Source organism: Pseudomonas sp. TJI-51, assembly GCF_000190455.2.
GTDB classification, from domain to species: domain Bacteria; phylum Pseudomonadota; class Gammaproteobacteria; order Pseudomonadales; family Pseudomonadaceae; genus Aquipseudomonas; species Aquipseudomonas juntendi.
On the sequence record NZ_AEWE02000099.1, the window covers coordinates 1 to 57,134 of the forward strand.

The window sequence follows — 57,134 nt, forward strand, 5'->3', positions numbered from 1 at the left end:
CTGGCTGGCGTGGCTTCTTGCCCTTGCCGCCACCGCCCTTGCCCGCTTCCTTGCGCTCCTTGGCCGCCTGCTGATTACGCGCAAACGCTTCGGCCTTGGCCTTTTCGCGCTTGTCCCACGGCTTGCTGCCATCGCTGCCACGCGGTGGCAGGCCCGTGTGCTGGGTCAGGATTTTCTGGTCCTTGCCCACTTTGTGGCTGCCCGACGGGGTCGAGTTCTTGCGGCGCGCGCTCTGGTAGCTGTCGGTCTGCGGCTGGTGCGCCGGAATCAACTGGTGCTTGCCAGGCCCGATCAGGTCGGCGCGGCCCATGCGCTGCAGCGCTTCGCGCAGCATTGGCCAGCCTTTCGGGTCGTGGTAGCGCAAGAATGCCTTGTGCAGACGGCGCTGCTCGTCACTCTTGACGATTTCCACACCTTCGCTCTTGTAGGTCACCTTGCGCAGCGGGTTCTTGCCCGAGTGGTACATGGCGGTGGCCGAGGCCATCGGCGACGGGTAGAACGCCTGTACCTGGTCGGCACGGAAGCCGTTGCCCTTGAGCCATAGCGCCAGGTTCATCATGTCTTCGTCGGTGGTACCCGGGTGCGCGGCAATGAAGTACGGGATCAGGTACTGCTCTTTACCCGCTTCTTTCGAGAACTTCTCGAACATGCGCTTGAAGCGGTCGTAGGTACCAATGCCGGGCTTCATCATCTTGTCCAGCGGGCCACGCTCGGTGTGCTCCGGGGCAATTTTCAGGTAGCCACCTACGTGGTGGGTGACCAGCTCCTTGACGTATTCCGGCGACTCCACGGCCAGGTCGTAGCGCAGGCCCGAGGCAATCAGGATCTTCTTCACCCCTGGCAGGGCGCGAGCCTTGCGGTACAGCTCGATCAGCGAACTGTGGTCGGTGTTGAGGTTCTCGCAGATGCCAGGGAACACGCACGAGGGCTTGCGGCAGTGCTTTTCGATGTCGTGGCTCTTGCACGCGATGCGATACATGTTCGCAGTCGGCCCGCCAAGGTCGGACACCACGCCGGTGAAGCCTGGCACCTTGTCACGCATCTCTTCGATTTCGTGCAGGATCGACTCGTGCGAGCGGTTCTGGATGATGCGGCCTTCGTGCTCGGTGATCGAGCAGAAGGTGCAGCCGCCGAAGCAGCCACGCATGATGTTGACCGAGAAACGGATCATCTCGTAGGCCGGGATACGCGCCTTGCCGTACGCCGGGTGCGGTACACGGGCGTAAGGCATGCCGAACACGTAGTCCATTTCCTCGGTGCTCATCGGAATGGGTGGCGGGTTGAACCACACGTCCACGTCACCGTGTTTCTGCACCAGTGCACGGGCGTTGCCCGGGTTGGTCTCCAGGTGCAGCACGCGGTTGGCGTGGGCATAGAGCACCGGGTCGTTACGCACCTTCTCGAACGATGGCAGGCGGATGACCGACTTTTCCCGCGTGACCGCCGGGCTGTCGAGAATCTGTACCACCTTGGCTTCGTTCGGGTCTTCCTGGTCGCCCTTGGCCTGCTCGATGGCACAGGCCTGGGTGTCCTGGGTGTTCACGTAGGGGTTGATGATCTTGTCGACACGGCCTGGGCGGTCGATGCGGGTCGAGTCGATTTCGTACCAGCCCTGCGGCGTATCACGGCGCACGAAAGCGGTGCCGCGCACGTCGGTGATGCTTTCGATGCTTTCGCCACTGGACAGGCGCTGGGCCACCTCGACCACCGCCCGCTCGGCGTTGCCGAACAGCAGGATGTCGGCGCTGGCGTCGATCAGGATCGAATGGCGAACCTTGTCCTGCCAGTAGTCGTAGTGGGCAATGCGACGCAACGATGCCTCGATACCGCCGAGTACGATCGGTACATGCTTGTAGGCTTCCTTGCAGCGCTGGCTGTACACCAGGCTGGCGCGGTCTGGTCGGCTACCGGCGAGGCCGCCAGGGGTGTAGGCGTCGTCGGAACGGATTTTCTTGTCCGCGGTGTAGCGGTTGATCATCGAGTCCATGTTGCCGGCGGCCACGCCGAAGAACAGGTTGGGCTCGCCGAGCTTCATGAAGTCGTCTTTGGACTGCCAGTTCGGCTGGGCAATGATGCCCACGCGGAAACCCTGGGCTTCCAGTAGCCGGCCGATGATGGCCATGCCGAACGAGGGGTGATCGACGTAGGCATCCCCGGTCACGATGATGATGTCGCAGGAATCCCAGCCGAGCAGATCCATCTCCTCCCTGCTCATTGGCAGGAAAGGTGCTGGCCCGAAGCATTCGGCCCAGTACTTGGGATAGTCGTAGAGTGGTTTGGCTGCTTGCATGTCAGTGACCGGTTCTGGTGTGCAGGAAAATCGCGGGCGCGAAATATAGCACAAATTTTGACCAAATCCGACTGGATTCGTGGGGGATTGGTGGGTGGGGTGACGGTTGGCTGACTTGGGGGTTGTAAGGGTGCCAGGTGTTCACCGCAACATTTTCAGCGCCTTGGCCAGCGGGCGCACCGCACACCTTGTAGGAGCGGCCTTGCGTCGCGATGGGCTGCGCAGCAGCCCCAGGATTCAGTGCAAATGCAAACAGTGTGGGGGCTGCTGCGCAGCCCATCGCGACGCAAGGCCGCTCCTACAGTGAGTTATTCATCATCATCGAAGTTGTACATGCCCGGCGCGAGGTTTTCGAAGCGGGTGTACTTGCCGATAAACGCCAAACGGACAAAGCCGATCGGGCCGTTACGCTGTTTACCGATGATGATTTCCGCCACGCCCTTGTGCTCGGTCTCGGGGTGGTACACCTCGTCGCGGTACACGAACATGATCACGTCGGCGTCCTGCTCGATTGCACCGGACTCACGCAAGTCGGAGTTCACCGGGCGCTTGTTCGGGCGTTGTTCCAGCGAGCGGTTCAGCTGCGACAGGGCGATGACGGGGCAGTTGAATTCCTTTGCCAAGGCTTTGAGCGAGCGGGAAATCTCGGAAATTTCGTTGGTGCGGTTATCACCGGCCGAACCCGGAATCTGCATCAGCTGCAGGTAATCGACCATGATCATGGCGATTTCGCCGTGTTCACGGGCCAGGCGGCGGGTGCGCGCGCGCATTTCCGAGGGGCTGATGCCCGCGGTGTCGTCGATGAACAACTTGCGATCGTTGAGCAGGTTCACCGCCGAAGTCAACCGCGGCCAGTCATCGTCGTCCAGCTGGCCGGAACGGACCTTGGTCTGGTCGATGCGGCCCAGCGACGACAGCATACGCATGATCAGCGACTCACCTGGCATTTCCAGCGAGAACACCAGCACGGCCTTGTCGGTACGCAGTACGGCGTTTTCCACCAGGTTCATGGCAAAGGTGGTCTTGCCCATCGACGGGCGGCCAGCAACGATGATCAAGTCGGCCGCCTGCAGGCCGCTGGTCTTCTCGTCCAGGTCGGTAAAGCCCGTGGATACACCGGTAATGTCGCTGTCGGAGTTGAACAAGGTGTCGATACGGTCGATGGCCATGGTCAACAGCTCGTTGACCCCCACCGGGCCACCGGTTTTCGGCCGGGCCTCGGCAATCTGGAAAATCTGCCGCTCGGCATCGTCGAGGATTTCTTCGGCGTTGCGCCCTTGCGGGTTGAAGGCGTTGTCGGCGATGTCAGTACTGATGCTGATCAGCTGGCGCAACGTGGCGCGCTCGCGAATGATCGCGGCATAGGCCTTGATGTTCGCCACCGACGGCGTGTTCTTGGCCAGTTCTGCCAGGTACGCCAGGCCGCCAACTTGCGAAGACAGGCCTTCCTTGTCCAGTTGCTCGTGCAGGGTAACCACGTCGAATGGCTGGTTGGCGTCGGCCAACTTGTGCACGGCACGGAAGATCAGGCGGTGGTCATGCCGATAGAAATCGCCGTCCGATACCTGATCCAGCACCCGCTCCCAGGCGTTGTTGTCCAGCATCAGGCCACCGAGCACGGCCTGTTCGGCCTCGATGGAATGCGGCGGCACCTTGAGGGCTGCGGTTTGCAGGTCTAGCTGTTCGGAAGTGGTGATCTCGTTCATGGCCACGAAAGAATTCTGGAGGACGAAAAAGACAAAGGGCACGGCCTGTAGGAAACAGGACCGTGCCCGATGTTAACTGCCTGGCTCGCAGGGAGCCAGCCAGTCAGCGCAGCTTAGGCAGCTACGACAACCACACGTACAGTGGCTTCAACGTCGCTGTGCAGGTGCACAGCTACGTCGTATTCGCCAACCTGACGGATAGTGCCGTTCGGCAGACGAACTTCAGCTTTGGCCACTTCAACGCCAGAGGCGGTCAGGGCGTCAGCGATGTCGTGGGTGCCGATCGAACCGAACAGCTTGCCTTCGTCGCCAGCGGTGGCAGTGATGGTCACTTCCAGCTCGGCCAGTTGGGCAGCGCGGCTTTCAGCCGAAGCTTTCTTGTCAGCGGCTGCTTTTTCCAGCTCGGCACGAACGCTCTTCGAACGCAGCCAGGTTGGCGGCGTTGGCAACGGTGGCCTTGCCGAATGGCAGCAGGAAGTTACGGCCGTAACCAGCCTTAACTTTTACTTTGTCGCCCAGGTTGCCCAGGTTAGCGACTTTTTCCAGCAGGATCAGTTCCATTTGGTAAAACCTCTTAACTTTTAACCTTCACCGTTCGCGGAGTCATTCCCCTTGGGGGACTTGCGACCGCGAAAATCAATCAGGCTGTCGACAATGGCCAAGACCACCAGCAACGGATAAATCAGCTGCATGATCAGCGGCAACGTCACGTACATGCCCACCAGCCAGAAACCGGCCAGTCGCCCCTGTGCCACCAGCCCGTGCATCAACGCGATGCCGGCCAGCACCAGTACCAGGCTGGAAGCCGATGCCAGAATGATGAACTGCGGACCGATAAACGGCGCCACCACCATCACTGCCACCAAGACCGCCATGGTCTGTTTCGGCAACTTCAGCTCGCGAAACTCGCGACCGAAGCCTCCAGGGTTGTACAACGCTGCTTGCCAATAGCGCGCCAGCATCAACGCCAGCACACTGAACAATTGCACCGTCACTGCTGTGGAGGCGACCAGCACAGGGCGGATCAGCTCACCGGAGAGCACGGGCTCCCCTTCGATTTTCGGCATGGCTTCGGCAAACGCCTTGGCCAGCATATCGAAGGTCTGCGCCAGCGCCAGATCAAGCACGAGGCTGAAAGCCACGGCGAACACGGCACTGGCGAGCAACACCCGGCTCCAGGGATGCTCGGCACGCAACATGGCGGCCAAGGCCAGGGCACCCGCAATCACCAGAAAGGTGATGGGATCGCCCATGACCCACACAGCCAGCCCGGCGAGCAAGCCGCCGACGATGACCGATGTAGCATCCCTGAACCCACGCCGCAGCAGCACAAGGCTGCCGGCAGCGGCACTCAACCAGAACAGCAGCGGCAGTACCGCGCTGATGACCACCACCAGGGTGGCCTGCATACGACCGCGCATGATGAAACTTGCTAACGCTCGCATGCTAATCCCTTACTGCTTGTCGACGACCCGGTCTCAGCGGCCGTGGCTGTCGGTGTAGGGCAGCAGGGCCAGGAAGCGGGCGCGCTTGATAGCGGTAGCCAGCTGACGCTGATAACGAGCTTTGGTACCGGTGATACGGCTTGGAACGATCTTGCCGGTTTCGGATACGTAAGCTTTCAGGGTGTTGAGATCTTTGAAGTCGATCTCTTTCACGTCTTCAGCAGTGAAGCGGCAGAATTTACGACGACGGAAGAAACGTGCCATTTAATAGGCTCCTCTAAAGGTCCGTGGATTACTCGTCAGCGTTATCGCTGGAGTCGCTGTCATTGCTGTCGTCGCCTTCGGCGGAGTCAGCATGCTCAGGACGCTCGCGACGCTCACGGCGCTCGCTGCGGTTCTCTTCAGCCTTCAGCATCTCGGACTGGCCGGTAACGGCTTCGTCACGACGGATGACCAGGTTACGGATCACGGCATCGTTGTAGCGGAAGTTGTCTTCCAGCTCGGCCAGGGCCTTGCCGGTGCACTCAACGTTCAGCATCACGTAGTGAGCCTTGTGAACATTGTTGATTGCGTAGGCCAGTTGACGACGGCCCCAGTCTTCCAGGCGGTGGATTTTGCCACCATCTTCTTCGATCAGCTTGGTGTAACGCTCAACCATGCCGCCGACTTGTTCGCTCTGGTCCGGGTGAACCAGGAAGATGATTTCGTAATGACGCATGAATGCTCCTTACGGGTTAGTAGTCTGCCAGTGAATCTGGTCAGACAAGGAGTGAATGACACTGTATGTCTTGCACGGAGGGGAGGCACATGAGCGCCTGCCAGCTCGGCAAGGGGCGCAATTGTAGAGAAGGCGTTGCGCACAAGCAAGGCAATTGGCGAATATTTGAACAGCCTGAAACATATTCACATGGCGTCAAGCCCCCTTCGCGTGCACGCCCGCTCCCACAGGAAAGCTGCGTTGCCAGAGGCAGCAGCGAACCTGTGGGAGCGGGCATGCCCGCGAAGGGGCCGTTACAGGCTGAAGATCAGCGCTTGGCCTGGCGCTGACGCACGGCCTCAAACAGGCACACGCCCGTGGCGACCGATACGTTAAGGCTGCTGACGCTGCCACTCATCGGCAATTTCACCAGGAAGTCGCAATGTTCGCGGGTGAGGCGGCGCATGCCCTTGCCTTCAGCGCCCATGATCATCACCAGCGGCCCGGTCAGGTCTTGCTGGTAGATCTCCTGCTCGGCCTCACCCGCGGTGCCGACCACCCACAGGCCACGTTGCTGCAATTTCTCCAGCGTACGCGCCAGGTTGGTGACAGCCACCAGCGGAATGACCTCGGCAGCGCCGCAGGCCACCTTGCGCACCACCGGGGTCAGGGTGGCCGACTTGTCCTTGGGCACGATCACTGCCGTGGCGCCGGCCGCATCGGCAGTACGCAGGCAGGCGCCGAGGTTGTGCGGGTCGGTCACACCGTCCAGCACCAGGATCAGCGGCGGGGTTTCCGTGCGCTCGAGCATCTCTTCGAGCATCAGTTCGCCCCACACCTGGCTGGGGCTGACCTCGGCGACAACGCCCTGGTGCACCCCCTCGACCCAGGCATCCATTTCGCGGCGCTCGGCCTGGCCAACCGCCACGCGGTTTTCCGCGGCCAGTGCCAACAGCGCCTGCAGGCGTGGCTCGCTGCGCCCTTCCGACAGCCAGATCTGCTTGACCCGCTTCGGATGGTGCTGCAGCAATGCCTGCACGGCGTGCACGCCGTAGATCTTTTCCAGCTGACTCATGACTTGCTCTTGCTCTTGCGTGGCGCACCGGACTTCGGTGGGCCTTTACGGTGCTTGGTCGGTTTGCCAGTGGCCTTGCCACCTTTGTCCGACTTGCTGCTGGCGTGGCCGCCCGTGCGCGCCTCGCTCATCAGCGCCTTTTTCATCTCGCGGCTCTTGCGCACTTCGGCATTACGCTGCACGGCGTCTTTCGGGAAGTAGGCTTCGGCGGCTTCGCTTTTACGGCTGCGCGGCTTGGGCGTGGCCTTCGCCTCGCTCAGCGGCGGCTGCTCGGCCTGGTCAGCTGCTGGCGCGGCGCCGCGCTGCTTGCGACCGATAGGTGCCGCCAGGGTCGACTGGGCCACTTCGAAGTCAATCTTGCGCTCGTCCAGGTCTACCCGCATGACCTTCACTTCGATGGTGTCGCCCAGGCGGAAACTGCGCCCGGTGCGCTCGCCGGACAGGCGATGGTGCACCGGGTCGAAGTGGTAGTAGTCGCCCGGCAGCGCACTGACGTGCACCAGGCCTTCCACGTAGATGTCGGTCAACTCGACGAACAGGCCGAAGCCGGTCACGGCGGTGATCACACCCGGGAAGGTCTCGCCCACGCGGTCTTTCATGAACTCGCACTTGAGCCAGTTGACCACGTCGCGGGTGGCTTCGTCGGCCCGGCGCTCGGTCATCGAGCACTGCTCACCCAGTTGCTCGAGGGTGTTCTCGTCGTACGGGTAGATGCGCGCCTTGGGAATGCTCATGGCACCAGCCCGCTTGACGTGCGGGGTGTCGACCTTGGAGCGGATGATGCTGCGAATGGCGCGGTGCACCAGCAGGTCCGGGTAACGGCGGATCGGCGAGGTGAAGTGGGTGTAAGCCTCGTAGTTGAGGCCGAAGTGGCCATTGTTCTCGGTGCTGTACACGGCCTGGCTCAGCGAGCGCAGCATCACCGTCTGGATCAGGTGGAAGTCCGGGCGCCCGGCGATGCTCGCCAGCAGGGCCTGGTAATCCTTCGGCGACGGGTCCTTGCCTTTGTGCAGGCTGAGGCCCAGTTCGCCAAGGAAGGCGCGCAGTTTTTCCAGGCGCTCCGGCGGCGGGCCGTCGTGCACACGGTACAGGGCTGGCACGCTGTGCTTCTGCAGGAACTCGGCAGTGGCCACGTTGGCAGCCAGCATGCACTCTTCGATCAGCTTGTGGGCATCGTTGCGCACGGTCGGGCGGATTTCCGCGATCTTGCGCTCGTCACCGAAGATGATGCGGGTTTCCTGGGTCTCGAAGTCGATGGCGCCACGGGTGTGACGCGCCTCCACCAGCACCTTGTACAGGTTGTACAGGTTCTTCAGGTCTGGCACGACCGCCTTGTACTCTTCGCGCAGCGCCTTGCCTTCACGGGTGCGCGAGTGCTCGAGCATGCTGCTGACCTTGTTGTAGGTCAGGCGGGCGTGGGAGTGGATAACGCCTTCGTAGAACTGATAGTCGACCATCTGGCCGGCCTTGTTCATGGTCATTTCGCAGACCATGGCCAGGCGATCAACATGCGGGTTCAGCGAGCACAGGCCGTTGGACAGCTCCTCGGGGAGCATCGGCACCACGCGCTCGGGGAAGTACACCGAGTTGCCGCGCTGCTGCGCTTCGACGTCCAGGGCCGAACCCAGGCGTACATAGCTGGACACGTCGGCAATGGCCACATACAGGCGCCAGCCACCAGAGAACAGGCGCAGCTTGCCCAGCGGCTCGCAATACACGGCGTCGTCGAAGTCGCGGGCGTCTTCACCGTCGATGGTGACGAACGGCAGGTGACGCAGATCGATGCGCTTCTCTTTGTCCTTGTCTTCGACTTCAGAGCGGAACTTGCGCGCTTCCTTGATCACGTCCTTGGGCCACACATGGGGGATATCGTAGCTGCGCAGGGCAACGTCGATTTCCATGCCGGGGGCCATGTAGTTGCCAATGACCTCCACCACGTCGCCTTGCGGCTGGAAGCGCGGGGTAGGCCAATGGGTGATCTTGATCTCGACGAACTGGCCGATCTTGGCACCACCGTTGCGCCCCGCAGTCACCAGCACTTCTTGCTGGATCTTGGGGTTGTCGGGGGTCACGTAGCCGATGCCGCCTTCTTCGAAGTAGCGGCCGACCACGCTTTCGTGGGCGCGGGAGATGACCTCGACCAGCACGCCTTCGCGACGGCCGCGGCGGTCCACGCCGGACACGCGCGCCAGGCCGCGGTCACCGTCGAACACCAGGCGCATCTGCGACGGGCTGAGGAACAGGTCTTCGCTGCCGTCATCTGGAATAAGGAAACCGAAGCCGTCGCGGTGGCCAGAGACGCGGCCGCAGATCAGGTCCAGCTTGTCTACCGGGGCATAAGTGCCGCGCCGGGTATAGATAAGCTGGCCATCGCGCTCCATGGCACGCAGACGGCGGCGCAAGGCTTCGATCTGGTCTTCTTCATACAGACCAAACTCTTTCGCCAGCTCCTCGCGTGCGGCGGGCTCGCCACGGTCGGCAAGGCGTTGCAGGATCAGCTCACGGCTGGGAATGGGGTTATCGTATTTTTCCGCTTCGCGAGCGGCCTCGGGATCGAGGGATTGCCAATCGGCCATCAGAAGGGGTTCACCTTGGGGTATATAGATAGGAATTCTGGCATAGGCGTATTGAAACCGGAAATGTCGGCCTTGGACAGCCCCCGCTGCAGTGCGTAAACAGCAGGAATAGGCCAGTGGAATCAACAAGTTGAAATTTTTGAATTTTTTTTTGCCAAGGGGGTTTACAGCCCCCCAAGCCGTCCGTATAGTGCGCACCACAACGACGGACTAGCCCGAAGTTGTAATAGAGATTAGCGGCGCTGTAAAGCACCAAATAATCTCGAATGTGTGCCCAGGTGGCGGAATTGGTAGACGCGCTGGTTTCAGGTATCAGTGACCGCAAGGTCGTGGAAGTTCGAGTCTTCTCCTGGGCACCAAGTATTTCAAGTAACAGATGACCAAGGATCTGTTACTACTGTGTGAAAGCGAACGATTTTCGCCTTCTCCAGATGATGTAAAGCTTTGCCCAGGTGGCGGAATTGGTAGACGCGCTGGTTTCAGGTATCAGTGACTTAACGGTCGTGGAAGTTCGAGTCTTCTCCTGGGCACCATACAAAAACCCACTAGCTTGCTAGTGGGTTTTTTCTTGCCTGCGATTTTTGTACCCTCCCCCACCCCTTGCACCATGGTCTGACGATGAATTTATCGTCACCCGGCCACATGAGAAACGATTTCGTTTACCATTGTTTCCAAATATGTTGCCGTAAGCGAGGAAGTACCCGCATGACGATCCGCCCGCAACCGCTGATGCGTACCTTGGCCGCCGCCGTGCTGAGCCTGGTCATCGGCGCTCCGGCCGCCATGGCTGACGCACCGGTCACCCTGACCATGTACAACGGTCAGCACAAGGAAATCGGCGAAGCCATCGCCAAGGCCTACGAGGCCAAGACCGGTATCCACATCAATATCCGCAAAGGCAGCAGCAACCAGCTGGCCAGCCAGATCATCGAGGAAGGCGATCGCTCGCCGGCCGACATCATCTACACCGAAGAATCGCCACCGCTGAACAACCTGGGCGAGCTGGGCCTGCTGGCGAAGATCGACGACGCCACGCTGAACATGCTGCCCAAGGAATATGTGGCTGCCAACGGCACCTGGATGGGCGTTACCGCGCGCACCCGCGTGGTGGTCTACAACCCGAAGAAGATCGACGAGAAAGACCTGCCGACCACCGTCATGGACTTCGCCAACCCTGACTGGGAAGGGCGCGTAGGCTATGTACCGACCAGCGGTGCGTTCCAGGAGCAGGCCGTTGCCATCCTGAAGATGCACGGGCGTGAAGCCACCGAAGAATGGCTGACCGGCCTGAAGGCCTTCGGCAAGACCTACACCAACAACATGGTCGCGCTGAAGGCCGTGGAAAAAGGCGAAGTGGCTGCCGTACTGGTGAACAACTATTACTGGTACGCCCTGGAGCGTGAGCGCGGCAAGCTCGATTCGAAACTGTACTACCTGGCCGACGGCGACGCCGGCAATCTGGTGACCATCTCGGGCGCCGCGGCCGTGAAGGCCAGCAAGCACCCGAAAGAGGCCCAGGCCCTGCTCAACTGGATGGCCAGCGAAGAAGGCCAGCGCGTGATCACCCAGACCACCGCGGAGTACCCATTGCACAAAGGCATGGTTTCGGACCGCGGCCTGAAACCGTTCGATGAACTGCGCCCGCCGAAGATTTCGCCAGCTGACCTGGGTAATGCCGAAGAAGCCATCGAGCTGGAACGCGAGGTCGGCCTGCTCTGATGACCGCCGCCCTGTCCACCCCGCTGCCGGTACGGTTCGTACCGCGCCGCAAGCGCCCTTCGATCTGGGTCGTGCTGCCTGTGCTGTTCCTGGTGGCGATGAGCTTGCTGCCCCTGGCCTATGTGGCGATCAAAGCCTGGGAAGCCGGCTGGCACGAAGCCCTGTACCTGCTGTGGCGGCCCTTTGTCTGGGGGCTGATGCGCAATACCCTGCTGCTGATGGTCGGTGTAACGCTGACCTGCATGGTGGTCGGTCTGGCGCTGGCCTGGCTGCTGGAGCGCAGCAACCTGGCCGGTCGCCGGCTGTGGGGGGTGGTGCTGTGCCTGCCGTTTGCCGTACCGTCGTTCGTCAGCAGCTTCACCTGGGTATCGCTTAGCTCGGACTTCGAAGGGTTGGGCGGGGCGATCATGGTCATGGCCCTGTCCAAGTACCCGCTGGTGTTCCTGCCGGTGGCCGCGACCCTGCGCAATCTCGACACCTCCCTGGAGGAGTCGGCGCGCACCCTGGGTTGTAGCCGCTGGGGCGTATTCACCAAGGTGACCCTGCCCCTGCTGTGGCCGTCGATGCTTGGCGGTGCCCTGCTGATTGCCCTGCACATGCTGGTGGAGTTCGGTGCGCTGTCGATTCTCGGCCTGCAAACCTTCACCACGGCGATTTACCAGCAGTTCGAACTGGAGTTCAGCAACGCCAACGCGGCCATGTTGTCTGCCGTCCTGTTGGCGATGTGCCTGGTGATGCTGTGGCTGGAGCTGCGCGTGCGCGGCAAGACCCGCCATGTACGCATCGGCCAGGGCGTGGCACGCCGTGCACAACCGGTGCGGCTGCGTGGTTGGGCGGTGCCGGCGCAGCTGTTCTGCCTGGGCCTGGCAGTGCTGGGCAGCGGCATTCCCCTGGCGATGCTCGGCTACTGGCTTGGCGTAGGTTCGTCAGCGGCATTCCCGGTGTCGGCCATTTCCAAGGCGCTGTTCACCTCACTGTCGGTGTCACTTGGCGGTGCCGGCTTCTGCGTGCTGTTGGCGCTGCCGATCAGCTTCCTGGTGGTGCGCTACAAAGGCCGCCTGGCGATCTGGGCCGAGCGCCTGCCGTACCTGCTGCACGCCCTGCCCGGCCTGGTGATCGCCCTGACCCTGGTGTTCTTCGCCTTGCACTATGTGCCGGCGCTGTACCAGACCACGGCGCTGTTGCTGCTGGCCTATGCACTGCTGTTCCTGCCGTTGGCGCAATCGCCGGTGCGCACCGCGCTGAACAAGGCTTCGCCAACGCTGGAAGAAGCTGCGCGTACGCTGGGTGCGAGCAGTTTTGCCGCGTTCTGCCGGGTGACCCTGCCGATTATCTTCCCGGCCATGGCGGCAGCGTTTGCCCTGGTGTTCCTGGATGCCATGAAAGAGCTTACGGCAACGCTGCTGCTCAGCCCGACCGGCATGACCACCCTGGCGACCGAGGTGTGGGCGCATACGGCAAACGTCGAGTTCGCGGCGGCGGCGCCTTATGCGGCATTGCTGATTGTGGTGTCGGGGTTGCCGGTGTATTTGCTGACTACGCGGATGTATCTGAACAAGGCTTGAAAGCTTGCCCAGGCTGCCATGTGGCCTGGGCACAAGCCTGAGTACTTGAGACTTCATCACAAGTTCACTTTAAAACTCCCACCAGCCAGTTGAAAGCAAAGAACAAGGTCGTCGACACTACAAGCCCCATCCAAGACGGCAACAAAACTCTTTTAATAGGCCTTGGAAAATTCTCGAGATCTGAAACATCTGCCACACCTTTTCGAACAAACAACCCTGGAATCATCAGCATATTTGCCGCCAGGCAAGTACGCATTAATTTTCCAACAAGACCAGCCGCTGAAAAGTTTTCCCTGTTACTCTGAATATACTTGCATTTCGCTAAAGCTTTTTCGATAGCCTCTATAGATCGACAAGCTAAGTAAACCATCACACACACGCTGATTGCCATACAAGCGAGCAGGATAGACGCGATTATCGTCAAAGCTACGGCACTCATTCTCGCGCTCTTCCTTCAGGCCCGGCTGACACTATACCCCGGTGCCTGGCACTGCACTAGTAGGTAACTAACCAAGACTATTGTGCGAAATTCCTTACAAATTTAACGATGAAGACAGCTCGCTTCTGCTCACCGCAGGCTCCAGCCGAAAACTACTAATAGCCTACCAATTTCAACCACACCCAAAGACCAATGAGCGATAAAAAAACAGCCACATGAACAAACCACAAGCCAACTAGCATACGCCGCAAACCACCAGGAAACCTCTTTACATCCTGACGATCCAGAAGGCCTTTACGAATACAAATCGCCCTCATCGACAACATGACGGACGCCGAACCGGTACGCATCACTTTACCTAGCAAGCCGGCGGAGCTAAAAATCCTTTTGTTACCCGAAACCATTGAACTATTAGAAAGCAACGATTCTATGTAATTTACATAACGAACTGAAATATAAATCCACACAAATATGACTATAAACATAGCTACCATCAAAGGAAGACCTAACCACCTCGTGTCGAAGCTAGTCATTGCGGCACCTCATATAACAACTCACCAACCATCTCACCGATATCACCTACGGCCGTACCGCCTATAGCACCACCAACAGCAAGGTATCTGCTCCAGCCGTCGCTCACAGCGCCAGCTCCCATGGAAGCATGGGCGAGCAGGCTTTTCAAAAACTCGTAGTTATCCAGAAGAAAGTCATCTACCCCTGCGCCGTTAATCTCAAGCTGATGATGTATTCCCGCCGCCTTCGCCATCAAGAGTGCTTCATGACCTGTGCACATGGGCGTGCTGGGATCACCAACAATCACAAGCTCCCCGCCGACAACCACACCATTGGCGATATGTGCATTCAGCACATCAAACTTGGCCCGCTGATTGGCCGACATGGGCGTGCCAGCCTTCAGCGACTCATACGATTGCGCCTGAGGATTGATAAAGCTGCGTGCCTCGGACATGGTCGCACCTCACGCGTACTTCTTGTTGTTGATGCGGTCCCAACCCCCAGTGACATTACCGCCGGCGCTGCCATCGAGACGTTTCTGCCGGGTGTAGGTTGTCTTGATGCGGCCGTAGTTCAATTGAATCACTTCTATCGGCACCCCGGCGCTGGCGCTCTGGGCGTAATCGGCGATGATCACTTCTTCGAGAACGACTTCGTAGTACTTGAGCTTTTCGGTACCGGCACGGCACACCACTAGCTTCACTTCCTTCAGGTGCTGGCCGGCACAGCTGGCCTCGAGCAGCTTGCAGCTGGCTCTGTCCAGATACTTGGTGAAGGTGAAATTGCTGAGTACGCAGATTTACTCGAACAAAGCTTGAAATCAAGTCCAGGCTGTTGGTCAGCCTGGACCACCATCAGACTTCACGCTATCTGATTCCCATAGCAACTAATTTGGATTTACTGCAAACTCAGGTACGTCCATGCTCGGAATGCGACCATCATCGAAAAACAGATAATGAGGATTAACACCCCACCTACAATGATCCGCTTCATCCCCACGGGGAAACGCTCGACCTCGCTCAAATCGACTAGCCCCCTGCGGGCATAGGGGCCCGGGAACATCAGTACGCCTCCAATGACGCACGTCCGTAAAACCTTCCCAATCAAGCCCGCCCCGGAAAAAGTAATTTTCATATTTCCAATGTACTTGGAGTTAATCAATAACGCTTCAATCCCATCAGTATGCTTGTGAGCCACGTATATCAGTACCAACATAGCCAGGCAACCCGGCCCTAAGATGGACATCCATACCAGCGCTGGCTCAATACTCATTCCGCCACCCTCCGATACAAATACTCACCAATAACTTCACCTCCTTCTGCTCCAATATTCCCACCAACGACACTACCCATCGCCCCTCCCAAGACTGCGCAGGCAAGCGCACCAGGCCCCGTGGTAACTCCCAACACAAAAGTACAGCCAGCAGTAGCAAGGAAACTCCCCACAGAGCCTCCTATGCTCCCTCCACCCAACCCCAATGCCAAAGGGCTATGGGCTATTGCCAATACAGCAGCCAAGTAAAAAATAGTACGATCAGTGTAATTAGTAGAATCTGAGCAACCCATAAACGCACTAACAATTTCTTCAGATCGACTGGAGTCTTGCGGACGTCTTCGCCATCTAACATTCCTTTACGAACGCTAAAGGATCTCATTGTTAACATTGCTGAAATTGAGCCGAGGCGCATGACCCTTCCAAACAGGCCAGAGCTGCCGTACATCTCCCTATTAACGACCACCATGCGACTATTCGACAAGTATGATTCGATACGACCCAAGCATCGATGCGCAACAAAGGCCAGTACAGCGAACATCAAGAAGGGTGAAATAATCAAAAAAACACCGAGCACAGCCACCTGCTGGCTATTCATCGTACGGCCTCATAAAAAATCTCACCCAAAGTCTCGCCTCCCATTTTTCCTAGCGCCCCACCAGCCATACCACCAGCGGCCCCCCCCAGCACTGCGCACGCGATAGTTGCCGTTCCTCCCGTGGGAATACCGACCGCAACACAGACCATTGGGCCCAATGCTGCCCCAACATATCCAATCGCACCTCCAATCCCCCAGCTAGCGGCCAATGAACTTCGCTCGATATACTTAACTCTTCGACAATCATCCTCTCGACCGAGCATGCAAGCTTGACGAATCGATAACTCCGTTGACGCCAAATCCAGCGCCATGCCCACATACGTCCCCTTTTTAATCCAACTAGCGGCCCTCGCCACACCCGCTATCTTTTCTGAGTAACCGCTAATTTCGCCAGTATGCAAAAAACTTTTTGTAGATATACCAAGCGCCCTCTTGATCTTGCCCCTGCTTCGCAACCCTGACCCATATGCGGCCATGCCATCCAATTGCGCCTCCAACTTCAGAAACAAAGCTGTGCGCTTCGCATAAAAATCATTACGCTCTTTCAACGTACCGTGATTCAAATACTCTCTATGAAGCTGCTCAATCTCTTCAAGCGTTTTCTTGATAGCTTCGACGTGCTTACTCCAGGCGTCACTGGCTACGCCTGCGCCTATGGAAGCACGGACCAGCAAACTCTGCAGCAACTCATAGTTCTCCAGTAGGAATCCATCAATTCCCCCTCCGCCCAACTCAATGTCCAGGTGTATTCCAGCCGCCTTCCCCATGAGGAAAGCTTCATGACTGGTGCAGGTCGGAGTGCTTGGGTCACCCAAGATTACAAGCTCGCCAGGGAACACCACACCATTGGCGATATGTGCATTCAGCACATCAAACTTGGCCCGCTGATTGGCCGACATGGGCGTGTCAGCCTTCAGCGACTCATACGATTGCGCCTGAGGATTGATAAAGCTGCGTGCCTCGGACATGGTCGCACCTCACGCATACTTCTTGTTGGCGATGCGGTCCCAGCCGCCGGTCACGTTGCCGCCCGCGCTGCCGTCGCGGCGTTTCTGCCGCGTATAGGTGGTCTTGATGCGGCCGTAGTGCAATTGAATCACTTCTATCGGCACCCCGGCGCTGGCGCTCTGGGCGTAATCGGCGATGATCACTTCTTCGAGAACGACTTCGTAGTACTTGAGCTTTTCGGTACCGGCACGGCACACCACTAGCTTCACTTCCTTCAGGTGCTGCCCGGCACAGCTAGCCTCCAGCAGCTTGCAGCTAGCACTGTCCAGGTATTTGGTGAAGGTAAAGTTGGTGAGTGTGGTGCGGCCTGATGATGCGCCACCCGCTGAGCTTGCGGTGGCAGAGGTGCTCTGATTGGCACCGAACTTGTAGCCGATGATTTCGATCCAGTTGGCGTACTGCTCGTCCAGTGCTTCGCCAGTGATTTCCGCGATTTGAATATAGGCATCGAAAGCCATGCTTACCTCTCCTTGGTAAAAATTGGGCTGATAACGACGATGTTCCGACATCGCCGTACTGAGGTTGTTCCTGAAGAAAGCGGCGAAGTTTGCCGAGCGCCTTCAGGCAAGATCGACACTAGCTCCCTGCGTCTAGCGCTGCAACAGCAAACATTCTAACGAGACCTATTTGGGAAATACCCTACAATTTTGAGGAAGATGCAGACTTGATCACGTAAATGAATGTTTCACCTTCATATTCAGCGCTGTCTACAAATTCGCCAACATCCGACGCACGATCAGGCCATGTACCTGGCCAACCGGCAGCATGTACAGCCGGCCAAAGGCATTGAAACACCGCACCGACGTGGTCACTTTCAAGCGCTGCCCATTCACATCCATGCAGACCATCACCGCCAAGTGCGTATCGCGCGACGTCAGCACCAGTTGCTGGTCGCTGATGGCCTCGACAGTGAAGAAGTCCAGATGCTCGCCGTCGGCTGGCACATGCCCAGGATTCTGGGGAGTGAAGCCATGGATATCGGCGACATTGAATCGACGCGAGATGAAGTCACGAATGCGGAAGGCCTTGGCCAGCCAGGCGGGAACATCCGAGGTCATGGCGCAGTAGGCTTGCAGGGCGGTCATCGGGGCAGTGAGCTGTATGCTGGCACTGTGGAGAAAATCGAGGTCTGCCTGGGCGGCGACCAATTGGGCGGACATGAGCAACTCCCTTTGTCATGTGTCGCTGACAGCATAGCAACATGACTTGCTGTAGGAGCGGCCTTGTGTCGCGAAAGGGCCGCGAAGCGGCCCCAGCAATAGATGTGTTTACGCGAATATCCTGGGACCGCTTTGCGGCCCTTTCGCGACGCAAGGCCGCTCCCACAAGAAGAGACTGCGCAGGATTCAGGCCCGGAACTGGCCCAGGCTGGCGCGTAGCTGAGCCGCCAAGTCATCCAGCACCTTGCTGCTGGCCGTGGTCTGCATCACCACCTCAGCCGAGCGTTCGGCCTGGGCATGGATGTTCTCCACCCGCCCCCGCACCGCCTGTGCGCCATGGGCCTGTTGTTCGGCTGCGCGAGTCGCCAAACCAATGGCCGCGTGAACTTGCTCCACCGCAGCCTGCACCGACTGCTGGCGACGTTCGTTGTCGCGCAGCACCAACAGGCCTTCACTGGCCTTGAGCCCGGCCTGGCTGATAGTAGCCACGGCCTCCTTGGCGCCCTTCTGTAACGCGGCGATGTGCGACTGTATATCGCCAGTGGAGCTTTGTGTCTTGCTCGCCAGCGCCCGCACCTCATCGGCCACCACGGCAAACCCGCGCCCGGTCTCGCCTGCCCGGGCCGCCTCGATGGCGGCGTTCAAGGCCAGCAGGTTGGTCTGCTCGGCGATGCCGTGAATAACCGTCAGCACCACTTCGATCTGCTCACTCTGCTTGGCCAGGCGCTCGATCACCTGGGAGCCCGTCTCCACTTGGCCGGCCAGGTTCTCGATCAAGCTCGCCAGCTGGGTCGAGCTGCGGCTGTTCTCGTCGGTGGCCTGGCGAATATCCACCACCTGCTGCAGAGCCGCCTGCATCGCATGGCTTTCGGCCTGGGCTTCGTCAGCCATGCTCGACAGGTCGCGCAGGCTGGCTGCCACTTCATCACGCTGCAGCGCGGCAGCAGCATCGGCGCCGGCATTGCGCTGGGCCATCGCGCCTATCTCCACGCCGGTACGCTGCGCCACTTCGCCCGCCTCCCGCACGATTGGCTGCAGCTTGTCGACAAAACGGTTCACCGCCGAGGCCATGTCGCCAATTTCATCGCGGCTGTCGAGCGACACGCGCTTGGTCAGGTCGCCCTCGCCGGCCGCAAGGTCATTCAGGGCAGTTATCAACAGGCGCAACTTGCTCAGCACCCGGCGCCCCAGCACCACGGCCACGACCAGCAATACACCTAGCCCCACCACCGCCAAGCCCAGACCGATGCGCCAACGCAGCTCGGCAGCGGCATCGCGTACGGTCTGCGCGGTATTGGCCTGCATTGCCGCTGCACTGCCCTGTGCTTTCTCCAGACGTTCGCGCAGGGTGTTGCCGCTGTCGGCGGCAGCACCGTTCAGGCTGTCGCCAACCAACTGCTCACCACTGGCAATCAGCGCCGAAAAGCGCTGGTCAAGGGCCTTGAGTTCCTGGTCGATGCCTGCGGTGGAAACCCCCATGACCACTTTGCCGATTTCCGCACCATTGGGGTTGATCGGCGCTTCCACGAAGTACACCGCCGGGTCGCGCCGGGCGGCGTCGATCACCTTGTCCAGCGCGCGCTCGCCTTGGCCTTTCTCCATCAACGCCTGGTTGATCGGGTTTTGCCGGTTCAGGTAGCGGGTCAGGTGCTGCCCCTGGGCGTCGTCGTAGATCACGAACAGCACATTGGGATTGCGCTGGGCGCGGCGGGCGAAGTCGGAGAGTACCGGCACGTCGTTATCCCAGATCGCCCGCGGGGCGACCGAGGCCAGTAACTCGGCCATGTCGCTGGCCGAATCCTTGAGGTTCTTCTCCAGGGTGCTGCGCAGTTGCTGCTGCTCGCTTTGCAGGCGCGTCGCCAACCCCGCGCTGAGGCGCTGGCGAGTGCTACTGGACAGGCCGTCGAGGCCCGAACGTACATCCTGCCCGGCTTGCTCCAGCTCGCTGGCGAGTTGGCGGCTGTCATTACCCAGGCGCTCGCCAAGGTCGGCCTCAAGGGCAGTCACCGTGCTGCGGGTGAGGGCAACGGCAACCAGTACCTGCACCAAAAGCGCGATACCAAGGGCAACAAACACAGGCCGCAGAAGGCGGCTTCGTAACAGTGAGAGGATGGCAGACACGTTGTAACCCTCGTGTTTTCTGGCGCCACTATTTTGATGGCATCGTCAGATGTTTCTTACAGCAAGGGTTGTGCCGGGGGGAGCAGGGATATGCGCCAAGGTTGAGCAACGGGGTTGCCTAGGCTGGTCCTATCGCCTGCAAGCCAGCTTCCACAGAAAGCCCACAGCGCTCAAGGCAGGCATACGCCACAAACAAAAACGCCGCAGCCCCTTTCAGGGCCACGGCGTCAGATCAGCCTGGAGGGCAGATCAGGCGAACGGATGACGCAGGACGATGGTCTCGTTGCGGTCCGGGCCGGTCGAAATGATGTCGATCGGGGCGCCGACCAACTCTTCGATGCGCTTGATGTAGTTGCGCGCGGCCTGCGGCAGCTCTTCCAGGGTTTTCACGCCCAGAGTCGACTCGCTCCAGCCTGGCATCGCTTCGTACACCGGCTCCAGGCCGATGTAGCTGTCGGCATCGGAAGGTGCGTCGATGACGGCACCGTTCTCGTTCTTGTAGCCAACGCAGATGTTGATGGTTTCCAGGCCGTCGAGCACGTCCAGCTTGGTCAGGCAGATGCCCGAGATGCTGTTGACGTCGATGGCGCGACGCAGGATCACGGCGTCGAACCAGCCGCAACGGCGAGCACGGCCGGTGGTGGAGCCGAATTCGTGGCCACGCTTGGCCAGGGTTGCGCCGGTTTCGTCGAACAGCTCGGTCGGGAACGGACCGGAACCCACGCGCGTGGTGTAGGCCTTGGTGATGCCCAGGATGTAGTCCAGGTACATCGGGCCCACGCCGGAACCGGTGGAGATACCACCAGCCGTGGTATTGGAGCTGGTGACGTACGGGTAGGTACCGTGGTCGATGTCCAGCAGCGAACCCTGGGCGCCCTCGAACATGATGTCCTTGCCGGCGCGGCGCAGGTTGTGCAGCTCGGCGGTGACGTCGAGCATCATCGGCTTGAGCTGTTCAGCGTAGGCCATGCACTCGTCCAGGGTCTGCTGGAAGTCGATGGCCGGCTCTTTGTAGTAGTTCACCAGCTGGAAGTTGTGGTAATCCAGCAGCTCACCGAGCTTGGCAGCGAAACGCTCGCGGTGGAACAGGTCACCCACGCGCAGGCCGCGGCGGGCGACCTTGTCTTCGTAGGCTGGGCCGATGCCGCGGCCAGTGGTGCCGATCTTGGCTTCGCCACGGGCTTTTTCACGGGCCTGGTCCAGGGCCACGTGGTACGACAGGATCAGCGGCGCTGCCGGGGAGATGCGCAGGCGCTCGCGCACCGGTACGCCCTTCTCTTCCAGCTTGGTGATTTCACGCATCAGCGCATCCGGGGCAACGACCACGCCGTTGCCGATCAGGCACTGTACGCCTTCACGCAGGATGCCGGACGGAATCAGGTGCAGAACGGTTTTTTCACCGTTGATCACCAGGGTGTGGCCCGCATTGTGGCCACCCTGGTAGCGCACTACGGCGGCAGCATGTTCGGTCAGCAGATCGACGATCTTGCCTTTGCCCTCATCACCCCACTGGGTGCCCAGGACGACGACATTCTTACCCATTACATTGGTCCTCATTCACGCAAACTTGGTTGCCGGCCTGTTGCCGACGCAGAAACTCACTGGGCCAGCGGCAGAACCTGCCAGCGCCCGTCTTGCTGAATCAATTGCCGATCACAATCCGCCTCGAGAGCAGCACTCAACGGCTGGCCAGGCAGAGCCTGAACCACACGCTGGCCCTCGCTGCGCAACTGGCAGACTTGCTGCCAGAGGGCCGCGTCGCCACTGTCGGGCATCCAGATGCCGCCAGTTGGCAATACGACCTCCGCTCGCCCCAGTGTGACCAGGGTCTTCAAATCCGTGGAGAAACCTGTGGCTGGGCGTGCCCGGCCAAAATCGGCGCCGATGTCGTCATAGCGCCCGCCCTGGGCAATCGACTGCCCCTCGCCCGGCACGAACACGGCGAACACCACACCGGTGTGGTAGTGGTAACCGCGCAGCTCACCGAGGTCGAAGTACAGCGGCAGTTCCGGGTAGCGCGACGCCAGCCGGTCCGCGATCGCCAGCAGGTCGTCCAGCGCGGCCAGCACGCTGGCCGGGGCGCGCCCCAGGCGCACGCGCGCTTCGTTCAGCACTTCACGGCCGCCGCACAGCTCGACCAGCGCACGCAACATGTTGCCCAGGTCCTTGGGCAGGTCGGCAGTCAAGGCTTGCACCTCATCGACCGACTTGCGTTGCAGCGCGTCGAACAACTGCTGCTCCACTGCCCCGGACAGGCCGGCCGCCCGGGCCAGGCCGCGGTAGATGCCGACGTGGCCAAGGTCCATGTGTACGTCCGGCACGTCAGCCAGTTGCAGCGTGGCAAGCATCAGGCTGATGACTTCGACGTCGCTGGTAGGGCTGGCATCGCCGTACAGCTCGGCACCCAGCTGGATCGGGCTGCGCGAGGTGGACAGTGCGCGCGGCTGGGCGTGCAGCACGCTACCGGCATAGCACAACCGGCTTGGGCCTTCACGGCGCAAGGTGTGCGCGTCGATACGGGCCACCTGCGGGGTGAAGTCGGCGCGGAAGCCCATCAGGCGGCCGGACTGCGGGTCCACCACCTTGAAGGTGCGCTGGTCCAGGTCCTGGCCGGCGCCGGTCAGCAGCGACTCCAGGTACTCGATATGCGGGGTGACGACCAGTTCGTAGCCCCAACCCTGGAACAGGTCCAACACCTGGCGGCGCGCGATCTCGATGCGCGCGGCCTCAGGTGGCAGTACTTCCTCGATGCCATCTGGCAGCAGCCAGCGGTCTACCGTTGCCATTACGCCATTTCCCCTCTGGTCCGGGCGGCTTGCCAGCAGGCGAGCCGTCAGTAAAGCCGGTATCGCGCACAGCAGCGGGCAGCACTGATCCCAGCGCAGCCACCGTACCCGATACCCTCGAATTGCCTTGCGAGCTGAGCAAACCGTCAACCGGCGCTGTGCCAATCAACCTTGCAGACGCAAAAAAGCCGGGAAATTTCCCGGCTGCCTCATGATACACCCCTTTTCATTCAGGATGCACCCCGCCTGGTGTTTTAGCTGCCAGGCGGAGCGCTGCCGCATGAAAATCAGGGCCTGAGCATTACGGCTTGCTCTTGTCCAGGAAGCGGAAGAACTCGTTCTTCGGATCCAGGACCAGCACGTCGCTCTTGCTCGAGAAGCTTTCGCGGTACGCCTGCAGGCTACGGTAGAACGCATAGAAGTCCGCGTCCTGGGTGTAGGCCTTGGCATAGATGGCGGCCGCCTGGGCGTCACCGTCACCGCGGGTTTCTTCCGCTTCGCGGTACGCTTCGGCCAGCAGCACACGGCGCTGGCGGTCGGCGTCGGCACGAATACCTTCGGCCAGCTCGTTACCCTTGGCGCGGTGCTCGCGGGCTTCACGCTCACGCTCGGTACTCATGCGGTCGAACACGCTGCGGTTGACTTCCTTCGGCAGGTCGATGGCCTTGACACGCACATCGATCACCTCGATGCCCAGCTCCTTGTTGGCCATGCGGTTCAGCGATGCGGTGATGTCAGCCATCAGCGCGTCGCGTTCACCGGAAACCACCTCGTGCAGGGTACGTTTACCGAACTGGTCACGCAGGCCACTTTCCAGGCGACGCGAAAGCCGCTCGTCGGCGATCTGCTTCATGCCCGACGTGGCGGTATAGAAGCGCTCGGCGTCCTTGACGCGCCACTTGGCGTAGGCGTCGACCATCACCGCTTTCTTCTCCAGGGTCAGGAACCGCTGGGTCGGGGCGTCGAGGGTCATGAGGCGGGCGTCGAACTTGCGTACCTGGTTCACGTACGGGATCTTCACGTGCAGGCCTGGCTGAACATCAGCCTGGACCACCTTACCGAAGCGCAGCAGCACTGCACGCTCGGTCTGGGACACGATGTAGAAGCTGTTCCAGGCCACGATGGCCAGGACCACGGCGGCGATCAGGGCGATCAGCGATCTGTTGCTCATCAGCGGCTCTCCCTAGTGCGCAGCGGCTGCTGTTGCTGTTGCATGTCCTGCGCCGCACGCGCGGCCGCATCGTTGGCCGATGGCGATACGCTGGTGGTTGGCGCGGACGCGTTGCGGCTGCCTTCGACCATTTTGTCCAGCGGCAGGTAGAGCAGGTTGTTCTGCCCATCCTTGGTTGCCACCATGACCTTGCTCGAATTGCTGTAGACCTCTTGCATGGTCTCCAGGTACAGACGCTGGCGGGTCACGTCAGGTGCCTTGCGGTACTCACCGAGCAACTTGCTGAAGCGATCGGCCTCACCCTTGGCGCGGGCGATGACTTCGTCGCGGTAGCCGTTGGCGTCTTCGATGATGCGCTGCGCCTGACCACGGGCTTCCGGCACCACGCCATTGGCATAGGACTCGGCCTGGTTGCGGGCGCGCTGCTCGTCTTCGCGGGCACGGATCACGTCATCGAAGGCTTCCTGCACTTCACGCGGGGCTGCCGCGCTCTGTACGTTGACCTGGGTAACGGTGATACCCGTGCGGTAGTTGTCGAGGAAGCGCTGCAGGCGCTCGCGGATATCCACGGCCATCTGCTCACGGCCTTCGGTCAGTACCTGGTCCATCGAGGTGGAACCCACCACGTGGCGCAAGGCACTGTCGGTGGCGTGCTGCAAGCTCACCTCAGGCTGGTCGACGTTGAGCACGAAGTCCTGCAGGTTGCTGATCTTGTACTGCACGGTCAGCGGCACCTCGACGATGTTCTCGTCTTCGGTCAGCATCTGGCCCTGCTTGGTGTAGGCACGCTCACGCGTGACGTTCTCCATGTACTTGCGATCGATTGGCGGGAAGTAGATGTTCAGGCCGGGACCGACCGTTTCATAGTACTTGCCGAAGCGCAGCACCACGGCCTGCTCCTGCTCGTCGACCACATACACGGCGTTGTACAGCCAGATGGCAGCCAGCACCGCCAGGCCGATGCCCAGCAGACCGAAGCCACCGCCCTTGCCGATGTTGCGGTCACCGCCGCCACGTTTCTTCTTGCCGCCGAACATGCCATTGAGGCTGTCCTGCAGTTTGCGGAAGGCCTCGTCCAGATCCGGCGGACCTTTCTTGTCACCACCGCCGCCACCGCCACCACGGCGGCCGCCCCAGGGATCCTGATTGTTCGAGTTGCCACCCGGCTCGTTCCAAGCCATAGCGCTCTCCATCTGATAAAGCAAAGACGCGCCCACGGCGCGCCGTCCAATGCTACAGAATGCCTGTCACTGCTGCCCGGCGACCTCGACGGGCATTTATTGCAAAGTGTGTTGCTCGACAAACACTTGCGGCTCCATGCCTTCGCGGCTGACCAGGCGATTCAGTTCGACCATGGGCAGTCGCACGCTCAGCAGGCTGCGCCCTTCTTCATCATGCTCTTCACTCTGCACCGCACCCAAGGCAAAGAATTGCGCGCGCAAGCGGGCAAAACGCTGCTCCAGGCAAAGGGTACCGACAAACAGATCTTCCCCCAGCAACTCGGCAATCGCCTGGCCGACCAGCTCCAGGCCACGCCCATCGCGTGCCGATACCCAGACCCGTTCCGGCTTGCCATCGGCATTGCGCTGGATCTGCGGCTCGACATCTTCGAGCAGGTCGAGTTTGTTATACACCTCGAGGATCGGCAAGCCTTCGGCGCCAATCTCGCCCAAAACCGCCAGCACTTGCTCGATCTGTTCCATGCGCTCGGGCTCATGGGCATCGATCACATGCAGCAACAGGTCGGAGTTGCTCGACTCTTCGAGCGTAGCGCGAAATGCCTCGACCAGCTTGTGCGGCAAATGGCGAATGAAGCCCACGGTGTCGGCCAGCACGATCGGGCCAAGGTCGTTGAGCTCGAGCCGGCGCAAGGTCGGGTCGAGGGTAGCGAACAGCTGGTCCGCGGCGTACACCTCGGATTCGGTCAGGGCGTTGAACAGCGTGGACTTGCCAGCGTTGGTGTAACCCACCAGCGACACCGAAGGGATGTCTGCACGCTTGCGCCCGCGCCGTGCCTGCTCGCGCTGGCTACGGACCTTTTCCAAGCGCGACTTGATCTGGCGGATGCGCACGCGCAACAGGCGCCGGTCGGTTTCCAGCTGGGTTTCACCCGGGCCGCGCAGGCCGATACCCCCTTTTTGCCGCTCCAGGTGAGTCCAGCCACGCACCAACCGCGTGCTCATGTGCTCCAGCTGGGCCAGTTCGACCTGCAGCTTGCCTTCATGGGTACGCGCCCGTTGGGCGAAGATATCGAGGATCAGCCCGGTGCGGTCGAGCACACGACACTCGAACACACGTTCAAGGTTGCGCTCCTGGCTGGGCGTGAGGGTGTGATTGAAAATCACCAGGTCTACCTGTTCGGCATGGACCAGGTCGTGCAGCTCTTCGACCTTGCCACTGCCAATCAGGTATTTGGCGGAAGGCTGATGCCTTGTCACCGTGACCAGCGAAATGATGTCGGCACCGGCCGACAATGCCAGTTCCTGAAACTCCTGCGGGTCTTCGCGCGCCTCAGGGTTCTGACCTTCCAAGTGAACGAGCAACGCCCGCTCACCACCACCGTGGCGCTCAAAGAACAATGCAGGCTCCTATCAGGCGTTGCCTGGCTCGCTGTCACCGTGCTCGGAATCGGACGGGCTTGGCAGGCGAACCGGACGGGCTGGCACCACGGTCGAAATGGCGTGCTTGTAGACCATCTGGCTCACGGTGTTCTTCAGCAGTACCACGAACTGGTCGAACGACTCGATCGAACCCTGCAGTTTGATGCCGTTGACCAGGTAAATGGAAACCGGGACCTTCTCTTTTCTCAAAGTGTTCAGGTAAGGGTCTTGTAGCGAATGCCCTTTTGACATATGCCGCACTCCTGTAAGGATAAATAATAGAAAATCAATGAAATCGATAAATTAGGCCGCCCCTTCGCAAGAATAGACGGCAATCAGCAGGGACTCAGCTCAATATGGAGATGGGCCCCAGGTATTTCAAGGTGCGGGACAGATTGTCGCAGGCCAGGCTGTCTAGCCAGTGTACGTCAGGCCAGCCACGCAACCAGGTGAACTGCCGTTTGGCCAGCTGCCGGGTCGCGATGATACCGCGTTCACGCATTTCACTCTCTGACAGCTTGCCGTCCAGGTAATCCCAGACTTGCCGATACCCCACTGCCCGTATAGACGGTAACCCGGCGTGCAAGTCACTTCTGGCTCGCAGTGATCGGACCTCGTCGATAAAGCCCTGTTCCAGCATCTGCGAAAATCGTAACGCAATTCGCTGATGCAAAATGTGACGATCTGTAGGAGCAATCGCCAAGCTGGCGACAGTATAGGGCAAATGCCCGCCAGCGCCTGCGTCTGCGCCGCGACTTTCAGCGAATTGACGTTGCCGGTGAGCCGTCATGCTCTCACCGCTCACCCGGTAGACCTCCAGGGCGCGGATCAACCGCTGCGGGTCGTTGGGGTGAATGCGCGCCGCCGACACCGGGTCGACCTCGGCCAGTTGGCGGTGCAACTCGCCCAGCCCCAAGGCCGCCGCCTGGGCTTCAAGCTCGGCACGCACGCCCGCATCGGCCGCTGGCATGTCGGCAAGGCCGTCGACCAACGCTTTGTAATACAGCATGGTACCGCCGACCAGCAGCGGGATTTTGCCGCGCCCGCTGATCTCGGCCATGGCCTGCAGTGCGTCGGTGCGAAACTGCGCGGCCGAGTAGCTTTCGGCCGGGTCGCGGATGTCGATCAAGCGATGCGGGTGGGCGGCAAGGACTGCTTTCGACGGTTTGGCCGAGCCGATGTCCATGCCGCGGTAGATCAGCGCCGAATCAACGCTGATCAGCTCGCACGGCAGCACTTTGGTCAGTTCGATGGCCAGGTCGGTCTTGCCGGCGGCCGTCGGACCCATGAGGAATATCGCTGGGGGCTTGCCGCTCATTTCATCGACCGCGCAGGAAAAGTTTGTCCAGGTCGTCCAGGCCCATCTGGGTCCAGGTGGGACGGCCGTGGTTGCACTGGCCGCTGCGCTCGGTGTTTTCCATATCGCGCAGCAGGGCGTTCATCTCGGGAATGGCCAGGCGCCGGTTGGCGCGTACCGCGCCGTGGCAGGCCATGGTGCCGAGCAGCTCGTTGAGGTGGGCCTGAATACGGTCGCTGGTGCCGTATTCCATCAGGTCGGCCAGCACATCCTGCACCAGGCGGTTGGCCTCGGCCTGCTTGAGCAAGGCCGGGATCTGGCGGATGGCCAGGGTTTCCGGGCCCAGCCGCTGCAGTTCGAAGCCCAGGCGCTGGAACCACTGCGCGTGCTCTTCGGCGCAGTCGGCTTCGCGCTGGCTCAGGGCCAGGGTTTCCGGCACCAGCAGCGGCTGGCCGCTGAGGCCCTCGCTGGCCATGGCTACCTTCAGGCGCTCGTACATGATGCGCTCGTGGGCGGCGTGCATATCGACCAGCACCAGGCCGACAGCGTTCTCGGCCAGGATGTAGATACCCTTCAGCTGCGCCAGCGCGTAACCCAGCGGCGGAATGTCGCCCTGGCTTTCCGGCAGGGTGGCTGCCGGGGCGGCGCCATTGTCCAGCGGCTTGTAAAACTCGCGGTACACCGCCTGCGCCTCGGCCGCCGGCAGCGGTGGCGAGGGCCGCGGGGTGTACTGGTACTGGTAACCGGCACCACTACCGCCGTTGCTGGCGGTGTGTTGCGGCGCACGTGGCTGCTCGAGCACAGGCGAAGCCAGGCGCATTTCCCCCTGCGGGCCGAACTCACCGGCCTGCTGGCCAGTGGCGCGAACGGCTTCAGGCACCGCAGCCGGGGCGGCCAGCTGGTCTTCCGGGCGCACATCGGCCAGGGCCCGGTGCAGGGTGCCGTACAGGAAATCGTGCACCGAACGCCCTTCGCGGAAGCGCACTTCATGCTTGGTCGGGTGCACGTTCACATCGACGCCATTGGGTTCCAGTTCAAGGAACAGCACAAAGGTCGGGTGCCGGCCGTTGAACAGCACGTCACGGTAGGCCTGGCGCACGGCGTGGGCCACCAGCTTGTCGCGCACCGCACGGCCGTTGACGAAGAAGTACTGCAGGTCGGCCTGGCTGCGCGAGAAGGTCGGCAGCCCAACCCAGCCCCACAGGCGCAGGCCGTTGCGCTCGACGTCGATCGGCAGCGCCTGCTCCATGAAGCCCGGGCCGCAGATGGCACCCACCCGCCGCGCACGCGCCACTTCATCATGGGCCTCGTGCAGGCTGAGGATGCTCTTGCCGTTGTGGCGCAAGTGGAAGCCGACGTCGAAACGCGCCAACGCCAGGCGCCGGATGACCTCCTGCAGGTGATCGAACTCGGTTTTCTCGGCCTTGAGGAACTTGCGCCGCGCCGGGGTATTGAAGAACAGGTCACGCACTTCGACCGAAGTACCCACCGGGTGGGCCGCCGGCTGCACCCGCGGGAGCATGTCGCGGCCTTCGGTTTCAACCTGCCAGGCTTCTGTGGCACTGGCAGTACGCGAGGTCAGGGTCAGGCGCGCCACCGAGCTGATCGAGGCCAGGGCTTCGCCACGGAACCCCAGGCTCAATACGCCTTCAAGGTCTTCCAGCTCACGGATTTTGCTGGTGGCATGACGGGCCAGCGCCAGCGGCAGGTCGTCGGCAGAAATACCGCTGCCATCATCCCGCACCTTCAGCAGCTTGACGCCGCCCTGCTCCACTTCCACATCGATGCGCCGGGCTCCGGAGTCCAGGCTGTTTTCCAGCAGTTCCTTGGCTACCGAGGCCGGCCGCTCGACCACCTCGCCAGCGGCGATCTGGTTGGCCAGCCGCGGGCTGAGCAGTTGGATGCGCGAACCACCACTCATTGCGAAGCCAATGTGGTGGCAGGGATATCCAGACGCTGGCCGACCTTCAGCTCATCGGACTTCAGGCTGTTGGTGTTGCGCAAGCTGGCCACACTGACCTGGTAGCGCACCGCCAGCATTGCCAGGGTTTCGCCTGGGCGCACCGTGTGCTCACGTGGGCCGGCGGCAATCTTGCCGGTGTCACGCAGCCAGGCGATATAGGTGCCAGGCGGCGGGTTCTGCTGGAAGAACTGGCGCACCCCGGTATGAATCGACCGCGCAAGCGCTTGCTGATGGCTGCGACTGGCCAGCTTGGCCGCCTCACTGGCGTTGGAGATAAACCCGGTCTCGACCAGGATCGACGGAATGTCGGGCGACTTCAGCACCATGAAGCCAGCCTGTTCCACACGCTGCTTGTGCAGCGAGGTGATGCGGCCCATGTTGCCCAGCACTTTCTGCCCGACATTCAGGCTGGAGCTGAGCGTGGCCGTCATCGACAGGTCGAGCAGCACACCCGCGAGCATGCGGTCCTTGTCGTCGAGGCTGACGTTGCCGGCGCCCCCGATCAGGTCGGAACGGTTTTCCGTGTCTGCCAGCCAGCGTGCGGTTTCGGAGGTAGCGCCACGGTCGGACAGGGCAAACACCGATGCGCCGAACGCAGCCTTGGACGGCGCGGCGTCGGCGTGGATCGAAACGAACAGGTCGGCGCCCTTCTTGCGGGCGATTTCGGTGCGTTTGCGCAGCGGAATGAAGTAGTCACCGGTGCGGGTCAGTTCGGCGCGGAAGCCCTTTTCCGTGTTGATCTGGCGCTGCAGCTCCTGGGCGATCTGCAGCACGATGTCTTTTTCATGCTGGCCGCGCGAGCCGGAAGCACCCGGGTCCTCGCCGCCATGACCGGCGTCGATGGCAATGACGATGTCGCGCTTGCCGCTAGGTACCGGCGGCAGCTTGATGGCTGGCTGGGTCGGCGTGACCGGGACCGCTGGCGTGGTGGCAGGCGTTTGCACTGGGGTCGGTGGTGGGGTTGGCGCCGTGGCCGCGATGGCATCGGCTTCCTGATCGTACAGGTCGACCACCAGGCGGTTGCCGTACTGGGCATTGGGCGCCAGGGTAAAGCTCTTGGGGGTGACCGACTTCTTCAGGTCAACGACCACACGCAGGTCGGTCGGCGTGCGCTGGGCCGAACGCACGCTGCTGATCGGCGTGTTGGAAGTCGCCACTTTCAATGGCGCCGCCAAGGTCGCGCCATTGATGTCGATAACCAGGCGATCCGGTGCGCTCAAGGTGAAGACGCTGTGCTGCACGGGGCCAGACAGGTCGAAGACCAGCCGCGTGTTGTCTGGCGCGCGCCACAGGCGCACGCTCTTGACTTGAGTGACGGCCAGAGCGTCAACGGTCACCGTTGTCAGCAGCAGCCCAACGATGGCGACCAGTGCGCGTATGCGCATACCTACCCCACTTACTGTTTATAGTGTTTGGCCAGTGCCACGCACCAGGCCTCGCCGCGAGCCCCCTGCGGCGACAGGTTCAGCGAGCGTCCGCCCGCTTGGGGGCTTATGGTAATGGTCAGGTCGGGCTTTGGCAAAACGCCCGCACCCTTTTGTGGCCACTCGAACAGGCACAACGGGTCGCCCTCGAAATAGTCACGAATCCCCATGAACTCCAGCTCCTCCGGATCGACCAGCCGATACAGGTCGAAGTGAAAAGCTCGGACAGCGCCGATCTCGTAGGGTTCGACCACGGTGAACGTCGGGCTTTTCACTGCACCAGTATGGCCCAGGCCACGGATCAGGCCACGCGAGAGCGTGGTTTTACCCGCGCCCAGGTCGCCTTCCAGGAAAATGACACCGCGACCACCGGTCACTTCGGCCATTTTTGCACCAAAGTCGACTGTAGCCGCTTCATCGGCCAGAAACAGATTTAAGCCACACACGCAGAATGCTCCTCCAACAACGCTCGAATGACCGGCGCCAGATCGCTGGCCGCCAGGCCCCTGCCTTCAACCCCCAGACGCTCACCGGCACAGGCGTGAAGCCAGGTACCCAGGCAGCCGGCACTCCAGGCGTCCAGCCCCTGGGCCAGCAACGCCGCCAGCACCCCGGTCAGCACATCGCCCAAGCCCGCGCCGGCCATGGCCGGGTGCCCGCGCTCGCACAGCATCAACTGGCCGGACGGGTGCGCCACCAGGGTACCTGCCCCTTTGAGCAGGCACACACTGTTGTAGCGCCGCGCCAGCTTGCGCGCAGCGCCCGGCCGGTCGGCCTGCACCGCTTCGGTGGAAATGCCCAGAAGCCGCGCCGCTTCCCCGGGGTGAGGGGTGAGAATGCTACCGCTGGGCAGGGCCAATGGGGTGCCTGCCAGCAAATTCAGGGCGTCGGCGTCCCATACCTGCGGGCGCTCGGCGTTCGCCACTGCCGACAACAGGCTCCGGCCCCAGGCAGCCTGCCCAAGGCCAGGGCCCACCACCAGTACCGTGGCGCGCTCCAGCACGCCGACCAACTGGTTGGCCGACTGTACCCCCAGGCACATCACCTCAGGCAGGCGGGCCAGGCTCGCGGGTAGATGTTCGGGCCGGGTCGCCACGCTGACCAGGCCGGCGCCGCAGCGCAAGGCGGCTTCGGCGCTGAGCAGCACAGCGCCACCGGTGCCCAGGTCGCCGCCCACTACCAGCACATGGCCGAAGTCGCCTTTGTGCGCATGCGGGTGCCGTGCCGGCAGGTGTGCGACAGTCACGCTGCTGAGCAGTTGTAGAGTGTTGCCAGGGTGTTTGGTCTGCGGCATGGGGTCAAAGGCTCCAATGTCTGGCAGAATTATACGCACCTGAGCCCGTATTGCCTTGCCCATCCATGCCTGCCTCTACACCTGACCTCGCCCAACTGGCCCAATCGATCAAGATATGGGGCCAGGAACTCGGTTTTGCCCACGTCGGCATCGCCGGGGTCGACCTTGGCGAACACGAACAGCACCTGCAACGCTGGCTAGACGCCGGTTACCAGGGCGAAATGGAGTACCTGGGTGCCCATGGCAGCAAACGGGCGCACCCCGACCAACTGATTCCCGGCACGGTACGCGTGGTCTCGCTGCGCATGGACTACCTGCCCGGCGATACGCAGATGGCGCAACGCCTGGCGCAACCGGAAAAAGCCTACGTATCACGCTACGCCCTGGGCCGTGACTACCACAAGCTGGTGCGCAAGCGCGTGCAATTCCTGGCAGACCGTATCCAGCAAGCCATCGGCCCGTTCGGCTACCGCGCCTTCGTCGACAGTGCCCCAGTGCTGGAGAAGGCCCTGGCCGAGCAGGCCGGGCTGGGCTGGATCGGCAAGAACACCCTGCTGCTCAACCGCAAGGCCGGCAGTTACTTCTTCCTGGCCGAACTGTTCGTTGACCTGCCGTTGCCGGTGGACGAAGCCACCACCAGTGAACATTGCGGGCGTTGCCAGGCGTGCCTGGACATCTGCCCGACCCAGGCGTTCGTCGGGCCCTATGTACTGGACGCGCGGCGTTGCATCTCGTACCTGACCATCGAGCTGAGAGGGCCGATTCCTGTCGAACTGCGCTCGATGATGGGTAACCGTGTATTCGGTTGCGACGACTGCCAGATCGTCTGCCCGTGGAACCGCTTCGCCAAGCACAGCCAGGAGCAGGATTTCCAGCCGCGGCATGGGTTGGAGAATGCCGAGCTGGCCCAGATGTTCCTGTGGGATGAGCGTACTTTCCTGTGCAAGACCGAGGGCGGGCCGCTACGCCGGGCAGGCTATGAGCGGTTCTTGCGCAACCTGGCGGTGGGCTTGGGCAATGCGCCGCCGACGATACCGGTGATCGAGGCGCTGAAGGCGCGGCGCGAGGATGCCTCGGAGCTGGTGCGCGAGCATGTCGAGTGGGCGCTGGCCCGGCACGGCATTCAATAGCTACACGGCCCACTGTGGGAGCGGGCGCGCCCGCGAGTTTGGCAACTCGGTGGATGCACCGGCTGCGCCGGTGTTCGCGGGCATGCCCGCTCCTACAGGGACCGCGCCGGGCCTGGGGCAGGTTTACTGCTGGTCGTTGTAGTGGAACTTGGGCATTTCCCAATGGAAACGAATCGCCAGCAAGCGCACCAGGAACCCACCAAAGAGGGTCAGCAGCATCGCCTGCTCCGCCGGCACCTTGAAATACACGCAGCCCAGGTAGAACCACGCCGCGGCGAACGACACGCTGGCGTACAGCTCGCGGCGGAACACCAGCGGGATGTCGTTGCAGAAGATATCGCGCAAGATCCCACCGAACACCCCCGTGATCACCCCGCTGATCGAAGCCACCAGCATGCCCTGCCCCATTTCCAGCGCCGTCATGCAGCCAATCAGGGTAAACGCCACCAGCCCCAGTGCGTCTAGCACCAGGAACAGCGAGCGCAGGCGGCGCATCATTGGCGCGATGAAAATGGTCAAAAGAGCAGCAAAGCTGGTCAATACCAGGTACTCAGGGTGTTTCACCCAGGTCAGCGGATAGTGCCCGAGCAACACATCGCGCACCGACCCGCCACCCAGGGCGGTAACACAGGCGATCAGCACCACGCCGAACCAGTCCATGCCGCGACGCCCGGCAGACAACGCACCGGTCATGGCTTCGGCAGTGATGGCAATGAGGTAGAGCATCAGCAACATGGTGCGGGTCCGTGCGGGAAAGGCGCGCAGTCTAACCAGTTGCCCAAGGCACCAAAAGGGGGCGCAGCCAGAATATCTGCGCCGTAACGGTTCACACCTTGATGAAATGTTCGCGGTAGTGGCGCAACTCGGCAATCGATTCGCGAATGTCGTCCAGCGCCAGGTGCGTATTGCCCTTCTTGAAGCTGTCACGCACGTCCGGCGCCCAGCGCGCTGCCAGTTCTTTCAGCGTCGAGACATCCAGGTTGCGGTAGTGGAAGTAGTTTTCCAGGTTGCGCATGTGCCGGTAGAGGAAGCGACGGTCCTGGCAGATGCTGTTGCCGCAGATCGGCGATTTGCCTTTGGGCACCCACTGTTCGAGGAATGCAATGGTCTGGGCCTCGGCCTCGGCCATGCCGACCTTGCTGTCGCGCACCCGCTGGGTCAGGCCAGACGCGCCATGGGTGCGGGTGTTCCACTCGTCCATGCGGGCCAGTACTTCATCGCTGTGGTGGATGGCGATCACCGGGCCTTCGGCCAGGGTGTTCAGCTCGCTGTCGGTGACAATGGTGGCCATTTCGATGATGACGTCGCTGTCCGGATCGAGGCCGGTCATTTCCAGGTCGATCCAGATCAGGTTCTGTGGGTTTTGCATGCAGAAGCTCCTCATATAGCCCGTCATATTAGCCTAGTGGCCCAGCCACGCCCATTCACCGCCACAAGGTAAGGGCAATGGTGCAACGCCTGGCGTGCTAAACTGCCTGCCGTTTTCAATGCCCTGACCCGGGCCCTTCTCACGGAATGTTCATGGCCAAACGCCAGCTCAATCGCCGCCAGAACTGGCGCATCGAAAAAATCCAGGGCGAGCGTGCTGCTCGCGCGGCCAAACGCGAGCAGCATGTGCTGCAGGAACTGGAAGGTGGCGACCTGGGGCCGGAACAACTTGGCCTGGTGATTGCCCACTTTGGCGTGCAGGTCGAGGTGGAGGCCCAGGATGGCGACGTTGCAGGCCAGGTGTTCCGCTGCCACTTGCGCGCCAACCTGCCAGCACTGGTCACTGGCGACCGCGTGGTATGGCGTGCAGGCAACCAGGGCATAGGCGTGATCGTGGCGCAGATGCCACGCAGCACCGAACTGTGCCGGCCAAACAACCATGGCCAGTTGAAACCGGTCGCAGCCAACGTCGACCTCATCGTGATCGTGTTTGCCCCGGCCCCGGAACCGCACCCGAACCTGATCGACCGTTACCTGGTCGCTGCCGAGCATGCAGGCCTGCGCCCGCTGCTGCTGCTGAACAAGGCCGACCTGATCAACGCCGAGAACGGCCCCGGCCTGCAGGCGCTGCTGGAGGTTTACCGCGAGCTGGGCTACCCGCTGCTGGAGGTATCTGCCCACCACGGTGATGGCATGCAACGCCTGCAGCAGCAACTTGACGGGCACATCAGCGTGTTCGTCGGCCAGTCGGGTGTGGGCAAGTCTTCGCTGGTCAACAGCCTGCTGCCCGAGGCCGGCACCCGCGTCGGCGACCTGTCGGAATGGTCGGGCCAGGGCACCCACACCACCACCACCGCGCGGCTGTACCATTTCCCCAATGGCGGCGACCTTATCGACTCGCCGGGCATCCGCGAATTCGGCCTTGGCCACGTCAGCCGCAGCGATGTGGAGGATGGCTTCATCGAGTTCCGCGACCTGTTCGGCACCTGCCGCTTCCGCGATTGCAAACATGACCGCGAGCCAGGCTGCGCGTTGCTCAAGGCGCTGGACGATGGCCGGATCTCGCAGCAACGCATGAACAGCTACCGCTCGATCATCGCCAGCCTGACGGAAGACAGCTACTGACCGGGCTGTAAGCCTTCCTCCGCGCTGAGGCCCACCTGCACGGCCCTGCAAAACGCCGTGCAAGGTTCCGCGGGGCCTACTGCTCCTTGCTCTCGTCCATCTTCAGCGTGCCATCCTCGAAGATGTTCAGCTTCTGGCGCAGTTCACGTGGTTGCATCGGCGCCTGATCGGCCCCGGCACCGGACGCCGCGCCACTGGCCGGCGGAACCGCAGGCGGGGCTGCCGGCGCTTGCGGTGCACCCTGTTCGCCCTGCTCGCCCTCGATGTTGCGCTGGGCCTTCTTGGTCAGCACGATGATGTCGATGCGGCGGTTTACCGGGTTGAACGGGTTCTTGCGGTCGAACAGCGATGACGATGCATACCCCACCACCCGAGCCACCTGGCCGTCCGGGTACCCACCTGCCACCAATGCCCGGCGTGCGGCATTGGCGCGGTTGGCCGACAGCTCCCAGTTGCCGAACTCGCCAGTGCCGGCATACGGTTTGGCGTCGGTGTGGCCGCTGATGCTGATCTTGTTGGGCACTGCCTTGATGGTGTCGGCCATGGCCAACAGAATGTCTTCGAAATATGGCTGCAGGCGCGCACTGCCGATATCGAACATCGGACGGTTCTCGGCGTCCATGATCTGGATACGCAGGCCATCCTGGGTGATCTCGAACAGGATCTGGTCCTTGAACTTCTGCAGTTGCGGGTTCTCTTCGACCTTGTTCTGCAGCTCCTGCAACAGCAACTCAAGGCGCTCGCGCTCGACCTGCTCGGCCATGGTCTCCACCTGGTCCTTGTCCAGCTGGGTGGGCGACGGCTGCGTCGGCTCGGTTTTCACTTCCGGGTTGATGGTTTTGTCCGGCGCCATTTCGGGGGAACCACCCAGGTCGATGACGTAGGGCGTACCACTTTCGGAGAACCCGATCGGGTCCTGGAAGTAACCGGCAATGGCGATCTTCTGTTCAGGCGTGGCCGTGGACAACAGCCACAGCACCAGGAAGAACGCCATCATCGCCGTGGCGAAGTCGGCAAAGGCGATTTTCCAGGCGCCACCGTGGTGGCCGCCGCCAAAGCGCTTGACGCGCTTGACGATGATGGGCTGATTGTTCTCCATGAATCAGCGACCGCGAACCGCTTGTTCCAGCTCGGCGAAGCTTGGGCGGTGCTTGGGGTACAGCACCTTGCGCCCGAACTCGACCGCCAGCGACGGCGGCATGCCCGAAGCCGAGGCCACCAGCGATGCCTTGATCGACTCGTACAGGTTCAGCTCTTCCTTGGCGTCGTGCTCCAGGCACTTGGCCAGCGGGCCGAAGAAGCCGTAGGCCGCGAGAATACCGAAGAACGTACCGACCAGCGCCGCACCCACGTGCATGCCGATGGCCGCCTGGTCCCCATCGCCCAGCGAGGCCATGGTCACCACGATACCCAGCACCGCCGCTACGATACCGAAGCCGGGCATGCCATCGGCGATGCCGGTCACCGCATGGGACGGGTGCTCAAGCTCTTCCTTCATACTCAGCAGCTCCATGTCGAACAGGCCCTCGAGCTCGTGCGGGGCCATGTTGCCGGTAGACATGATGCGCAGGTAGTCGCAGACGAACGCGGTCATGCGCTCATCGGCCAGTACCGTGGGGTACTTGGCGAAAATCGGGCTGGCGGCGGCGTCTTCGATGTCGGCCTCGATGGCCATCATGCCTTCGCGACGGCTCTTGTTGAGGATTTCGTACACCAGCCCCAGTACTTCAAGGTAGAACGCATGGCTGAAGCGCGAGCCGAACATCTTCATCGACTTCTTGATGACGTGCATGGTCATGTAGCCAGGGTTGGCCTGCAGGAATGCACCAAAGGCCGCACCGCCGATAATCAGTACTTCGAACGGCTGGATCAGCGCCGCGATCTTGCCGTGGGAAAGCACGTAGCCGCCGAGCACGCTCGCGAATACGACGATGATGCCGATAATTTTAGCCATAGGTTCAAAGCACTTGCTGTCGTGGTCAGGGGAAGAGACGAGAGCTGTAAAACTCTTCTTCTACTTATCGGCAGAACTGCGCCAGACTATAGCCACACAATGCGAAAAGCCAGTTCGGACTGATGTCAAAATGCCAATTGAAACCAAGGTGCCCGCTCAGGCTCCGCGAACGCTAGAGGCCTGGGTCAAGCTGCTCGAGAGTGTTCGCATCCCGGTGCCGAAGCACAGCTACGACCGGGTCATGGCGGCCATCCACGATAGCCGCCGCTCGCTGCGCGACATCGCCGAACTGATGCAAGATAGCCCGGCGCTGGTGTTGTCGGTGATGCGTGAAGCCAACCACGCCACCAACGCCAGCATGGCCGAACCGGCCGAAAGCCTTGAAGTGGCCCTCAACCGGCTCGGCCTGGAGCGCAGCGAGCTGTTGCTCAAGCGCCTGCCGGCAGTGCCTGTTGAAGAAATCCCGCCGGTTCTGTGCCAGTTCCAGATGATCAGCCAGCACGCAGCGCAGCAGGCCAGCGGCCTGTTCGCCAGCCGCCTGGCCCGGCTGTGGCAGGAAATCCACTGGGGTAGCCTGCTGTTCCTGTCGCCCCTCTGGCCGCTGGCACTGGCCTACCCGAAGCTGCTCGACACCTGGGAGCTGCGGGTGATCCACAAGGGTGAAGAGGCCGCCCATGTCGAGGAAGAACTGTTTGGCGTGCGCATAATGGCGCTGTGCCAGACCACGGCCGAATACTGGCGCCTGCCGCAGTGGGTGACCCAGGGTTACCGCCTGCTGCTGGAAGAGCGCGAGCAACTGGCCCAGGTGCTGAGCATCGCCCGCGACGAAGACCTGCTCAGCCAGCAACACCGCCTGGACGCAGAGCCCGGCCTGCGGCGCTGGTTCAACCAGCCGGCCAATACCGTATTGCTGGCCAACAACCTGGCCCTGGCGGCGCAGGTCGGCTGGGACAACCCGCACCTGTTACGCTGGCAGCTGCTGACCGCCCTGTACCTGCAGACTTCGCTGGAAGACGTGCAGCAGCAAGTTCACCAGCAGGCAGCCGCCAGCGCCCGTCGCCATGCCCGGCATGCACTGTTCCATCCAGCCGAGGCGCTGATATGGCCGTGGCACCAGCGCCGCCCGCACCCAGACATGCTGGCGGCGCCACCGCCCAGCAGTGAAGAGCTGGCGCGCTGGCGCACACTGTGCCAGCACCTGCTGGCGCAACCCAGCCCGTTCACCAATACCGTGCACCTGGCCACCCAGGCACAAGAGGCCCTGCTGGCCTGCGGCATGCAACGCATCATGCTGCTGAGCCTGGACAAGAGCACCGACACCCTGCGCGTGCAGCAGACCGCCGGCTTGCCCAAGGAGGCCGCGGGCCTCGCCCTGCAGGTGGCGCAGAACAAACTGCTGCAAAAGCTGATGAGCCAGGCCGGACAGCTGCGCATCACCCCGCAGAACAACAGCCAGTTCGCCGCGCTGCTGCCCGCCCCGCTGCGCGCCCTGTTCCGCAGTGAGCATGTGCTGCTGCGCTCGCTGGCAGTGAACGATCAGGTGCTCATGCTGCTGGTGGCCGACCAGGCTTGCAGGCCCATGGCCGACATCAGCGTGCAAGCCTTCGGCAAAACCGTGCAATGCATCGAGCGGGCACTGTCGCTGTTCGCCAACCGCAAAGCCTGAGCCTTGCGCTACAATCGCTCCTCTTTCCACTCTGGAGACCGTGGATGACCGACTTTTCCGGCCTGCCCTTGGTGATCGAAGCTGCAGACCTGCTGCCGCGCCTGGATTCACCGCAGTTGATCCTGGTCGACCTGAGCAGCGCCAACCGCTATGTCAGCGGGCATATCCCCGGCGCCCGCTTTGTCGAGGGCAAGCGCACCCAGCTCGGCCAGCCACCCGCCCCTGGTCTGCTGCCGCCCCTGGGCGAACTGGAAAAACTGTTCAGCGAACTCGGCCACCGTGATGATGCCGTCTACGTGGTGTATGACGATGAAGGCGGTGGTTGGGCGGGGCGCTTCATCTGGCTGCTCGACGTGATCGGCCATACGCGCTACCACTACCTCAATGGCGGTATCCAGGCCTGGCCAGCCGACAAGCTGTCCACCGAAGTGCCTGCACCCAGTACCGCCCCGGTGCACCTGCACCTCGACACTGCACCTACAGCCACCCGCGAGTACCTGCAAAGCCGCCTGGGCGCCGATGACCTGGTGATCTGGGACGCCCGCGCCCCACAGGAATTCAACGGCGAAAAAGTGTTGTCGGCCAAGGGCGGCCACATCCCTGGTGCGGTCAACTTCGAGTGGACCGCCGGCATGGACCTCAACGACCACCTGCGCATCCGCAAGGATATCGCCGAAGTGTTGCAAAGCCTGGGCATCACCCCCGACAAGGAGGTGGTTACCCATTGCCAGTCCCACCGCCGTTCCGGTTTCACCTATTTGGTGGCCAAGGCCCTCGGCTACCCACGCGTCAAGGCTTATGCCGGCTCGTGGAGCGAATGGGGCAACCACCCGGACACGCCTGTAGAAGTTTAAGGAACCTGCATGAAATCCCGTCTGTTCATCATCAGCCAGTACCTGCTGCCGCACCACCTGCTGTCGCGGCTGGCCGGCTGCGTCGCCGAGTGCCGCGTGCGCTGGTTCAAGAACGCCTTCACCGCCTGGTTCGCCAAGCGCTACCAGGTCGACATGAGCCAGGCGCTGGTCGAAGACCTGAGCGCCTACGAGCACTTCAACGCATTCTTCACCCGCGCCCTGAAGCCGGGCGCCCGCCCGCTGGATGAAACCCCGGGCGCCATCCTGTGCCCCGCCGACGGCGCCGTGAGCCAGCTTGGCCCGATCGAGCATGGCCGCATCTTCCAGGCCAAAGGCCACGGTTTCAGCGCGCAGGAGCTGCTGGGCGGTGACCCGGCGCTGGCCGCCCCGTTCATGGGCGGTGAGTTTGCCACCATCTATTTGTCGCCCAAGGACTACCACCGCGTGCACATGCCGCTGGCCGGCACCCTGCGCGAGATGGTCTACGTGCCGGGCCGCCTGTTCTCGGTCAACCAGACCACTGCTGAAAACGTGCCCGAGCTGTTCGCCCGCAACGAGCGGGTGGTCTGCCTGTTCGACACCGAACGCGGGCCGATGGCCGTGGTGCTGGTGGGTGCGATGATCGTTGCTTCGATCGAGACCGTGTGGGCCGGCCTGGTAACGCCGCCCAAGCGTGAGCTGAAGACCTTCCGATACGACGACGCCAGCCGTGCGCCGATCCACCTGGAGAAAGGTGCCGAGTTGGGGCGCTTCAAGCTGGGTTCGACGGCCATCGTGTTGTTCGGGCCGCAGCAGGTGAAGTGGGCCGAAAGCCTGGGTGCCGGCTCTGCCGTGCGCATGGGGCAGCAGCTGGCGGCGCCTGTGCAGGCTTGATGGCCTGATAAAACCTGGGCCGCTTTGCGGCCCTTCGCGGGCATGCCCGCTCCCTCAGAGTGAGGTCGCGTTCAAACCTGTGGGAGCGGGCATGCCCGCGAAGGGCTGCAAAGCAGCCCCAAATTTCCGGATCAGCCGCGCGCGTCGCGGTCGCGCAAGCCCAACAGGTACAACACGCCATCCAGGCCCAGAGTAGAAATCGCCTGCTTGGCCGACTGGCGCACCAGCGGCTTGGCGCGGAATGCCACGCCCAGGCCGGCGAGTGCCAGCATTGGCAGGTCGTTGGCGCCATCGCCCACGGCAATGGTCTGTTCCAGTTGCAAGCCCTCATCGCTGGCCAGTTTCTGCAGCAGTTCGGCCTTGCGCTGGGCATCGACGATCGGCTCGACCGCCACACCAGTCACCTTGCCATCCACCACTTCCAGCTCGTTGGCGAACACATAGTCGATACCCAGGCGCGCCTGCACCTGGCGGGCAAAGTAGGTAAACCCACCGGACAGGATGGCAGTCTTGTAACCCAGGCGCTTGAGCTCGGCGAACAGGTTTTCCGCGCCTTCGGTCAGGCGCAGCGAGGCGCCGATCTCGTCCAGCACGCCCACATCCAGGCCCTTGAGCAGCGCCATGCGCTCCTTGAAACTGGCGCGGAAGTCCAGCTCGCCACGCATGGCGCGTTCGGTGATCGCCGCCACCTGCTCACCTACGCCAGCCGCCTTGGCCAGCTCGTCGATGACTTCGGCCTCGATCAGCGTCGAATCCATGTCGAATACCGCCAGGCGGCGGTTGCGGCGGAACAGGTCATCTTTCTGGAAGGCAATGTCGACGCTCAGCGCCTGCGCCAGGGCGAAGAAATCGGCACGCAGGGCCTGGGCATCGCTCGGCACCCCACGCACGGATATCTCGACCGCCGCCTTGCCCTTGTCGGTGTCGGCGTCCAGCGCCACCCGGGCCGACAGCCGCTCGATGCGTTCGATCGTCAGGCCGTACTGGCTGATCACCGCACTGACCCGCTGCAGTTGCTCGGGGGTGATCTTGCGGCTGAGCAGGGTCACCACATGGCGCGCCTCACCATGGCCGTCGGCCCAGTGCTGGTAGTCCGCCTCGGAAATCGGCGTATAACGGGCCTGCAGGTTCAGCTCGTGGGCCTTGGCTTGCACACCCTGCAGCAGGGCAGTTGCCACTTCGTTGTCAGGGATATCGACCAGGATGCCGAACGACAGGGTGCCGTGCATGACCGCCAGGCCGATGTCGAGGATACTCACACCGCCCTGCAGCAGGACGCCGGTGATTGCCGCAGTGAGACCGGGACGGTCCTCACCGGTGATGTTGATCAGGACGATTTCGCGCACAACCTGGCTCCGACTTCGATGAAAAATGCGCATTCTACCGACTTTCCATGACCATCGGGCGCCAACGATACTTTGCCGACAAAACCCGGCTCGCTATACTCCCCCCACTTTCTTGCCATTAAGAGCCGAGCTCTGTGAACCGGCCCACGCCCGTCAAACCAGACAACTTCTTCCTGATGATCTATCGTGCCCTGAGTCAACGTCGCGTGCCGCTGGCACTGCGCATCGCCTGCACCAACATCTTCCTGGTGGCGCTGGCACTGGTGATCTACGCCTGTGTGATGGGCCTGCAGTTCAAGCAGGCCATGCACGAGCAGGCCGACGCCCTCGGCCAGAGCCTGACCACGCAAACGGCCACTTCGGCGACCGAACTGCTGGTAGCCAACGATATCCTCAGCCTCAACGTGCTGCTGGGCAACCTGGTGAAAAACCCGCTGGTGGCCCACGCGGCCATCTACAGCGTGGACAACCGCATCCTCGCCGAAGCCGGGCAACGCCCGCGCAATAGCCTGCTGGGCGAGGCCGAAGGCGTGTACCAGACCAAGATCAGCTTCCAGGACGTGGCTGCCGGGCAGCTGCGCATCAGCCTGGACATGAGCCAATTCCAGCAACCCATGCTGATCAGCCTGCAAAGCATGGGCATTCTGGCGGCCATCCTGCTGGCGCTGGCCTTGGCCCTCAGCTTGCGCCAGGGCCGCTACATCACCCTGCCATTGCTGCAGTTGCGGGTATGGCTGCGCGACCCGCAGTACTACACCCCAGCCACCGACCGCCAGGATGAAATCGGCGACATCGCCCGCCAGCTGCATGCGCGCCTGGCGCCACCGCCGCCACCAGAGCCGGAGCCAGAGCCTGAGGAAGACGACGATGAACCGTTCGACGACCCGCATCACGCCAGCCCGGCACCCAAGGCCGCGCCGCGCGCCAAGGTCGCCGCAGTGCCAGACGAGGAAGATGACGAAGCGTTCGCCGGCCTGCTCGACGACGACACTGCACCAAGAACCGCAGTGGTAGACGAGTCCGACGAACCGCACTTCAGCGCCATCCTCGCGGTGCAGCTGGGCTCCCAGGAGCAACTGCGCCGTCTGCCGCGTACCCGCCTGACCGAACTGACCGAGCGTTACCGTGACTGCCTGGAGCATGCGGCATCGCTGTACGACGGCGAAACGCACACACTCAACGATGGCAGCACCCTGGTGCTGTTCCACAGCCGCGTATGTGGTGAGGACTACCTGACCAATGCAATCTGCTGCGGCGAGCTGTTGCGCGCCCTGGGCCATGCCCTGCAGATCGAAGTGGCCGACAGCGGCATCACCTTGCAATTGCAGCTGGGCCTGGTATTGGGCAACGATCTGCACGGGCTGGAGCTGGTAGACGTGTTGATCGCCGAAAAAGCCCAGGATGCCCTGGCGCTGTCGCAGCACAGCCGCAACCTGTTGCTGGTGGAGCGGCAGATCAGCGATGACGCACTGATTCGCCAGCGCGCACGCATTCGCCCGATTGCCAGCCCTGAGGGCGCCTGCTGCGTGGAGCGCCTGCTGGAACCGTACCCTTCGATGCTGGAACGGCAACTGGCGCGCATGCACGAGCGTCGGGCCTGACAGGCTGCGCTGGGCACTGGGGCTGCCGCGCAGCCCCTTCGCAACGCCAGGCCGCGCCTACAAGGCCCGGCCCAGCCTCGCAATGGTTTGACGCAGACATGAAAAAGCCCGCAGCATCGCGGGCTTTTTTGCACCTGGCGGTTAGGTCAGAACCGATAGACTTCCATATCGGTGCGGATCGGCGAGGCCATCGGGATCCTGGACTTTTCCGGCGCCTTCTTCACCTGCACCGGTGCAGCCGGCTTTTTCGGCGTTTCTTCAGCGATTGCCGGCTGGTTGGCCAGCGGCTTCACCGCCGTGCTCAGCTGCTCGGCCAGCTTCTGCAGCAATTGGCCCTGGGCCTGTACCTGCGACGACTCGCTGCCCTCATGTGGCTGTTCGAGGTGCACGATACGGTTGTCACGTACACGGCCACGGCGGTCCAGCAGGCGCCACTGGGCGTCGAGGATGGCCGGTTGGTCCTTGCCCGAATCCAGGCGGGTAATCGACAGCAGCACCTGTACATCCGGCGTGAAACCGGCCGTTGCCGGGGCCAGTACCACACGCTGGCTGTCCAGGCGCCAGGCCAGCTGGCGCACCAGCAACTGGTCGATGTCCGACGACAGGCTACCCGCCCAACGACCGTCGGTCGCCGCGCTCAGGCTGCCATCGGCCTGGCGCTGCAGGAACGTCTCGCGCTGCAGGTAATCGGCCACCGATACCGGCCCGAGTACAACGGCCATGCCCGCACTCTGCGACGGCTGGCCAGGATCACCACTGTCGAGCTGGTACAAGGCGACAGGCTGGTGCATGGTGCACCCGCCCAGCCCCAGCAGGCCAGTCATCAACAGCGCAAGTGGAAGGCGCAGAAATTTCATCATCCCATCCAGGCGGCTGCCTACAGGCACACCGCAGTGATACATATAAATTCAAACGGGCACACGACCACGCCGGCGCCGCAAGGGCCATATCATCCGCGAAATAACCGTCCGACTCCAGTGTTTCTGCCCGGAACGGCGCTGTAATTGCCGTTCCAGACATTTCCACCGGTTACGCCGGCACTTCCACCTGCAAGCTATCGACGCGCTGGAACCCACGCGGTAGCTTGCTGCCACGCCGGCCACGCTCGCCCTTGTAGTGTTCCAGGTCGTCGGGCTTCAGAGACAGGGTACGCTTGCCGGCCTGCAATACAAGGGTCGCCCCGTCGGCGATCACGGCCAGGTCGGTGACGAACTCTTCGCGGCTGGCGACCCGGTCGCCGGGTACACCAATGATCTTGTTGCCCTTGCCTTTACCCAGCTGTGGCAAGTCGCTGACCTTGAACACCAGCAGGCGGCCTTCGGTGGTCACCGCCGCCAGCCAGTCCTGCTCACGGTTGGCCACCGGCCGCGGCGTCATCACCTTGGCGCCGTTGGGCAGGCTGAGCAAACCCTTGCCGGCCTTGTTCTTGGCCTGCAGGTCTTCACCCTTGACCACGAAGCCGTAGCCGGCGTCGGAAGCGACCACGTACAGCGCATCGTCCTCTGGCAGCAGCACGCAATCGAAGGTGGCCCCAGGCGGAGGCGTCAGGCGCCCCGTCAGCGGCTCACCCTGGCCACGCGCCGAAGGCAGGCTGTGGGCGGCCAGCGAGTAGCTGCGCCCGGTCGAGTCGATCAGCACGGCAAACTGGTTGGAGCGGCCAGCAGCAGCGGCCTTGAAGCCGTCGCCTGCCTTGTACGACAAGCCGGTCGCGTCGATGTCGTGGCCCTTGGCACAGCGTATCCAGCCTTTTTCCGACAGCACCACGGTGACCGGCTCGGTCGGCATCAGCTCGTTTTCCGACAGCGCCTTGGCTTCGGCGCGCTCGACAATAGGCGAGCGGCGGTCGTCGCCATAGGTTTCGGCATCCTTGATCAGCTCGCTGCGCACCAGCTTGCGCAGTTTGGCTTCGCTGCCCAGCAGCGCCTGCAACTTGGCTTGCTCTTTCAGCAGTTCGTCCTGCTCGCCGCGGATTTTCATCTCTTCCAAACGCGCCAACTGCCGCAGGCGGGTCTCGAGGATGTAGTCGGCCTGGATTTCGGTCAGGCCGAAGCGTGCGATCAGCGCCTGCTTGGGGTGGTCCTCGGTGCGGATGATGTGGATCACTTCATCCAGGTTGAGGAACGCCGTGAGCAAACCGTCCAGCAGGTGCAAGCGCTTCTCGACCTTGTCCAGGCGGTGCTGCAGCCGGCGACGAACGGTATGGGTACGAAACTCCAGCCATTCCACCAGGATCGTGCGCAGGTTCTTCAGCTGCGGCCGGCCGTCGAGGCCGATGATGTTGATGTTGACCCGGTAGCTGCTTTCCAGGTCGGTGGTGGCGAACAGGTGCTGCATCAGTTCGTCGGCATCCACACGGTTGGACCGCGGGATGATGACGATGCGGCAAGGGTTCTCGTGATCCGACTCGTCGCGCAGGTCGGCCACCATCGGCAGCTTCTTGGCCTGCATCTGCGCCGCGATCTGCTCCAGCACCTTGGCCCCCGAGACCTGGTGGGGCAACGCGGTTACAACGATGTCGCCGTCCTCGACGCGGTACACGGCGCGCATGCGGATCGAGCCACGGCCACTTTCGTACATCTTGAGGATTTCGGCCCGCGGCGTGACGATTTCGGCCTCGGTCGGGTAGTCCGGCCCTTGAATATGCTCGCACAACTGCTCGATGGTGGCCTTGGGCTCGTCGAGCAGGCGCACGCAGGCGCTGGCCACTTCACGCAGGTTGTGCGGCGGCACATCGGTGGCCATGCCCACGGCGATACCGGTGGTGCCGTTGAGCAGAATGTTGGGCAGGCGTGCCGGCAACACGGCGGGCTCCTGCAAGGTGCCGTCGAAGTTGGGCACCCAGTCGACGGTGCCCTGGCCGACTTCGCTGAGCAGCACTTCGGCATAGCGGGACAACCGCGCTTCGGTGTAGCGCATGGCCGCGAACGACTTCGGATCGTCCGGCGCACCCCAGTTGCCCTGGCCATCGACCAGTGTGTAGCGGTAGCTGAACGGCTGCGCCATCAGCACCATGGCTTCATAGCAGGCCGAGTCGCCATGGGGGTGGAACTTGCCGAGCACGTCACCGACGGTACGCGCCGACTTCTTGTGCTTGGCATCGGCATCGAGCCCCAACTCGCTCATGGCGTAGACAATGCGCCGCTGCACTGGCTTGAGGCCATCGCCGATATGCGGCAGGGCGCGGTCCATGATCACGTACATGGAGTAGTTGAGGTAGGCCTGTTCGGTGAAGTCAGCCAGTGAGCGGCGTTCTACGCCGTCCAGGCTGAGTTCCAGTGAGTCGCTCATGCGGGCCTCGTCATTTCAGGTTCTGGCGCAGCAGCATGGTGCCACCGCGCTGGGTAAATTCAAGTTGTTGCAGGGCACTCATGCCCAGTAGCACGGTGGGGCCATCCAGGCCCGGCACGACAATGGCGCGTACGTTCTGCAGGTGGATGTCGCCCAGTTGCAGGCTGGCCAGCCGCGTGCGGTAGCCCTCGGTGCGGCCATTGGCGGTACTCAGCAGCACCGGGCTGCCACGCGCCAGGTTCAGGTCGCGGGCCAGCCCTTCGGGGATCGCGACGTCGGTGGCCCCGGTGTCCAGCATGAAGTGCACCACCTGGCCATTGATCGCGCCATCCACCACGAAATGCCCCTGGCCATTACTCAGCAGGCGCACCTCGATGAAACCTTGGCCGTGCTCCGACTGCACCTGGCGGTTGGGGTTACGTTGGCTGTCTTCCCACTGGCCGAAAAAGCGCGTGGCCAGAAACAGCGCAGCCGCCCAGGCAAGCACCATCAGCACCCGCCCTGCGCGCTTGCCCGGTGCCTGGCTCACGGTTTGGCGCCCCAGCCGCCCTGAGGCGCCTCGAAGCGCCATACGATCGGGCGCCGCTCGCCGTCGGCACGGTCAGCGTTGTTGTTGTCCAACCCGACCCAGGCGCCTTTGCTGTCGATCACCAGCGCCTCGGCCAGGCCGAACGGCTGATCGTAGCGGCGCATGGGCTCCAGCGCCTCGGCGGCGAACGACCAGCAGCGCTCGACCTCGCCGCTGTTGGCGTCCCGCCGGCATATCCGGTAGGCGTTGCGCTCAAGGGTGAACAGGTTGCCATCGAACCAGGCGAGGTCGGAAAAGTCGCGCGACAGGGCCCGGGCCTCTGGCATTTGCGGCGGCTGCATCTCGACCCCAGCCTCGCTCAGCAGCACGCAACCGCGCCCGCAGGTCCATACCGACTGCTGCCGTTCAATGGCCACCAGGCCACGCCGCTCGCGCTCGGCCGCCAGCCACAGGCGGTCACCCGCCGGGTTGATTGCCAGCCCTTCGAACAGCGCATTGAAGTTCAGCAGCATGCCACTGGCCCGCGCCTGACGGACCATGGCCGGGTCGATCTTGAGCCAGTCGGGCTCACCTTCGGGCGGCAGTTGCAGCACCGCAGCGTGTGCCTCGCTGACCAGGTACAGGTTGTTTGCCTGGTCGCAGGTGATGCCTTCAAAGTCCAGCGCCCCGCCGCGAATGTACGACGCCGCCCAGTTGCGTGACTTCAGGCCCCACGGCAGGCCGCTTTCCGGCACCGGCGGCGCAGTGAAGACAAGCGCCTGCGCGCGCCAGGTAGCGCTCTGCTGGTCGAAGCGGTAGATGCGGTCATCGTCGCGGTCGGACACACCCCACAACGCCCCCCGGCAGAACGCCAGGCCAGACAGGTTGCCACCGCGCATACCGTCTATCGGGTGCTCGGCAGTCATCTTCAGCTCTGGCCAGTCGCCCGCCAGGCCCGGCAGCGCAACCAGCGCCAGCCAGGCCGCCAGAAGCAGACGAATCAAACCATGACCTCGGCGAGGTTACCTTTGGTTTCCAGCCAGTTCTTGCGGTCACCGGCGCGCTTCTTGGCCAGCAGCTTGTCCATCAGCTCGCAAGTCGCCTGCACGTCATCCAGGGTCAGTTGCACCAGGCGCCGGGTATTCGGGTCCATGGTGGTTTCACGCAGTTGTGGCGGGTTCATTTCGCCCAAACCCTTGAAGCGGGTGACTTGGGGTTTGCCGCGCTTCTTCTCGGCCACCAGGCGGTCGAGAATGCCATCACGCTCGGCTTCGTCGAGGGCATAGTAGATTTCCTTGCCCAGGTCGATGCGGTACAGCGGCGGCATGGCCACATACACGTGCCCGGCCTCGACCAGTGCACGGAAGTGCTGCACGAACAGCGCGCACAACAGCGTGGCAATGTGCAGGCCGTCGGAGTCGGCGTCGGCGAGGATGCAGATTTTGCCATAGCGCAGTTGCGCCAGGTCGGTGGCACCGGGGTCGACGCCGATGGCCACGGCAATGTTGTGCACTTCCTGGCTGGCCAGGACTTCGCCGCCGTCCACTTCCCAGGTGTTGAGGATCTTGCCGCGCAGCGGCAGGATGGCCTGGAATTCCTTGTCCCGGGCCTGCTTGGCCGAGCCACCGGCCGAGTCACCCTCGACCAGGAACAGCTCGGCACGCATCGGGTCCTGGCCGGCGCAGTCGGCCAGCTTGCCGGGCAATGCCGGGCCCTGGGTGATGCGCTTGCGCTCGACCTTCTTGCTGGCCTTGAGGCGGCGGCCGGCGTTGCTGATGGCCAGCTCCGCCAGTTGCATGCCCAGTTCAGGGTGGGCGTTGAGCCACAGGCTGAAGGCATCCTTGACCACGCCAGAGACGAATGCCGCCGCCTCGCGTGAAGACAGCCGCTCTTTGGTCTGCCCGGAGAACTGCGGGTCCTGCATCTTCATCGAGAGGACGAAAGTGATGCGCTCCCAAACGTCTTCCGGTGCCAGCTTGACCCCGCGCGGCAGCAGGTTGCGGAATTCGCAGAACTCGCGCATGGCATCCAGCAGGCCCTGGCGCAGGCCATTGACGTGGGTACCGCCCTGGGCGGTAGGGATCAGGTTGACGTAGCTTTCCTGGATGCTGTCGCCGCCTTCGGGCAGCCATAGCAAGGCCCAGTCCACCGCTTCCTTGTTACCGGCCAGGCTACCGCAGAACGGCTCATCGGGCAGGCGCTGGAACTCGTTGACCGAATCGACCAGGTAGGAACGCAGGCCATCCTCGTAGTGCCATTCGACCTTTTCGCCGCTGGCTTTGTCCTCGAAGCTGACCAGCAGGCCTGGGCACAGCACGGCCTTGGCCTTGAGCACGTGCTTGAGACGGCTGATGGAGAATTTCGGCGAATCGAAATACTTGGGGTCGGGGCTGAAATACACGCTGGTGCCGGTGTTGCGCTTGCCGACCGAACCCACAACTTCCAGCTCGCTGGCCTTGAAGCCGTCGGCGAAGGTCATCTGGTACTCGTTGCCGTCGCGTTTGACACGCACGCGCACCTGGGTCGACAGGGCGTTGACCACCGAGATGCCAACGCCGTGCAAGCCACCGGAGAACTGGTAGTTCTTGTTGGAGAACTTGCCGCCGGCGTGCAGCTTGGTCAGGATCAGCTCGACCCCGGACACGCCCTCTTCGGGGTGAATGTCCACCGGCATGCCACGGCCGTCGTCGCTGACTTCCAGCGAGTGGTCGGCATGCAGAATGACCTGCACGGAGCGGGCGTGACCGGCCAGGGCTTCGTCGACACTGTTGTCGATCACTTCCTGGGCCAGGTGGTTGGGGCGGCTGGTGTCGGTGTACATGCCCGGCCGCTTGCGGACCGGGTCAAGGCCCGAGAGGACTTCGATGGCGTCTGCGTTATAGGCGCTAGCGCTGGGATTGGCCATAGGGTCTCGTCGTCAGTCTGGTGAGTGCAAAAAAGTCAAAATACAGAAAAATCGAGCGCTGCATACTGCCCACGCGCAATACCGGCAAACGCCAGCAGGGCCGGCAGGCGCTCGGCAAAGCCCTGGAAACTGTGGTCACCACCGGCCTGGATGCGCAGGGCACAAGCACGGTAATAACGTTCGGCATGGCGGTAATCCAGGGTTTCGTCGGCGGTTTGCAGCCACACCTGATAGCGGCTGGCATCGACCGGCGCTGGCACTTCCAGCTCGGCCAGGGCCTGCACGTGGTCCAGGGTCAGCTCCCAGGTTTCATCGGTGTAGTGGTTGCGCTGGGTACCCAGGTAGCCGTCAAAGTGCTTGTGCGGGGTAACCGCCGGGTTGACCAGCAAGGCCTTGAGGCCATGGCGCTCCGCCAGACAGGTGGCATAGTAGCCGCCGAGCGAACTGCCCACCAGTAATGGCGCGCCCAGTTCGGCGATGGCCGCCTCAAGCTGGGCGATGGCCTGGCGTGGGTGATGGTGCAAGGCGGGCACCCGCAGTTGGTCGGCCAGGCCGAGCTGCTGCATGACCGCTTCGAGCTGGCGCGCCTTGGTGGAAAGCGGCGAGCTGTTGAAGCCATGGATATAGAGGATGGAACCCGACATGCTGCCCCCGGAATCTGTGGCTTCGCGCCTGATGATGCGGGCGCAGGGACGCGCAGTGTAGCGCGTTCGCCGGGTTTTGACGCAGCGTCACGGGTTTCGCAACAATTTCTTCACCATAGCCCGCTGCAACAGGGCACCCTGTAGGAGCGGCCTTGTGTCGCGAAGGGGGTGCGAAGCAACCCCCCATAATTTCAGCTTCGCCGCAGATATTGCCGGGGCCGCTTTGCGGCCCTTTCGCGACACAAGGCCGCTCCTACAGTTGAACGCGCAACCCGCTCAATAACCTGGGCTATCGAAGTCGAGCTTCACTTCAAAGTCCCACGCCCGCTCCACCCCGGTCTCCAGCCGCCCGTCGGCATGCAGGCGCAGCCAGCGGTACCCAGGCTGCTCTTCGCTCACCTTGAAGTCCTCGCTGCGGGCCGCGAACTGAATGCAGGTCGAAGGCGTAGCCAGCAGGCGCCGACCATTGCGCACTTCATCCCACTCCTGATGAACGTGCCCCCACAGCAATGCCCGCACCTGTGGGTAACCTTCAATGATGTCAAACAGCGCCTGGGCATTGCGCAAGCCGATCGGGGCGATCCAGGCGCAGCCGATGTCTACCGGTTGATGGTGGAAACACACCAGGCAATGGCGCCCGCCCGCCCCTTTCAGCGCGGCCTCCAGCACTGCCAGCTGGTCATCCCCCAGCAAGCCATGTGTGGCGCCGTGCACCGCCGTGTTGAGCATCACAATACGCCAGGCGCCGATATCGGTTACCGCCTGTACCAACTCCGGCGCCACTTCGGCCATGATCCGGGCCTCATCATGGTTGCCCGGCAGCCAACGGCTTGGTACGCCAAACGGCGCAGTCAGCTCACGAAAAGCTTCATAAGAAGCAACGCTGGCATCCTGGGACAAGTCGCCCGTGCACAACAGCAAGTCGACAAGCGGTTGCTCGCGCCGCACCTGGGCTACCACATGGCCCAAACTTTCACGGGTCTTGAGGCCCAGCATGCTGCCGGCCGGGTCGGCGAAAAGATGGGCGTCGGTCAGTTGCACCACATGTACTGGGCGCGGGTGGTCTGCATGCATGTCAGCGAACGCTTGCCAGTTCGTGGCCACAGGCCAGGCAGTGACTCAGCCATTCACCGAGGAACAGGTTGAGCTGGGCCTTTTCGTCTGGCTGGTGCATGGCCTCGTTCGGGTAGGGGTAGATGCTGCGCAGGCGCCGGGCATGTTCGGCGCTGATCACTTCGGCCATGCGCGCATCGTGATACACCTGCACCTCCAGGTGCGGCACCGGCAGCCACGGCAAGCTGTGCTCCTGACGTATATGCAGGGTGGTGGTGTACGGGCAGGCCAGCACCACGTCGAGCACCAGCACGCCAAGCATCTGGTCGCCCTGGGTCATACCGATGCGGCGCGAGCTCTGGGTGGTACGCATGTCCGGCAGCAAGCGCATCAGCCGGGCATAGTTGGCCTCACAGGCAGCCTGCAGCCCGGCCAGGTCGACTCGATAGCGCTCGCGCAGCAGGTTCACTTCCACATACCTCGTACTTCGTCACGGTTCAGCGCCAGCCATTGCAAGCCGATGATGGTCGCCGCGTTGCAGATGCGCCCATCGCGCACGGCCTGCAAGGCATCTTCGAACGACCACACCCGCACGCGAATGTCTTCACCCTCGGCCTCCAGGCCATGCAGCCCCCCTGCCCCTTCGCTGCTGCAGTGGCCAAGGAACAAGTGCACGTATTCATCGCTGCCGCCTGGCGACGGGAAGTAGCGGGTCATCGGCCACAGGGCACTGAAAGTCAGGCCCGCTTCTTCTTCGGCTTCGCGGTGGGCGACTTCCTCGGGTTGCTCGTCCTTGTCGATCAGCCCGGCGACCATTTCGATCAGCCAGGGGTTTTCGGCCTTGCCCATTGCACCGACGCGGAACTGTTCGATCAGCACCACTTCATCGCGCAGCGGGTCGTAGGGTAGTACACACACCGCATCGTGACGCACGAACAGTTCACGGCTGATCTCGCGCCCCATGCCGCCCGCAAACAGCTCGTGGCGCAAGTGCACCTTGTCGAGCTTGTAGAAGCCCTGGAAGCAGTTTTCCCGCTTGACGATCTCGACCGCCCTGGGCACTGAGTTCAACGTGTCTGACATGGAAATCCTCGCTACCTCAATCACAGCATCGCGCCATCCTACTCCGCACGCCAGCGCGTTTCACCCCTTTCCAGCAACCATTCGCACAGTCGGGACAGCACGTGCGCACTCTGTTAGCTTAGTGGCGAACCGAAGGCCGCGCAGACGGTCAAAGGCCGACTTTTCCCTGTTTTTGCAAGGATCATCATGACCATTGTCAAACTGACTTCCGTGGCCGTGCTGGCACTCGCTCTGGGCGCCTGCCAGAGCCTGTTCACGCCCAACTACCGGACCCCGCTAGAGGTCAAACGCGACGCCTGGGAGCATGTAAAACCCGGTTGCAGCGAAAGCGATTGCCCGCTGGTGAACATCGACATGGTGCACTTCCCGGCCCTGCCCAAGCTTGACGGCATCGTCGAAAAGCGCTTGCTGCAACTGACCGAAGACAATCAGCATGGCACCGCGCCGGCCACCCTGCAGGCCTATGAACAGCAATACCTGGCCAGTGCCGACAAACGTAACAGCAGCTACCTGCAAGCCAAGGTACGCGAGCAGCATGACGGCCTGGTGATCATCGAACTGTCCAGCTACCTGGACAGCGGTGGCGCACACGGCATGCCTGGGCGTGGTTTCATCAACTACTCCCGCAAGCTGGACAAGGTGCTGACCCTGCAGGACATGCTGCTGCCTGGCCAGGAAGAGACGTTCTGGAAAACCGTCGAAGAGTCGCACCGCGCCTGGCTGATGAGCGTGGGCATGGACAAGGACGCCGAGTTCGTCAAGACCTGGCCGTTCAAGAAGTCGCCGCACATCGCCCTGACGTACGGCGCGCTGGTGGTCAAGTACGAGGTCTATGCCATCGCGCCCTATTCCATGGGCCACGTGGAACTGAAGATCCCCTACCCGCGCCTCAATGGCGTGCTCAAGCCGGAACTGTTCCCCGGCCGCGGCTGAGGCTCAACAGCCCGTGCAGCACACCTGCCAGCAGCAATGCTGGCAGGGTGGCGCCCAGCTCGGGTGCATTGGCGGCAATCAGGTGGTAGGCCGCCACCCCCACGAACCAGGCCAGTAGCGCCTGCCAGTGCAAACCCTTGACCTGTACCGGCAGGCCACGGCGACGCACGACATAGTGGTCCACCAGCACTACGCCGAACAGCGGCGCAAACACCGAACCGATCAGCAACAGGAAGTTCTCGTACTGAGCCAATGGCGCCAGCAAGGCGATCAGGGTGCACAGCACGCCGATGGCCAGTGCCAGGTGCTCCACCTTCAACGGCAGCAGCACCCCGGTGGAGACCGCCGCCGAGTGGATGTCGGCGAATGCCTTTTCCGACTCGTCGAGCAGAATCAGCAGCAACGGAACCCCCATGCCGGCGCCAGCCAAGGCCAGCAACAACGCATTGACCTCGCCACTGGCGGCGAAGGCCAGGGTGTAGGCCACGCCCAGGCTCATCAGCCAGGTATTGCCGATGAAGTAGCCCAGCACGGTACCGCCGAACACGTGCCTGCCATTGCGTGCGAAACGTGAATAGTCGGCGATCAGCGGCAGCCACGACAGCGGCATGGCAATGACGATGTCGAAGCCTACTGCCAGCGACATCGAGCCATCCCCGGCGCGCCCCCACAACTCAGCCAGGTCGGCCTTGGCGAACAAGTTCCAGGTCAGCCAGACGCAGGCCCCCAGCAGCAACCAGATACCCCAGGCGCGCAACACCTTGCGCACGAACGCCAGTGGCCCGCTCACCGCCAGCAAGGTCGCCAGGGCACCAAAGCACAGGGTCCACAGCATCGGGCTGTTCCAGGCGCTGTGCTCACCGAACGCACGTGCGCCCAGCAGGCTAGCGGCATCGCGCATGACGATGATCTCGAACGCCCCCCAGCCCACCAGTTGCAGCAAATTGAGCACCGCCGGCAAGCGCGTGCCATGGCTGCCCAGGCTGAGCTTCAGGGTGCCCATGGCCGACAGCCCGGTGTCACTGCCGATGACCCCGGCGGCGCCCAGCAACAGCACGCCCACGCCGGTGCCCAGGGCAATGGCCAGTACGGCGCCAGCAAGGCCCAGGCCCGGCGCGAGCATGGCGCCGACTTGCAGCACCATCAGGCCGATGCCCAGGGAAAACCAGAGGGAGAACAGGTCACGCGCGCCGAAGATGCGCTGGTGGGTAGGGACCGGGTGGTCGGGGGAGAACGGGCTGGGTGATGTCATGGTTGGCGCTCGCCGGCAATGTTGTTGGTGTTCCTGGCGAGGACTTCGTCCTCGTATCGCGACGCAAGGCCGCTCCCACAAAAAACGCCCTGGCCTTGAGCCTGGTGCGGTTCCTGCGGGAGCCGGCCCCAGCGTTCTCAGACCTTGTGGTACAGCTGGCTGCCTTCCTGGCGGAACCGCTCGGCCTGCTCACGCATGCCTTGCTCGACCGTGACGTCCACGGTTTCGATCTTGGCGGCGTACTCCCGCACTTCCTGGGTGATCTTCATCGAGCAGAACTTCGGCCCGCACATCGAGCAGAAGTGCGCGACCTTGGCCGACTCCTTGGGCAGCGTCTCGTCGTGGTAGGCGCGGGCAGTGTCAGGGTCGAGGCCGAGGTTGAACTGGTCTTCCCAGCGGAACTCGAAGCGCGCCTTGGACAGGGCGTTGTCGCGGATTTGTGCGCCGGGGTGGCCTTTGGCAAGGTCGGCAGCATGCGCGGCGATCTTGTAGGTGATGATGCCGGTCTTGACGTCATCCTTGTTCGGCAGGCCCAGGTGCTCCTTGGGCGTTACGTAGCAGAGCATGGCGCAGCCGAACCAGCCGATCATTGCCGCACCAATGCCCGAGGTGATGTGGTCGTAACCCGGGGCGATATCGGTGGTCAGTGGGCCGAGGGTGTAGAACGGCGCCTCCTCGCAGCATTCCAGCTGCTTGTCCATGTTCTCCTTGATCATCTGCATCGGCACGTGGCCAGGGCCTTCGATCATGCACTGCACGTCATGCTTCCAGG

General features: G+C 62.4%; 51 protein-coding genes, 2 tRNA genes and 4 pseudogenes (1 of these 57 running past the window's edge). 11 read left to right on the forward strand and 46 right to left on the reverse strand.

All coding sequences use genetic code 11. The features are described from left to right. The 8 genes and pseudogenes from G1E_RS20090 to rnr form a co-directional block, all read right to left on the reverse strand. Positions 1-2,290: YgiQ family radical SAM protein (locus G1E_RS20090; protein WP_033690018.1), on the reverse strand; the 2,290-nt coding region annotated here is incomplete at its 3' end. A 308-nt stretch (positions 2,291-2,598) separates the two neighbouring features. Beyond that, a complete protein-coding gene (gene dnaB / locus G1E_RS20095; RefSeq protein ID WP_009681285.1) occupies positions 2,599-3,996 on the reverse strand; it encodes a replicative DNA helicase in 1,398 nt (465 codons plus the stop codon). A gap of 113 nt (positions 3,997-4,109) precedes the next feature. Continuing rightward, positions 4,110-4,557 (reverse strand): annotated as a pseudogene (gene rplI, locus G1E_RS20100) (50S ribosomal protein L9). A 20-nt stretch (positions 4,558-4,577) separates the two neighbouring features. Next, a complete protein-coding gene (locus G1E_RS20105; RefSeq protein WP_029887882.1) occupies positions 4,578-5,441 on the reverse strand; it encodes a hypothetical protein in 864 nt (287 codons plus the stop codon). Between the two features lie 33 nt (positions 5,442-5,474). Then, positions 5,475-5,705 (reverse strand): 30S ribosomal protein S18, encoded by a 231-nt coding sequence (rpsR, locus tag G1E_RS20110; protein WP_003249563.1) that lies wholly within the window; start codon positions 5,703-5,705, stop codon positions 5,475-5,477. 28 nt (positions 5,706-5,733) lie between these two features. Next, complete coding sequence (rpsF, locus tag G1E_RS20115; RefSeq protein WP_003249557.1) at positions 5,734-6,159, reverse strand: 30S ribosomal protein S6; 426 nt, start codon at positions 6,157-6,159, stop codon at positions 5,734-5,736. A gap of 307 nt (positions 6,160-6,466) precedes the next feature. Further along, entirely contained in the window at positions 6,467-7,213 is a 747-nt protein-coding gene (gene rlmB / locus G1E_RS20120; RefSeq protein WP_009681289.1) for a 23S rRNA (guanosine(2251)-2'-O)-methyltransferase RlmB, read from the reverse strand. Then, complete coding sequence (gene rnr / locus G1E_RS20125) at positions 7,210-9,789, reverse strand: ribonuclease R (RefSeq protein WP_009681290.1); 2,580 nt, start codon at positions 9,787-9,789, stop codon at positions 7,210-7,212. Before rnr ends, rlmB begins: the two co-directional genes overlap by 4 nt. A gap of 272 nt (positions 9,790-10,061) precedes the next feature. On the opposite strand from rnr, the gene G1E_RS20130 reads away from it, so the two are divergent. The 4 genes from G1E_RS20130 (at position 10,062) to G1E_RS20145 (ending at position 13,073) form a co-directional block, all read left to right on the forward strand. After that, positions 10,062-10,148: transfer RNA gene (locus tag G1E_RS20130), tRNA-Leu, on the forward strand. A gap of 87 nt (positions 10,149-10,235) precedes the next feature. Further along, positions 10,236-10,322, forward strand: a tRNA-Leu gene (locus tag G1E_RS20135). Positions 10,323-10,494: 172 nt separating this feature from the next. After that, positions 10,495-11,508, forward strand: coding sequence for an extracellular solute-binding protein (locus tag G1E_RS20140; protein WP_009681291.1), 1,014 nt, complete (start codon positions 10,495-10,497; stop codon positions 11,506-11,508). Continuing rightward, complete coding sequence (locus tag G1E_RS20145) at positions 11,508-13,073, forward strand: iron ABC transporter permease (RefSeq protein ID WP_009681292.1); 1,566 nt, start codon at positions 11,508-11,510, stop codon at positions 13,071-13,073. Before G1E_RS20140 ends, G1E_RS20145 begins: the two co-directional genes overlap by 1 nt. A gap of 64 nt (positions 13,074-13,137) precedes the next feature. On the opposite strand, the gene G1E_RS20150 is transcribed toward G1E_RS20145, so the two are convergent. The 22 genes and pseudogenes from G1E_RS20150 to G1E_RS20250 all read right to left on the reverse strand — a co-directional run bounded on the left by G1E_RS20150 (position 13,138) and on the right by G1E_RS20250 (position 32,719). Further along, positions 13,138-13,512: a hypothetical protein gene (locus tag G1E_RS20150; protein ID WP_033690019.1), complete on the reverse strand. Its 375-nt coding sequence runs from the start codon at positions 13,510-13,512 to the stop codon at positions 13,138-13,140. Positions 13,513-13,667: 155 nt separating this feature from the next. Next, a complete protein-coding gene (locus G1E_RS20155; protein ID WP_033690021.1) occupies positions 13,668-14,045 on the reverse strand; it encodes a hypothetical protein in 378 nt (125 codons plus the stop codon). Positions 14,046-14,125: 80 nt separating this feature from the next. Beyond that, positions 14,126-14,479: pseudogene (locus G1E_RS20160) on the reverse strand (hypothetical protein); the annotation flags it as partial. Between the two features lie 9 nt (positions 14,480-14,488). Next, positions 14,489-14,815 (reverse strand): annotated as a pseudogene (locus G1E_RS20165) (Hcp family type VI secretion system effector); the annotation flags it as partial. A 107-nt stretch (positions 14,816-14,922) separates the two neighbouring features. Then, positions 14,923-15,297: a hypothetical protein gene (locus G1E_RS20170; RefSeq protein ID WP_009681295.1), complete on the reverse strand. Its 375-nt coding sequence runs from the start codon at positions 15,295-15,297 to the stop codon at positions 14,923-14,925. Between the two features lie 223 nt (positions 15,298-15,520). Further along, entirely contained in the window at positions 15,521-15,895 is a 375-nt protein-coding gene (locus G1E_RS20175; protein ID WP_009681296.1) for a hypothetical protein, read from the reverse strand. Further along, positions 15,892-16,863, reverse strand: a complete 972-nt coding sequence (locus G1E_RS20180) for a hypothetical protein (protein ID WP_047150054.1) — start codon at positions 16,861-16,863, stop codon at positions 15,892-15,894. The genes G1E_RS20175 and G1E_RS20180 overlap by 4 nt, the downstream gene beginning before the upstream one ends. 9 nt (positions 16,864-16,872) lie before the next feature. Continuing rightward, entirely contained in the window at positions 16,873-17,361 is a 489-nt protein-coding gene (locus tag G1E_RS20185) for a type VI secretion system tube protein Hcp (RefSeq protein WP_009681298.1), read from the reverse strand. Positions 17,362-17,610: 249 nt separating this feature from the next. Further along, positions 17,611-18,063: a DUF2867 domain-containing protein gene (locus tag G1E_RS20190; protein WP_009681299.1), complete on the reverse strand. Its 453-nt coding sequence runs from the start codon at positions 18,061-18,063 to the stop codon at positions 17,611-17,613. 186 nt (positions 18,064-18,249) lie between these two features. After that, on the reverse strand, positions 18,250-19,134 hold the full coding sequence (locus G1E_RS30270; RefSeq protein ID WP_370593776.1) for a methyl-accepting chemotaxis protein: 885 nt from the start codon (positions 19,132-19,134) through the stop codon (positions 18,250-18,252). After that, positions 19,108-19,848 (reverse strand): annotated as a pseudogene (locus tag G1E_RS30275) (HAMP domain-containing protein); the annotation flags it as partial. The gene G1E_RS30270 and the pseudogene G1E_RS30275, both read right to left, overlap by 27 nt. 585 nt (positions 19,849-20,433) lie before the next feature. Then, a complete protein-coding gene (locus tag G1E_RS20200; protein WP_009681301.1) occupies positions 20,434-21,726 on the reverse strand; it encodes an adenylosuccinate synthase in 1,293 nt (430 codons plus the stop codon). Between the two features lie 56 nt (positions 21,727-21,782). Further along, positions 21,783-22,970, reverse strand: a complete 1,188-nt coding sequence (locus G1E_RS20205; protein ID WP_009681302.1) for an ATP phosphoribosyltransferase regulatory subunit — start codon at positions 22,968-22,970, stop codon at positions 21,783-21,785. Positions 22,971-23,271: 301 nt separating this feature from the next. Further along, positions 23,272-24,141, reverse strand: a complete 870-nt coding sequence (gene hflC / locus G1E_RS20210; protein ID WP_009681303.1) for a protease modulator HflC — start codon at positions 24,139-24,141, stop codon at positions 23,272-23,274. Then, positions 24,141-25,322 carry an FtsH protease activity modulator HflK gene (gene hflK / locus G1E_RS20215; protein WP_009681304.1) on the reverse strand — a complete coding sequence of 394 codons (1,182 nt, stop codon included), beginning with the start codon at positions 25,320-25,322 and terminating at the stop codon, positions 24,141-24,143. The genes hflC and hflK overlap by 1 nt, the downstream gene beginning before the upstream one ends. 96 nt (positions 25,323-25,418) lie before the next feature. Further along, positions 25,419-26,720 carry a ribosome rescue GTPase HflX gene (hflX, locus tag G1E_RS20220; protein ID WP_009681305.1) on the reverse strand — a complete coding sequence of 434 codons (1,302 nt, stop codon included), beginning with the start codon at positions 26,718-26,720 and terminating at the stop codon, positions 25,419-25,421. A 12-nt stretch (positions 26,721-26,732) separates the two neighbouring features. Further along, positions 26,733-26,993 (reverse strand): RNA chaperone Hfq, encoded by a 261-nt coding sequence (gene hfq, locus G1E_RS20225; RefSeq protein WP_003258160.1) that lies wholly within the window; start codon positions 26,991-26,993, stop codon positions 26,733-26,735. A gap of 94 nt (positions 26,994-27,087) precedes the next feature. Next, positions 27,088-28,059, reverse strand: a complete 972-nt coding sequence (miaA, locus tag G1E_RS20230) for a tRNA (adenosine(37)-N6)-dimethylallyltransferase MiaA (RefSeq protein WP_009681306.1) — start codon at positions 28,057-28,059, stop codon at positions 27,088-27,090. A gap of 1 nt (position 28,060) precedes the next feature. Then, positions 28,061-29,959, reverse strand: coding sequence for a DNA mismatch repair endonuclease MutL (gene mutL / locus G1E_RS20235; RefSeq protein WP_009681307.1), 1,899 nt, complete (start codon positions 29,957-29,959; stop codon positions 28,061-28,063). Then, complete coding sequence (locus tag G1E_RS20240) at positions 29,956-31,386, reverse strand: N-acetylmuramoyl-L-alanine amidase (RefSeq protein ID WP_009681308.1); 1,431 nt, start codon at positions 31,384-31,386, stop codon at positions 29,956-29,958. Before G1E_RS20240 ends, mutL begins: the two co-directional genes overlap by 4 nt. Positions 31,387-31,397: 11 nt before the next feature. After that, positions 31,398-31,871: a tRNA (adenosine(37)-N6)-threonylcarbamoyltransferase complex ATPase subunit type 1 TsaE gene (gene tsaE / locus G1E_RS20245; RefSeq protein ID WP_009681309.1), complete on the reverse strand. Its 474-nt coding sequence runs from the start codon at positions 31,869-31,871 to the stop codon at positions 31,398-31,400. Further along, complete coding sequence (locus G1E_RS20250) at positions 31,859-32,719, reverse strand: NAD(P)H-hydrate dehydratase (protein WP_009681310.1); 861 nt, start codon at positions 32,717-32,719, stop codon at positions 31,859-31,861. The genes tsaE and G1E_RS20250 overlap by 13 nt, the downstream gene beginning before the upstream one ends. A 65-nt stretch (positions 32,720-32,784) precedes the next feature. On the opposite strand from G1E_RS20250, the gene queG reads away from it, so the two are divergent. Next, positions 32,785-33,849 carry a tRNA epoxyqueuosine(34) reductase QueG gene (gene queG, locus G1E_RS20255; protein WP_009681311.1) on the forward strand — a complete coding sequence of 355 codons (1,065 nt, stop codon included), beginning with the start codon at positions 32,785-32,787 and terminating at the stop codon, positions 33,847-33,849. Positions 33,850-33,972: 123 nt separating this feature from the next. Here the strand turns inward: queG and G1E_RS20260 are convergent, their stop codons facing one another. Next, positions 33,973-34,584 (reverse strand): trimeric intracellular cation channel family protein, encoded by a 612-nt coding sequence (locus tag G1E_RS20260; protein WP_003249516.1) that lies wholly within the window; start codon positions 34,582-34,584, stop codon positions 33,973-33,975. A 91-nt stretch (positions 34,585-34,675) separates the two neighbouring features. Next, complete coding sequence (orn, locus tag G1E_RS20265) at positions 34,676-35,218, reverse strand: oligoribonuclease (protein WP_009681312.1); 543 nt, start codon at positions 35,216-35,218, stop codon at positions 34,676-34,678. A 152-nt stretch (positions 35,219-35,370) separates the two neighbouring features. On the opposite strand from orn, the gene rsgA reads away from it, so the two are divergent. Then, a complete protein-coding gene (gene rsgA / locus G1E_RS20270) occupies positions 35,371-36,402 on the forward strand; it encodes a small ribosomal subunit biogenesis GTPase RsgA (protein WP_009681313.1) in 1,032 nt (343 codons plus the stop codon). A 76-nt stretch (positions 36,403-36,478) separates the two neighbouring features. Here the strand turns inward: rsgA and motB are convergent, their stop codons facing one another. Both motB and motA read right to left on the reverse strand, forming a co-directional pair. Next, on the reverse strand, positions 36,479-37,501 hold the full coding sequence (gene motB / locus G1E_RS20275) for a flagellar motor protein MotB (protein WP_009681314.1): 1,023 nt from the start codon (positions 37,499-37,501) through the stop codon (positions 36,479-36,481). A 3-nt stretch (positions 37,502-37,504) separates the two neighbouring features. Next, positions 37,505-38,356, reverse strand: coding sequence for a flagellar motor stator protein MotA (gene motA / locus G1E_RS20280; protein WP_009681315.1), 852 nt, complete (start codon positions 38,354-38,356; stop codon positions 37,505-37,507). Between the two features lie 130 nt (positions 38,357-38,486). On the opposite strand from motA, the gene G1E_RS20285 reads away from it, so the two are divergent. The 3 genes from G1E_RS20285 to asd are packed head-to-tail and all read left to right on the forward strand — an operon-like array spanning position 38,487 to position 41,749. Then, entirely contained in the window at positions 38,487-40,022 is a 1,536-nt protein-coding gene (locus G1E_RS20285) for an HDOD domain-containing protein (RefSeq protein WP_009681316.1), read from the forward strand. 44 nt (positions 40,023-40,066) lie between these two features. Continuing rightward, positions 40,067-40,876: a rhodanese-like domain-containing protein gene (locus tag G1E_RS20290; protein ID WP_009681317.1), complete on the forward strand. Its 810-nt coding sequence runs from the start codon at positions 40,067-40,069 to the stop codon at positions 40,874-40,876. 9 nt (positions 40,877-40,885) lie between these two features. Further along, positions 40,886-41,749: an archaetidylserine decarboxylase gene (gene asd, locus G1E_RS20295; RefSeq protein WP_029887865.1), complete on the forward strand. Its 864-nt coding sequence runs from the start codon at positions 40,886-40,888 to the stop codon at positions 41,747-41,749. Between the two features lie 131 nt (positions 41,750-41,880). On the opposite strand, the gene serB is transcribed toward asd, so the two are convergent. Continuing rightward, positions 41,881-43,095 (reverse strand): phosphoserine phosphatase SerB, encoded by a 1,215-nt coding sequence (gene serB, locus G1E_RS20300; protein WP_009681320.1) that lies wholly within the window; start codon positions 43,093-43,095, stop codon positions 41,881-41,883. Positions 43,096-43,229: 134 nt separating this feature from the next. On the opposite strand from serB, the gene G1E_RS20305 reads away from it, so the two are divergent. Next, on the forward strand, positions 43,230-44,696 hold the full coding sequence (locus G1E_RS20305) for an AhpA/YtjB family protein (protein ID WP_009681321.1): 1,467 nt from the start codon (positions 43,230-43,232) through the stop codon (positions 44,694-44,696). Between the two features lie 146 nt (positions 44,697-44,842). On the opposite strand, the gene G1E_RS20310 is transcribed toward G1E_RS20305, so the two are convergent. The 9 genes from G1E_RS20310 to G1E_RS20350 form a co-directional block, all read right to left on the reverse strand. After that, on the reverse strand, positions 44,843-45,553 hold the full coding sequence (locus G1E_RS20310; RefSeq protein ID WP_009681322.1) for a membrane integrity-associated transporter subunit PqiC: 711 nt from the start codon (positions 45,551-45,553) through the stop codon (positions 44,843-44,845). Between the two features lie 172 nt (positions 45,554-45,725). Further along, positions 45,726-47,984 (reverse strand): DNA topoisomerase IV subunit A, encoded by a 2,259-nt coding sequence (gene parC / locus G1E_RS20315; RefSeq protein ID WP_047150055.1) that lies wholly within the window; start codon positions 47,982-47,984, stop codon positions 45,726-45,728. 10 nt (positions 47,985-47,994) lie between these two features. After that, positions 47,995-48,513, reverse strand: a complete 519-nt coding sequence (locus tag G1E_RS20320; RefSeq protein ID WP_009681325.1) for a TIGR02281 family clan AA aspartic protease — start codon at positions 48,511-48,513, stop codon at positions 47,995-47,997. Beyond that, positions 48,510-49,496, reverse strand: a complete 987-nt coding sequence (locus G1E_RS20325; protein WP_047150056.1) for an esterase-like activity of phytase family protein — start codon at positions 49,494-49,496, stop codon at positions 48,510-48,512. The genes G1E_RS20320 and G1E_RS20325 overlap by 4 nt, the downstream gene beginning before the upstream one ends. After that, the gene (parE, locus tag G1E_RS20330) at positions 49,493-51,397 is read right to left on the reverse strand and encodes a DNA topoisomerase IV subunit B (protein ID WP_009681328.1); all 1,905 of its coding nucleotides are present in this window, start codon (positions 51,395-51,397) and stop codon (positions 49,493-49,495) included. Before parE ends, G1E_RS20325 begins: the two co-directional genes overlap by 4 nt. A gap of 35 nt (positions 51,398-51,432) precedes the next feature. Then, positions 51,433-52,041 carry a YqiA/YcfP family alpha/beta fold hydrolase gene (locus G1E_RS20335; RefSeq protein WP_009681329.1) on the reverse strand — a complete coding sequence of 203 codons (609 nt, stop codon included), beginning with the start codon at positions 52,039-52,041 and terminating at the stop codon, positions 51,433-51,435. A 276-nt stretch (positions 52,042-52,317) separates the two neighbouring features. Continuing rightward, positions 52,318-53,115, reverse strand: coding sequence for a 3',5'-cyclic-AMP phosphodiesterase (gene cpdA, locus G1E_RS20340; protein ID WP_009681330.1), 798 nt, complete (start codon positions 53,113-53,115; stop codon positions 52,318-52,320). A gap of 1 nt (position 53,116) precedes the next feature. Beyond that, entirely contained in the window at positions 53,117-53,569 is a 453-nt protein-coding gene (locus G1E_RS20345) for a DUF1249 domain-containing protein (protein ID WP_009681331.1), read from the reverse strand. Next, positions 53,560-54,177, reverse strand: coding sequence for an NUDIX domain-containing protein (locus G1E_RS20350; protein WP_009681332.1), 618 nt, complete (start codon positions 54,175-54,177; stop codon positions 53,560-53,562). The genes G1E_RS20345 and G1E_RS20350 overlap by 10 nt, the downstream gene beginning before the upstream one ends. Positions 54,178-54,363: 186 nt before the next feature. Between G1E_RS20350 and G1E_RS20355 the strand changes: the two genes are divergently transcribed. After that, complete coding sequence (locus G1E_RS20355) at positions 54,364-55,110, forward strand: RsiV family protein (RefSeq protein WP_009681333.1); 747 nt, start codon at positions 54,364-54,366, stop codon at positions 55,108-55,110. Here G1E_RS20355 and cytX read toward each other — a convergent pair. Further along, positions 55,079-56,362 (reverse strand): putative hydroxymethylpyrimidine transporter CytX, encoded by a 1,284-nt coding sequence (cytX, locus tag G1E_RS20360; RefSeq protein ID WP_047150057.1) that lies wholly within the window; start codon positions 56,360-56,362, stop codon positions 55,079-55,081. The two genes, G1E_RS20355 and cytX, sit on opposite strands and share 32 nt — an antisense overlap. Before the next feature lie 137 nt (positions 56,363-56,499). Continuing rightward, on the reverse strand, positions 56,500-57,134 hold the final stretch of the coding sequence (gene thiC / locus G1E_RS20365; RefSeq protein WP_009681336.1) for a phosphomethylpyrimidine synthase ThiC. It continues 1,246 nt past the right edge of the window; 635 of the gene's 1,881 nt are visible here — the last part of the coding sequence; its start codon lies off the right edge, out of view — the gene reads right to left on this strand; the stop codon is at positions 56,500-56,502.

What these genes read in the sequence shown, in the direction of transcription:
- dnaB (WP_009681285.1), bottom strand. Translation starts at nt 3,996, where the DNA reads ATGAACGAGATCACCACTTCCGAACAGCTAGACCTGCAAACCGCAGCC.
- G1E_RS20105 (WP_029887882.1), bottom strand. Translation starts at nt 5,441, where the DNA reads ATGCGAGCGTTAGCAAGTTTCATCATGCGCGGTCGTATGCAGGCCACC.
- rpsR (WP_003249563.1), bottom strand. Translation starts at nt 5,705, where the DNA reads ATGGCACGTTTCTTCCGTCGTCGTAAATTCTGCCGCTTCACTGCTGAA.
- rpsF (WP_003249557.1), bottom strand. Translation starts at nt 6,159, where the DNA reads ATGCGTCATTACGAAATCATCTTCCTGGTTCACCCGGACCAGAGCGAA.
- rlmB (WP_009681289.1), bottom strand. Translation starts at nt 7,213, where the DNA reads ATGAGTCAGCTGGAAAAGATCTACGGCGTGCACGCCGTGCAGGCATTG.
- rnr (WP_009681290.1), bottom strand. Translation starts at nt 9,789, where the DNA reads ATGGCCGATTGGCAATCCCTCGATCCCGAGGCCGCTCGCGAAGCGGAA.
- G1E_RS20140 (WP_009681291.1), top strand. Translation starts at nt 10,495, where the DNA reads ATGACGATCCGCCCGCAACCGCTGATGCGTACCTTGGCCGCCGCCGTG.
- G1E_RS20145 (WP_009681292.1), top strand. Translation starts at nt 11,508, where the DNA reads ATGACCGCCGCCCTGTCCACCCCGCTGCCGGTACGGTTCGTACCGCGC.
- G1E_RS20150 (WP_033690019.1), bottom strand. Translation starts at nt 13,512, where the DNA reads ATGAGTGCCGTAGCTTTGACGATAATCGCGTCTATCCTGCTCGCTTGT.
- G1E_RS20155 (WP_033690021.1), bottom strand. Translation starts at nt 14,045, where the DNA reads ATGACTAGCTTCGACACGAGGTGGTTAGGTCTTCCTTTGATGGTAGCT.
- G1E_RS20170 (WP_009681295.1), bottom strand. Translation starts at nt 15,297, where the DNA reads ATGAGTATTGAGCCAGCGCTGGTATGGATGTCCATCTTAGGGCCGGGT.
- G1E_RS20175 (WP_009681296.1), bottom strand. Translation starts at nt 15,895, where the DNA reads ATGAATAGCCAGCAGGTGGCTGTGCTCGGTGTTTTTTTGATTATTTCA.
- G1E_RS20180 (WP_047150054.1), bottom strand. Translation starts at nt 16,863, where the DNA reads ATGTCCGAGGCACGCAGCTTTATCAATCCTCAGGCGCAATCGTATGAG.
- G1E_RS20185 (WP_009681298.1), bottom strand. Translation starts at nt 17,361, where the DNA reads ATGGCTTTCGATGCCTATATTCAAATCGCGGAAATCACTGGCGAAGCA.
- G1E_RS20190 (WP_009681299.1), bottom strand. Translation starts at nt 18,063, where the DNA reads ATGTCCGCCCAATTGGTCGCCGCCCAGGCAGACCTCGATTTTCTCCAC.
- G1E_RS30270 (WP_370593776.1), bottom strand. Translation starts at nt 19,134, where the DNA reads ATGGCCTCGGCGGTGAACCGTTTTGTCGACAAGCTGCAGCCAATCGTG.
- G1E_RS20200 (WP_009681301.1), bottom strand. Translation starts at nt 21,726, where the DNA reads ATGGGTAAGAATGTCGTCGTCCTGGGCACCCAGTGGGGTGATGAGGGC.
- G1E_RS20205 (WP_009681302.1), bottom strand. Translation starts at nt 22,970, where the DNA reads ATGGCAACGGTAGACCGCTGGCTGCTGCCAGATGGCATCGAGGAAGTA.
- hflC (WP_009681303.1), bottom strand. Translation starts at nt 24,141, where the DNA reads ATGAGCAACAGATCGCTGATCGCCCTGATCGCCGCCGTGGTCCTGGCC.
- hflK (WP_009681304.1), bottom strand. Translation starts at nt 25,322, where the DNA reads ATGGCTTGGAACGAGCCGGGTGGCAACTCGAACAATCAGGATCCCTGG.
- hfq (WP_003258160.1), bottom strand. Translation starts at nt 26,993, where the DNA reads ATGTCAAAAGGGCATTCGCTACAAGACCCTTACCTGAACACTTTGAGA.
- miaA (WP_009681306.1), bottom strand. Translation starts at nt 28,059, where the DNA reads ATGAGCGGCAAGCCCCCAGCGATATTCCTCATGGGTCCGACGGCCGCC.
- mutL (WP_009681307.1), bottom strand. Translation starts at nt 29,959, where the DNA reads ATGAGTGGTGGTTCGCGCATCCAACTGCTCAGCCCGCGGCTGGCCAAC.
- G1E_RS20240 (WP_009681308.1), bottom strand. Translation starts at nt 31,386, where the DNA reads ATGCGCATACGCGCACTGGTCGCCATCGTTGGGCTGCTGCTGACAACG.
- G1E_RS20250 (WP_009681310.1), bottom strand. Translation starts at nt 32,719, where the DNA reads ATGCCGCAGACCAAACACCCTGGCAACACTCTACAACTGCTCAGCAGC.
- queG (WP_009681311.1), top strand. Translation starts at nt 32,785, where the DNA reads ATGCCTGCCTCTACACCTGACCTCGCCCAACTGGCCCAATCGATCAAG.
- G1E_RS20260 (WP_003249516.1), bottom strand. Translation starts at nt 34,584, where the DNA reads ATGTTGCTGATGCTCTACCTCATTGCCATCACTGCCGAAGCCATGACC.
- orn (WP_009681312.1), bottom strand. Translation starts at nt 35,218, where the DNA reads ATGCAAAACCCACAGAACCTGATCTGGATCGACCTGGAAATGACCGGC.
- rsgA (WP_009681313.1), top strand. Translation starts at nt 35,371, where the DNA reads ATGGCCAAACGCCAGCTCAATCGCCGCCAGAACTGGCGCATCGAAAAA.
- motB (WP_009681314.1), bottom strand. Translation starts at nt 37,501, where the DNA reads ATGGAGAACAATCAGCCCATCATCGTCAAGCGCGTCAAGCGCTTTGGC.
- motA (WP_009681315.1), bottom strand. Translation starts at nt 38,356, where the DNA reads ATGGCTAAAATTATCGGCATCATCGTCGTATTCGCGAGCGTGCTCGGC.
- G1E_RS20285 (WP_009681316.1), top strand. Translation starts at nt 38,487, where the DNA reads ATGCCAATTGAAACCAAGGTGCCCGCTCAGGCTCCGCGAACGCTAGAG.
- G1E_RS20290 (WP_009681317.1), top strand. Translation starts at nt 40,067, where the DNA reads ATGACCGACTTTTCCGGCCTGCCCTTGGTGATCGAAGCTGCAGACCTG.
- asd (WP_029887865.1), top strand. Translation starts at nt 40,886, where the DNA reads ATGAAATCCCGTCTGTTCATCATCAGCCAGTACCTGCTGCCGCACCAC.
- G1E_RS20310 (WP_009681322.1), bottom strand. Translation starts at nt 45,553, where the DNA reads ATGAAATTTCTGCGCCTTCCACTTGCGCTGTTGATGACTGGCCTGCTG.
- parC (WP_047150055.1), bottom strand. Translation starts at nt 47,984, where the DNA reads ATGAGCGACTCACTGGAACTCAGCCTGGACGGCGTAGAACGCCGCTCA.
- parE (WP_009681328.1), bottom strand. Translation starts at nt 51,397, where the DNA reads ATGGCCAATCCCAGCGCTAGCGCCTATAACGCAGACGCCATCGAAGTC.
- G1E_RS20335 (WP_009681329.1), bottom strand. Translation starts at nt 52,041, where the DNA reads ATGTCGGGTTCCATCCTCTATATCCATGGCTTCAACAGCTCGCCGCTT.
- cpdA (WP_009681330.1), bottom strand. Translation starts at nt 53,115, where the DNA reads ATGCATGCAGACCACCCGCGCCCAGTACATGTGGTGCAACTGACCGAC.
- G1E_RS20350 (WP_009681332.1), bottom strand. Translation starts at nt 54,177, where the DNA reads ATGTCAGACACGTTGAACTCAGTGCCCAGGGCGGTCGAGATCGTCAAG.
- G1E_RS20355 (WP_009681333.1), top strand. Translation starts at nt 54,364, where the DNA reads ATGACCATTGTCAAACTGACTTCCGTGGCCGTGCTGGCACTCGCTCTG.
- cytX (WP_047150057.1), bottom strand. Translation starts at nt 56,362, where the DNA reads ATGACATCACCCAGCCCGTTCTCCCCCGACCACCCGGTCCCTACCCAC.